General features: G+C 66.9%; 53 protein-coding genes (2 of these 53 only partly in view). 23 read left to right on the forward strand and 30 right to left on the reverse strand.

Features of this window, described 5'->3' with window-relative positions; genetic code table 11:
- The 3 genes in view from CUREI_RS09775 to CUREI_RS09785 are tightly spaced (each overlapping or abutting the next) and all read left to right on the forward strand, a layout consistent with a single transcriptional unit that may run on beyond the window.
- Nucleotides 1-391 carry the 3' end of a hypothetical protein gene (locus CUREI_RS09775; protein ID WP_038613088.1) on the forward strand. Its footprint begins 992 nt before the window's first position, so the window shows 391 of its 1,383 coding nt (coding positions 993-1,383); its start codon lies off the left edge, out of view; the stop codon is at nt 389-391.
- The gene (locus CUREI_RS09780) at nt 388-1,398 is read left to right on the forward strand and encodes a glutamate ABC transporter substrate-binding protein (protein WP_038613090.1); all 1,011 of its coding nucleotides are present in this window, start codon (nt 388-390) and stop codon (nt 1,396-1,398) included. The genes CUREI_RS09775 and CUREI_RS09780 overlap by 4 nt, the downstream gene beginning before the upstream one ends.
- Complete coding sequence (locus CUREI_RS09785; protein ID WP_038613092.1) at nt 1,395-3,776, forward strand: serine/threonine protein kinase; 2,382 nt, start codon at nt 1,395-1,397, stop codon at nt 3,774-3,776. The genes CUREI_RS09780 and CUREI_RS09785 overlap by 4 nt, the downstream gene beginning before the upstream one ends.
- Nucleotides 3,777-3,783: 7 nt before the next feature.
- On the opposite strand, the gene CUREI_RS09790 is transcribed toward CUREI_RS09785, so the two are convergent.
- The 4 genes from CUREI_RS09790 to CUREI_RS09805 all read right to left on the reverse strand — a co-directional run bounded on the left by CUREI_RS09790 (nt 3,784) and on the right by CUREI_RS09805 (nt 8,836).
- Nucleotides 3,784-4,989 (reverse strand): acetate kinase, encoded by a 1,206-nt coding sequence (locus CUREI_RS09790; RefSeq protein ID WP_038613094.1) that lies wholly within the window; start codon nt 4,987-4,989, stop codon nt 3,784-3,786.
- On the reverse strand, nt 4,990-6,339 hold the full coding sequence (gene pta, locus CUREI_RS09795) for a phosphate acetyltransferase (protein WP_038613096.1): 1,350 nt from the start codon (nt 6,337-6,339) through the stop codon (nt 4,990-4,992).
- Between the two features lie 78 nt (nt 6,340-6,417).
- A complete protein-coding gene (locus tag CUREI_RS09800; protein ID WP_038613098.1) occupies nt 6,418-7,500 on the reverse strand; it encodes an ATP-grasp domain-containing protein in 1,083 nt (360 codons plus the stop codon).
- A 46-nt stretch (nt 7,501-7,546) separates the two neighbouring features.
- Complete coding sequence (locus tag CUREI_RS09805) at nt 7,547-8,836, reverse strand: adenylosuccinate synthase (protein WP_038613100.1); 1,290 nt, start codon at nt 8,834-8,836, stop codon at nt 7,547-7,549.
- 52 nt (nt 8,837-8,888) lie between these two features.
- Between CUREI_RS09805 and CUREI_RS09810 the strand changes: the two genes are divergently transcribed.
- Both CUREI_RS09810 and CUREI_RS09815 read left to right on the forward strand, forming a co-directional pair.
- Nucleotides 8,889-9,683: a hypothetical protein gene (locus CUREI_RS09810; RefSeq protein WP_038613102.1), complete on the forward strand. Its 795-nt coding sequence runs from the start codon at nt 8,889-8,891 to the stop codon at nt 9,681-9,683.
- Between the two features lie 322 nt (nt 9,684-10,005).
- Nucleotides 10,006-10,848: a PRC and DUF2382 domain-containing protein gene (locus tag CUREI_RS09815; RefSeq protein WP_038613104.1), complete on the forward strand. Its 843-nt coding sequence runs from the start codon at nt 10,006-10,008 to the stop codon at nt 10,846-10,848.
- A gap of 82 nt (nt 10,849-10,930) precedes the next feature.
- On the opposite strand, the gene CUREI_RS09820 is transcribed toward CUREI_RS09815, so the two are convergent.
- The 10 genes from CUREI_RS09820 to clpB all read right to left on the reverse strand — a co-directional run bounded on the left by CUREI_RS09820 (nt 10,931) and on the right by clpB (nt 21,399).
- On the reverse strand, nt 10,931-12,103 hold the full coding sequence (locus CUREI_RS09820) for an FUSC family protein (RefSeq protein WP_038613106.1): 1,173 nt from the start codon (nt 12,101-12,103) through the stop codon (nt 10,931-10,933).
- A gap of 71 nt (nt 12,104-12,174) precedes the next feature.
- On the reverse strand, nt 12,175-13,209 hold the full coding sequence (gene fbaA / locus CUREI_RS09825; RefSeq protein WP_038613107.1) for a class II fructose-bisphosphate aldolase: 1,035 nt from the start codon (nt 13,207-13,209) through the stop codon (nt 12,175-12,177).
- 48 nt (nt 13,210-13,257) lie between these two features.
- Complete coding sequence (locus CUREI_RS09830) at nt 13,258-14,454, reverse strand: glycoside hydrolase family 76 protein (protein ID WP_038613109.1); 1,197 nt, start codon at nt 14,452-14,454, stop codon at nt 13,258-13,260.
- Between the two features lie 70 nt (nt 14,455-14,524).
- Entirely contained in the window at nt 14,525-15,178 is a 654-nt protein-coding gene (locus tag CUREI_RS09835; RefSeq protein ID WP_038613111.1) for a TrmH family RNA methyltransferase, read from the reverse strand.
- A complete protein-coding gene (gene pyrE, locus CUREI_RS09840) occupies nt 15,171-15,698 on the reverse strand; it encodes an orotate phosphoribosyltransferase (protein WP_038613113.1) in 528 nt (175 codons plus the stop codon). The genes CUREI_RS09835 and pyrE overlap by 8 nt, the downstream gene beginning before the upstream one ends.
- Nucleotides 15,699-15,701: 3 nt before the next feature.
- Nucleotides 15,702-16,649, reverse strand: a complete 948-nt coding sequence (locus tag CUREI_RS09845; RefSeq protein WP_038613115.1) for a type III secretion system chaperone family protein — start codon at nt 16,647-16,649, stop codon at nt 15,702-15,704.
- 43 nt (nt 16,650-16,692) lie between these two features.
- Nucleotides 16,693-17,535 carry a sulfurtransferase gene (locus CUREI_RS09850; protein WP_038613117.1) on the reverse strand — a complete coding sequence of 281 codons (843 nt, stop codon included), beginning with the start codon at nt 17,533-17,535 and terminating at the stop codon, nt 16,693-16,695.
- Between the two features lie 21 nt (nt 17,536-17,556).
- Nucleotides 17,557-17,979 carry a DUF4265 domain-containing protein gene (locus CUREI_RS09855; RefSeq protein ID WP_038613119.1) on the reverse strand — a complete coding sequence of 141 codons (423 nt, stop codon included), beginning with the start codon at nt 17,977-17,979 and terminating at the stop codon, nt 17,557-17,559.
- A gap of 58 nt (nt 17,980-18,037) precedes the next feature.
- Entirely contained in the window at nt 18,038-18,841 is an 804-nt protein-coding gene (gene panC / locus CUREI_RS09860) for a pantoate--beta-alanine ligase (RefSeq protein ID WP_038613121.1), read from the reverse strand.
- Nucleotides 18,842-18,852: 11 nt separating this feature from the next.
- Complete coding sequence (gene clpB, locus CUREI_RS09865; RefSeq protein WP_038613123.1) at nt 18,853-21,399, reverse strand: ATP-dependent chaperone ClpB; 2,547 nt, start codon at nt 21,397-21,399, stop codon at nt 18,853-18,855.
- 276 nt (nt 21,400-21,675) lie between these two features.
- Between clpB and CUREI_RS12470 the strand changes: the two genes are divergently transcribed.
- Complete coding sequence (locus CUREI_RS12470) at nt 21,676-21,825, forward strand: hypothetical protein (protein ID WP_158407463.1); 150 nt, start codon at nt 21,676-21,678, stop codon at nt 21,823-21,825.
- 10 nt (nt 21,826-21,835) lie between these two features.
- Here CUREI_RS12470 and CUREI_RS09870 read toward each other — a convergent pair whose 3' ends face one another.
- Together CUREI_RS09870 and CUREI_RS09875 are read right to left on the reverse strand one after the other, a co-directional pair.
- Complete coding sequence (locus CUREI_RS09870; protein ID WP_038613125.1) at nt 21,836-23,164, reverse strand: sodium/glutamate symporter; 1,329 nt, start codon at nt 23,162-23,164, stop codon at nt 21,836-21,838.
- 78 nt (nt 23,165-23,242) lie between these two features.
- Nucleotides 23,243-24,073, reverse strand: a complete 831-nt coding sequence (locus CUREI_RS09875) for a carbon-nitrogen hydrolase family protein (RefSeq protein WP_038613127.1) — start codon at nt 24,071-24,073, stop codon at nt 23,243-23,245.
- Nucleotides 24,074-24,164: 91 nt separating this feature from the next.
- Here CUREI_RS09875 and CUREI_RS09880 point away from each other — a divergent pair, with 91 nt between their 5' ends.
- The 5 genes from CUREI_RS09880 (at nt 24,165) to CUREI_RS09895 (ending at nt 28,345) form a co-directional block, all read left to right on the forward strand.
- A complete protein-coding gene (locus tag CUREI_RS09880; protein WP_038613129.1) occupies nt 24,165-24,416 on the forward strand; it encodes a hypothetical protein in 252 nt (83 codons plus the stop codon).
- Nucleotides 24,413-25,558, forward strand: a complete 1,146-nt coding sequence (locus CUREI_RS11700) for an alpha/beta hydrolase (protein WP_051952334.1) — start codon at nt 24,413-24,415, stop codon at nt 25,556-25,558. Before CUREI_RS09880 ends, CUREI_RS11700 begins: the two co-directional genes overlap by 4 nt.
- Nucleotides 25,559-25,614: 56 nt before the next feature.
- Nucleotides 25,615-27,381: a pyruvate dehydrogenase gene (locus CUREI_RS09890; RefSeq protein ID WP_038613132.1), complete on the forward strand. Its 1,767-nt coding sequence runs from the start codon at nt 25,615-25,617 to the stop codon at nt 27,379-27,381.
- A gap of 185 nt (nt 27,382-27,566) precedes the next feature.
- A complete protein-coding gene (locus CUREI_RS12685) occupies nt 27,567-27,755 on the forward strand; it encodes a hypothetical protein (protein ID WP_069202898.1) in 189 nt (62 codons plus the stop codon).
- Nucleotides 27,749-28,345: a hypothetical protein gene (locus CUREI_RS09895; protein ID WP_069202899.1), complete on the forward strand. Its 597-nt coding sequence runs from the start codon at nt 27,749-27,751 to the stop codon at nt 28,343-28,345. Before CUREI_RS12685 ends, CUREI_RS09895 begins: the two co-directional genes overlap by 7 nt.
- A 147-nt stretch (nt 28,346-28,492) precedes the next feature.
- Here CUREI_RS09895 and CUREI_RS09900 read toward each other — a convergent pair whose 3' ends face one another.
- From CUREI_RS09900 to exaC, 5 genes are all read right to left on the reverse strand, one after another.
- A complete protein-coding gene (locus CUREI_RS09900; RefSeq protein WP_038613133.1) occupies nt 28,493-28,903 on the reverse strand; it encodes a heat shock protein transcriptional repressor HspR in 411 nt (136 codons plus the stop codon).
- A 21-nt stretch (nt 28,904-28,924) separates the two neighbouring features.
- Nucleotides 28,925-30,109, reverse strand: a complete 1,185-nt coding sequence (dnaJ, locus tag CUREI_RS09905) for a molecular chaperone DnaJ (RefSeq protein ID WP_038613135.1) — start codon at nt 30,107-30,109, stop codon at nt 28,925-28,927.
- Nucleotides 30,110-30,250: 141 nt separating this feature from the next.
- A complete protein-coding gene (gene grpE, locus CUREI_RS09910; protein ID WP_038613137.1) occupies nt 30,251-30,937 on the reverse strand; it encodes a nucleotide exchange factor GrpE in 687 nt (228 codons plus the stop codon).
- Between the two features lie 30 nt (nt 30,938-30,967).
- Nucleotides 30,968-32,809 (reverse strand): molecular chaperone DnaK, encoded by a 1,842-nt coding sequence (gene dnaK, locus CUREI_RS09915; protein WP_038613139.1) that lies wholly within the window; start codon nt 32,807-32,809, stop codon nt 30,968-30,970.
- A gap of 244 nt (nt 32,810-33,053) precedes the next feature.
- Nucleotides 33,054-34,574 carry an acetaldehyde dehydrogenase ExaC gene (exaC, locus tag CUREI_RS09920; RefSeq protein ID WP_038613141.1) on the reverse strand — a complete coding sequence of 507 codons (1,521 nt, stop codon included), beginning with the start codon at nt 34,572-34,574 and terminating at the stop codon, nt 33,054-33,056.
- Between the two features lie 214 nt (nt 34,575-34,788).
- On the opposite strand from exaC, the gene CUREI_RS09925 reads away from it, so the two are divergent.
- Together CUREI_RS09925 and CUREI_RS09930 are read left to right on the forward strand one after the other, a co-directional pair.
- Nucleotides 34,789-36,141 (forward strand): AI-2E family transporter, encoded by a 1,353-nt coding sequence (locus CUREI_RS09925; protein WP_084768527.1) that lies wholly within the window; start codon nt 34,789-34,791, stop codon nt 36,139-36,141.
- A 44-nt stretch (nt 36,142-36,185) separates the two neighbouring features.
- Nucleotides 36,186-36,710, forward strand: coding sequence for a type 1 glutamine amidotransferase domain-containing protein (locus CUREI_RS09930; protein WP_038613143.1), 525 nt, complete (start codon nt 36,186-36,188; stop codon nt 36,708-36,710).
- Nucleotides 36,711-36,960: 250 nt separating this feature from the next.
- Here the strand turns inward: CUREI_RS09930 and CUREI_RS09935 are convergent, their stop codons facing one another.
- The 9 genes from CUREI_RS09935 to CUREI_RS09970 are packed head-to-tail and all read right to left on the reverse strand — an operon-like array spanning nt 36,961 to nt 44,657.
- Complete coding sequence (locus tag CUREI_RS09935; protein WP_051952336.1) at nt 36,961-37,557, reverse strand: HhH-GDP family DNA glycosylase; 597 nt, start codon at nt 37,555-37,557, stop codon at nt 36,961-36,963.
- Nucleotides 37,541-38,119, reverse strand: a complete 579-nt coding sequence (locus CUREI_RS09940) for a nucleosidase (protein ID WP_038613145.1) — start codon at nt 38,117-38,119, stop codon at nt 37,541-37,543. The genes CUREI_RS09935 and CUREI_RS09940 overlap by 17 nt, the downstream gene beginning before the upstream one ends.
- Before the next feature lie 6 nt (nt 38,120-38,125).
- Nucleotides 38,126-39,058: a sulfite exporter TauE/SafE family protein gene (locus tag CUREI_RS09945; RefSeq protein WP_038613147.1), complete on the reverse strand. Its 933-nt coding sequence runs from the start codon at nt 39,056-39,058 to the stop codon at nt 38,126-38,128.
- A gap of 1 nt (nt 39,059) precedes the next feature.
- A complete protein-coding gene (locus tag CUREI_RS09950) occupies nt 39,060-39,701 on the reverse strand; it encodes a sirohydrochlorin chelatase (RefSeq protein ID WP_038613156.1) in 642 nt (213 codons plus the stop codon).
- Between the two features lie 13 nt (nt 39,702-39,714).
- Entirely contained in the window at nt 39,715-41,028 is a 1,314-nt protein-coding gene (locus CUREI_RS09955; RefSeq protein ID WP_038613158.1) for a sulfate adenylyltransferase subunit 1, read from the reverse strand.
- On the reverse strand, nt 41,028-41,945 hold the full coding sequence (gene cysD / locus CUREI_RS09960) for a sulfate adenylyltransferase subunit CysD (RefSeq protein WP_038613160.1): 918 nt from the start codon (nt 41,943-41,945) through the stop codon (nt 41,028-41,030). Before cysD ends, CUREI_RS09955 begins: the two co-directional genes overlap by 1 nt.
- Before the next feature lie 15 nt (nt 41,946-41,960).
- Nucleotides 41,961-42,740, reverse strand: a complete 780-nt coding sequence (locus CUREI_RS09965; RefSeq protein WP_038613162.1) for a phosphoadenylyl-sulfate reductase — start codon at nt 42,738-42,740, stop codon at nt 41,961-41,963.
- Entirely contained in the window at nt 42,724-42,996 is a 273-nt protein-coding gene (locus CUREI_RS12050) for a hypothetical protein (protein ID WP_084768318.1), read from the reverse strand. The genes CUREI_RS09965 and CUREI_RS12050 overlap by 17 nt, the downstream gene beginning before the upstream one ends.
- Entirely contained in the window at nt 42,993-44,657 is a 1,665-nt protein-coding gene (locus CUREI_RS09970; RefSeq protein ID WP_038613164.1) for a nitrite/sulfite reductase, read from the reverse strand. Before CUREI_RS09970 ends, CUREI_RS12050 begins: the two co-directional genes overlap by 4 nt.
- Before the next feature lie 258 nt (nt 44,658-44,915).
- On the opposite strand from CUREI_RS09970, the gene CUREI_RS09975 reads away from it, so the two are divergent.
- From CUREI_RS09975 to CUREI_RS10020, 10 genes are all read left to right on the forward strand, one after another.
- The gene (locus CUREI_RS09975; RefSeq protein ID WP_038613166.1) at nt 44,916-46,280 is read left to right on the forward strand and encodes an FAD-dependent oxidoreductase; all 1,365 of its coding nucleotides are present in this window, start codon (nt 44,916-44,918) and stop codon (nt 46,278-46,280) included.
- Between the two features lie 19 nt (nt 46,281-46,299).
- Nucleotides 46,300-47,466 (forward strand): alpha/beta hydrolase, encoded by a 1,167-nt coding sequence (locus tag CUREI_RS09980; protein WP_038613168.1) that lies wholly within the window; start codon nt 46,300-46,302, stop codon nt 47,464-47,466.
- Nucleotides 47,463-48,599 carry a histidine kinase gene (locus CUREI_RS11705; RefSeq protein ID WP_051952337.1) on the forward strand — a complete coding sequence of 379 codons (1,137 nt, stop codon included), beginning with the start codon at nt 47,463-47,465 and terminating at the stop codon, nt 48,597-48,599. Before CUREI_RS09980 ends, CUREI_RS11705 begins: the two co-directional genes overlap by 4 nt.
- Nucleotides 48,596-49,258: a response regulator gene (locus tag CUREI_RS09990; RefSeq protein WP_038613169.1), complete on the forward strand. Its 663-nt coding sequence runs from the start codon at nt 48,596-48,598 to the stop codon at nt 49,256-49,258. Before CUREI_RS11705 ends, CUREI_RS09990 begins: the two co-directional genes overlap by 4 nt.
- 82 nt (nt 49,259-49,340) lie before the next feature.
- Nucleotides 49,341-50,192, forward strand: a complete 852-nt coding sequence (locus CUREI_RS09995; protein ID WP_038613171.1) for an ATP-binding cassette domain-containing protein — start codon at nt 49,341-49,343, stop codon at nt 50,190-50,192.
- Between the two features lie 17 nt (nt 50,193-50,209).
- The gene (locus CUREI_RS12475) at nt 50,210-50,905 is read left to right on the forward strand and encodes a hypothetical protein (protein ID WP_038613173.1); all 696 of its coding nucleotides are present in this window, start codon (nt 50,210-50,212) and stop codon (nt 50,903-50,905) included.
- Nucleotides 50,902-52,140 (forward strand): DUF418 domain-containing protein, encoded by a 1,239-nt coding sequence (locus CUREI_RS10005; protein WP_069202900.1) that lies wholly within the window; start codon nt 50,902-50,904, stop codon nt 52,138-52,140. Before CUREI_RS12475 ends, CUREI_RS10005 begins: the two co-directional genes overlap by 4 nt.
- Nucleotides 52,141-52,244: 104 nt before the next feature.
- Nucleotides 52,245-53,963, forward strand: coding sequence for an ABC transporter ATP-binding protein (locus CUREI_RS10010; RefSeq protein WP_038613175.1), 1,719 nt, complete (start codon nt 52,245-52,247; stop codon nt 53,961-53,963).
- On the forward strand, nt 53,960-55,912 hold the full coding sequence (locus CUREI_RS10015) for an ABC transporter ATP-binding protein (RefSeq protein WP_038613177.1): 1,953 nt from the start codon (nt 53,960-53,962) through the stop codon (nt 55,910-55,912). Before CUREI_RS10010 ends, CUREI_RS10015 begins: the two co-directional genes overlap by 4 nt.
- A gap of 112 nt (nt 55,913-56,024) precedes the next feature.
- Nucleotides 56,025-56,863: the 5' portion of a Na/Pi symporter gene (locus CUREI_RS10020; RefSeq protein ID WP_084768530.1), read on the forward strand. It continues 457 nt past the right edge of the window; only the first 839 of its 1,296 coding nucleotides appear in the window; its start codon is at nt 56,025-56,027; its stop codon lies off the right edge, out of view.

The following is a 56,863-nucleotide window of genomic DNA, read 5'->3' on the forward strand; positions in this document are numbered from 1 at the left end:
GGCGTTTGACGGAACGTATGCGTCGGTAAGCGGCGCCCTTGGCACGGTCGAGTCGTACGACGGCAGTAAGCAGCGTATCGACGACGCCCGCGCCGCCCTCAACACCTGGGCCTACGAGCACAACGAGCTGGTCGCCGCCCTCAACACCGGCAGCTACGACCAGGCGGCGGCGCTGCTGGCGTCCGGGGGCGCGGCAGGCGAGACGGCGTCCCGGGAGCTCGACGCCACGCTGTCGGAGCTCATCGCGTCCTCGCGCGGGAGCACCCGGGCCTACATCGATGCTTCCCTGGACGCCACGCGCCGGGTGTCCGCGGCAGTAGCGCTGCTGTCGGTTCTCGCGGTGATGTGCATCTGGCTCGGCATCCGCAGAAGGCTTGGTGAGTACTTATGAAACGGACGCTGATCGCTTGCGTGGCGGTGGCGGCGCTGCTTGCCAGCTGCGCGGACGCACCGGCGCCGGTGGATACACCCGCCGACCCGGAGCCTGCGGCCTCCCCCACCCGCGAGGTGTTGCCGCTGCCGCCCGACGCGACGCTGCAGGAGGCCGAGGACACCGGGGCCGTGCCAGCCGAGCCGTACGTGCCGCAGCGGCTGCAGTGGGAGGGCTCCCTAAACCCGCGCGGGGCCGAGGAGGACACCCCGAACGTGGACCGCATCCGCGACCGCGGGCGTTTGGTGGTGGGCATCGACCAGTCCCTCTACCTGCTGGCGTACCGCGATACTGCCAGCGGCACCCTGCAGGGGCTGGAGGTGGACCTCGCCCGCGCTATCGCCGACGACATCTTCGGCGACGGCGCCCGCGCGGACCGTGTAGACCTGCGATTCGTGGATTCCGCCGCTCGCACGGACGCGCTGAACACCGGGGATGTGGACGTGGTCATCCGCACGATGTCCATCACCCCGGAGCGCGCAGACGAGGTCGAGTTTTCCACCCCCTACCTCACCTCGCGCGTGCGCGTGCTGGTGCCACGCGACCGCGGCGTGGCAGACATCAACCAGCTCGAGGACAAGACGGTGTGCATCGTGGACGGCACGAACCTCGACCAGATCGCCCGCGCGTTCGCCCCGCACTCGGCGCTGCTGCGCACCCGCTCGTGGTCGGACTGCCTCATGGCAACCCAGCAGTTCCAGGCGGACGCGGTCATGGCGGACGACGCGATCCTGGCCGGCCTGGCCGCCCAGGACCCCTACGCGAGCATCCTGCCCGGCACGCTGGCCACGCAGTACTACGGCGTGGCCGTGGGCAAAGGCCAGGGGGACCTCGTGCGGCAGGTGAACGCAACGCTGGAGCGCATGCGTAACGACGGCACGTGGTCCGAGCTCTACGGCACCTGGCTCGGCGGCTCTATCGCAGCATCCTCCCCGCCGCCGCTGATGTACCGGAAAGAGGAGCAATGAGCGACACACCCGAAGAAACCCAGCCCACCGAGGCCGTGGCGTTCGACCCGTTCGCCGACGACGAGGAGCCGGCCACCGAGGCCGTCGCGTTCGACCCCTTTGCGGACGAGGACGAGGACGAGGCCGAGACCGACTACTCAGCCATGGGCGAGATGGCCGGACTGCTCCAGGACTTGGACAAGCTGCGCAAGGGCGGGAAGCACGATGACACGTCGCAGCGCTCGCGCAGGCAGGCGCTGGACACCTTCCGCGAACGGCGCGGCGCCCGGCGCGTCACCCGCGTGGTGGCCGACGGCATGGTGGAGCTGCCCTGGGTGGAGCCGACGCAGCCGAAGGAGGCGCTGATCGACCCGGAGCCGGCCGTGGTGCGCAAGGGGCTGACGCCGCCGGTGCTGCAGCCGGGCGACGTGGTGGCCGGCCAGTACGAGATCATGGGTGTCATCGCCCACGGTGGCATGGGCTGGATCTACCTGGCGCAGGACCACTACGTGGCCGGTCGCGTGGTGGTGCTCAAAGGTCTGCACTCCACGGAGAACCCGGACGAGGCGGCCGCGGCCGCGGCGGAGCGGGAATTCTTGGCGGACATCACCCACCCCGGCATCGTGCAGATTTTCAACTTCATCGACGATCCGCGCGTGCCCGGCGGGTTCACGGTCATGGAGTACGTGGGTGGGCCGAGCTTGCGGGCGTGGCGGAACGCGTCGAAAAGCGGAGTGCTCGAGCCGGACATCGCCATCGCCTACCTCCTCGAGGTGCTGCCAGCGCTGGACTACTTGCACTCGCGCGGGGTGGTGTACAACGACCTGAAGCCCGACAACATCATCGTCACCGAGGATCGGGTCACGCTGATTGACATGGGGGCGGTCTCTGGCATCGGCGCCTTCGGCTTCATCTACGGCACGAAGGGGTTCCAGGCGCCGGAGGTGGCGTCGCAGGGCCCCTCGATCGCGTCGGACGTGTACACGGTGGGGCGCACGCTCGCGTCGCTGGTGGTGGACCTGCCGCAGACCGACGGCGTGTACGACGCGGGCATTCCCACCCCCGCGGAGGAGCCGCTGTTTCGCCAGTACACCTCCCTGTACCGCCTGATCGCGCGCTGCTGCGACGAGGACCCGGCGCGGCGCTTCACCACCCTGCCCGAGCTGGAGGCGCAGCTGCTCGGCGTGTTGCGCGAGGTGGTGGCGGTGCGCGACGGGCGCACGTTCCCCGCGCAGCACTCGCTGTTCTCGCCGCAGCGTACGACGTTCGGCACCAAGCACCTGGTGTTTCGCACCGACCAGCTCATCGACGGCATCGCGCGCAGCGTGGACATCACCCCGCAAGAAGTGGTGGCCGCGCTGCCCTCGCCGCTGATCGACCGCTCCGACGTCGGCGCCGCCATGCTGCAGGGCTCCTCCTACGCCGAGCCGCGCGAAACGCTGGAGATGCTGCGCCAAGCCATGTCCACCCCACAGTACGAGCGCTCGGTGGAGATCCCGTTCGGCGTCGTGCGCACCATGCTAGACCTGGGCTTAACCGGGCAGGCGCGCGCCTGGCTGCGCTCCTTGTCCGAGCGCTTCGGCTCCAACTGGCGCTACTGCTGGTACGCCGGCGTGGTGGAGACGCTGCTGGGTAACTTCGACGCCGCCAAGAACTCGTTCGCGCAGGTGCTGTATCAGCTGCCGGGCGAGGCCGCGCCGAAGCTGGCGCTTGCGGCTATCAGCGAGCTCATCCTGCAGGACGAGGGGCTGCAGGACAGCGAACTGCTTGACGACGAGCTCGCGCCCGCAGCCGCCGGCCTCGCCCAGCACCTCTGCGACGTGCCGGACTCGGCGTTCGAGCAGATGGCCGCGTCCGGGGTCACCGACGCCACGTGGTCCATGCACACGCTGTCGCCGGAGGGCTTGCGCTTCCACGCCATCCGCCTGTACGCCTTGGTGTGGTTGACCAACCCCACCACGGTGTCGTCCGCGTTCGGGCTGGCGCGCATGCTCATGTGCGAAAGGGAGGTGGACTTGGCCATCAAGGCCCTGGACAAGGTGCCGGGCGCATCGCGCCACTCCCGCATGGCGCAGCTGACGGCGATCCTCTGCCTAGTGGCGGGCCAACCCACGGAGGCGCAGATCCGCCTGGCTGCCCGGCGCCTGGAGCAGATCCCCTCCACCGAGCCGCGCTTTTTGCAGATCAAGGTGTCCGTGATCGAGGCGGGGCTCACCCACCTGCGCGAATACGGCAGCGCTGGCCCCGCTCCCCTGTTTGAGTACCCCTTCACCATGCGGGAGCTGCGTCGCGGGCTGGCGCACACGCTGCGGGCCCAGGCGCGCATCGCCCCCTACCCCAGACACCGGTACGCCCTGGTGGACATGGCCAACAAGGTGCGGCCAGCCACCTGGTTCTAAGGGGCGCTTACCGCACGCGCGCGGCCACGGCGGCGGCCTTCTGCGCGATTGCCAGCTCCTCGTTGGTGGGCACGACCAGCACCTTTACCTTGGACTCGTCGGTGGAGATGATGCGCGGGCCGTCGTTGGGCAGCGCGTTCTTTACCGGGTCGACCTCGATGCCGTACATCTGCAGGCTGTCCAGGGCGTCCATGCGCACGGCTTGGTCGTTCTCGCCCACGCCCGCGGTGAACGTGATGGCGTCCACGCGCCCCAGTGCGATCATGTACGAGCCGATGTAGCGGCGCAGCTGGTTCAGGTACACCATGTAGGCCAGCCAGGCGTTGTCGTCCTCGTTTTCAATCATGGCGCGCAGCTCACGGAAGTCGTTCACGCCGGACAGGCCCTTCACGCCGGACTGGCGGTTGAGCAGGTTGTCAATCTCGTCGATGGACATGCCGCCCTCGCGCACCAGATGGAAGATGATGCCCGGGTCGATGTCGCCGGAGCGCGTGCCCATGACCAGGCCGGCCAGCGGCGTCAGGCCCATGGAGGTGTCGATCGGGTGGCCGTTGGCAACCGCGGAGGCGGACGCGCCGTTGCCCAGGTGGAGCACGATCTGGCGGGTGTGCTGCGGGTCACGGCCAATCAACGCCGGGACCTGGGAGGAGACGAACTCGTGCGAGGTGCCGTGGAAGCCGTAGCGGCGGATCAGGTTCTGCCCCGCCACCTCGGCGTTGATGGCGTAGAGCGCTGCCGCCGGGGGCAGGTCGTGGAAGAAGCCGGTGTCGAAGACGGCCACGTGCGGGATGTCCGGCAACAGGGCGCGGGCGACCTCGATGCCGTCGATGTTCGCCGGGTTGTGCAGCGGCGCCAGCGGGATCAGGTCGCGGATTTTCTCCACCACCGGGTCCGAGATCAGCTCCGGCTGGGAGAACACCATGCCGCCGTGGACCACGCGGTGGCCCGCCGCGACGATGTCTAGCTGGGTGGGGCCGATACCCTTGGCGTCGAGAAGCTTAAAGGTTTCCTGCAGGCCATGCGCATGCGTGGGCACCCGCTTCTGCACGACGTACTTCTGGCCGCCGTGCTTGATGGTGACACGGCCCTTCGGCTCGCCGATCTGCTCCACCAGCCCGGAGACGAACGGGGTGTCCGACGCGTCCGCGGCTGGGTCAACGATCTGGAACTTGATGGAGGAAGACCCGGAGTTGATGACAAGGACGTAGGACATCTACTTCGCCCCTGCCTGGATCGCCGTGATGGCAACGGTGTTCACAATGTCCGGCACGGTCGCGCCACGGGACAGATCGTTGACCGGCTTGTTCAGGCCCTGCAGGACCGGGCCGACCGCGAGGGCGCCGCCGGTGCGCTGGGCGATCTTGTAGCCCGCGTTGCCTGCCTCCAGGTCCGGGAAGATAAACACGTTGGCCCGCCCCGCCACCGCGGAATCCGGGGCCTTCTTCTTGCCCACCCCCGGGTCGCACGCCGCGTCGAACTGCAGCGGGCCGTCCACCACCAGCTCAGGGTCCGCCTGCCGGGCCGCCTCGACCGCGGCCACCGCGCGGTCCACGTCCGGGCCGGAGCCGGAGGTGCCGGTGGAGTAGGACAGGACGGCCACCTTGGGGTCGATGCCGAACTGCTGGGCGGTGCGCGCGGACACCGCGGCGATCTCGCCGAGCTGCTCCGCGGTCGGGTTCGGGTTCACCGCGCAGTCGCCGAACGCCCACAGGCGGTCCTGCATGACCATGAGGAAGATCGAGGACACCACGGAGGTGCCGGGGGCAGTCTTGATGATCTGGAAGGACGGCTTAATCGTGTGCGCCGTGGTGTGCGCGGCGCCGGAAACCATGCCGTCTGCCAGGCCTTTGTGCACCATCATGGTGCCGAAGTAGGACACGTCCTTCATGGTCTCGCGCGCCTCTTCGAGCGTCACGCCCTTCTTCTTGCGCAGCTCCGCAAAGTCCGCGGCGAACTCGTCGGCCAGCTCCGACTCGAGGTGGTTGATCAAGTGCGCGCCGGACAGGTCCAAGCCCAAATCGTGGGCGCGACGGTTCATGTCGTCGACGTCGCCGAGGATGGTCAGCTCCGCCACGCCCTGCTTGAGCAGTTGGTCCGCGGCCTGCAGGATGCGGTCGTCCTCACCCTCCGGCAGCACCACGTGCTTGCGGTTGGCCTTCGCTTGCTCGATCAGCTGGCGCTCAAACACCACGGGGCTCATCACCCGCCGGGCACCAACGTCAGCGACCTGCAGGTCCCCGAGATCGCCCGTGCTTACCGACGCCACGGTCGCCCCGACCTCCTCGATGCGCGCCTGCGCGAGGCCAGTCGCCGCCTCGTCGCCCGCAGCGAGCACCACCGGGACCCCGATGGCGGCGGCGAGCTGGGCGTCGAAGTTGTAGTCCCCGGTGCCCACGTACAGCGAGGGCGCATCGGTGACCTGCTCCGAGTTGAAGACATCGGCCACGCTGCCACCCGTCAGCCGCACGACCGCCAATTCGAGCCGGCTGGCAAGTTGCTGCAGATCAAGGCCGTCGAACGTGCGGTTAGCGAGGGTTACCAGCAAAGATTGGCGGGGAGACATGGCTTCACCTTTCGTCGTGGTCGAACACCCACGAGTTTACCGGCGTAGCCGACACAACGACCGGCAGAAAGGTGTGATCTATTTCTCGTCGACGCGAGTGATCGCCTGGGCGACCTCGTCCGCGCGCTGGCGGGCCTCGTCGGCGGAATCGGCCGTTGCGAGCACCAGCGTGCCGTCGCCAAGCATTCGCACCGTCGTCTCCTCCACCGCCAACGCCGCCGCGAGCGCGCGCTGCGACGGCCAGCGCCCAGCCAGCAGCCGCGCGGCGCCCGGGCTGACCAGCGTCGAATCAATCGGCAGCTGCTGGGTCGCGCGCGCCTGGAGGTCGAATTGGTTGATGCGCTGGGTGGCCAGGGTGACCAAACCGTCGCGGCTGGGGCGCGGGGTGACCTGGGAGAAGTAGACGTCGTCGCCCGAGACGAACATCTCCACCGAGAAGATGCCGCAGCAGGCGAGCGCGCCCGTGATGCGCGCGGCGATGGAGCGCGCGTTGTCCATCGCGCCCTCCGGCAGCGGGGCGGGCTGCCACGCCTCGACGAGCTTGCCGTCGCGGTGGCGGGTGCCAATCGGCTCGCAGAACCACGTGGCCAGCTGGCCCGTCTGCGGGTCGATGGAGCGCGCCGCGAGAATGGTCACCTCAAAGTCGAAGTCGATGTAGCGCTCCACCACCGCACCCTGGCTTTCTCCCCGGTCAGCGGCGCGCCACGCGTCCGCGAGATCCGCGTCGCTGCGCACCAGGCTGAACCCCTCGCCGTCGTTGAACGTGGGCGACTTGACCACGCACGGGTAACCGATGCGCTCGACGGCGTCCTGCATCTCCTGCGGGGTGCTGGCAAACTCGTCGTCCAGCGTGGGCAGCCCCAGCTCCTCGTTGGCGTGGGTGCGCACCGCCATGCGGTCCGCGGTCCGGCGGCACGCGTCTACCGACGGCGCTACCGACGCCCCGACGCGCTCGGCGGCCGCCTCGACGTCCCCGATGGCATCCGAGGCCTCGCCCGTGGTGACGATGATGTCCGGGCGGAACTCGTCGGCGTCGCTGGCCGCGCCGGTGCGGGTGACAAACCCGAGGCGCCGGTATGCCTGCTCCAGCTCAAACGCGATGGGCGAGGTGCCCAGAATGAGCGCGCGGCTGGGGGACTCTGCGGGATTCGCGTCAGTCATGGTGGTTCATTATCCCACAGAGGCCCGGCAGGGCGGAATGGACGACCTACCGCTCCATCACGTCGTGGCGCACGATGGTCTGGTCCCGGCCTGGCCCCACGCCGATGTAGGAGATCGGCGCGCCGGAGAGCTCCTCAAGGCGCAGGACGTAATCCTGGGCCTTCTGCGGCAGCTCGTCGAAGGTGCGGCAACCGGTGATGTCCTCGTCCCACGCCGGCATGGTCTCGTAGATCGGCTCGGCGTGGTGGAAGTCGGTCTGCGTCAGCGGCATGTCGTCGAAGCGTTGGCCGTCAACGTCGTAGGCCACGCAGATGGGAATCTCCCCGATACCGGTGAGCACGTCCAGCTTGGTCAGGAATAGGTCGGTGAAGCCGTTCACGCGCGATGCGTAGCGGGCGATGACGCTGTCGTACCAGCCGGTGCGGCGCTTGCGCCCGGTGTTGACACCCACCTCGCCGCCGGTGACCTGGAGGAACTCGCCCCACTTGTCAAACAGTTCGGTCGGGAACGGGCCGGCGCCAACGCGGGTGGTGTACGCCTTGATAATGCCCAGGGACGCCGTGATGCGCGTCGGGCCGATGCCCGCACCCACGCACGCGCCGCCGGCGGTGGGGTTGGAGGAGGTGACAAACGGGTACGTGCCGTGGTCCACGTCCAGCATCGTGGCCTGGCCGCCCTCCATGAGCACGTGCTCGCCGCGGTCCAAGGCGTCGTTGAGCACGCGCTCCGCGTCGATCACCATGGGCTGGAGGCGCTCGGCGTAGCGACCGAAGTAGTCCATCGTTTCCTCCACGGAGATGGCGCGGCGGTTGTACATCTTCACCAGCATCTGGTTCTTCACGTCCAGGGCCGACTCGATTTTCTGACGCAGGATGGATTCGTCGAAGACGTCCTGCACCCGCAGGCCCACGCGCGCGACCTTGTCCGCGTAGGTGGGCCCGATGCCGCGGCCGGTGGTGCCGATGGCGCGCTTGCCCAAGAAGCGCTCCTGCACCCGGTCCAGTTGCTGGTGGTACGGGGCCACCAGGTGGGCGTTGGCGGACACCTTCAGGCGCGCGGCGTTGGCACCGCGGGCCTCAAGCCCGTCGATCTCGTCGAACAGCGCTTCCAGGTTCACCACGACGCCGTTGCCCAGGATCGGCGTGGCGTTTTCGCTGAGCACGCCGGCAGGCAGGAGCTTCAGCTCGTACTTCTCCCCGCCCACTACAACAGTGTGGCCCGCGTTGTTGCCGCCGTTCGGCTTGACCACGTAATCCACCCTGCCGCCGAGGATGTCGGTTGCCTTGCCTTTGCCCTCGTCGCCCCACTGGGCGCCCACGATGATGATGGCGGACATCGCACACTCCTTATATATGGCGCAATAACGGCCATATTGTAGCGTGAGCGCCATGCGGCTCATCCACTGCGCGTGCGGCGAGGCTCCGACCGTCCCGGGGGCCCTGCGCCTCGACCTTCCCCAGCACCCCAGCCAGAAAGAGCTGCGGGTTCTCACGGACATCGCGCGGGAGGTTCTGCCGGAGGACCCAACCCCGTCGTTGGATGAGATCCAGGCGAACCCGTCCGTCACGCACCTCGGGGCCCCCGCGTGCGCGCCGCAGCAGCCCGACGAGCCGGTGCGGGTGATCGTCTCCGGCGACGACCGCGCGCTCGGCCTCGTGCTCACGCGCTTGATGCGCTCTGACGTCATGTGGGTGGAGGTCGGGTACGCGCCCGTGGACCCGCACTCGCCCGCGGCGCTCGTGTGGGGCGCGGGCGACGTCGCGCTTGCGGTCGAGGGTACGGTGCGGCCAATGCCGAGCGTGCGCACGGACTTCGGCGAGGTGGTCGCGGGCTCGGCGGAGCTGTTCACTGGCGATGGCTCCGCGCCGTTTACCGGCGAGATCGTGGTCGACTCGGAGGTGCTGGCCGGCGCCGGGGAGTACGGCGCGCGCCTCGTGCCCACCGCAGACGCGCCCGGGATCGTCGCCGTGCCCTACGTCAGCCCGCTTGTGCCCACCCGCCGGTTCCTGCGGCGCCAGCCGGTGGGCCGCACCGACGCCTCCCGCGTCTTCGCAGGCCGCGCGCTGCAAGCGGGGGGCCAAGAAATCGCGGTGCGTATCGACGGCGTCGCGCGCCCCCGCCCCGTGCAGCGAGTCACCTTTTACCGCCATCTGCGCGACATCCAGAGCGTCCGCGAACCTTAATTTCCGCATGTGATTTATCTCACACTGTGGGAATTGGGGCGTATGTGACCTCTTTTGTTACCGCGCCGATACACGGCGGCGGCCCAGCTCCAACAATTTCACTGACGGCAGACCACGAACATCCACGTCACGCGGGTGTGGCCGGGACTACATCAAACGCGGCAATTTGTCGCTCGACCACATGTTCGAATAGGTTAAATTGAACAAGTGTCCACGCGACGGCGGCGGGGCTTCCCTACGTTCGTTGGTGTTCCCGCAACGACCGGACGCCGGCTTGCGGAAGCAGAACAAATTTACAAGCCAAAATCTGTAAGGAGAAATCATGGCTGAGACGAATCGCATCGAAGACCTTGCAAACGCAACCGCATACGACGTTGACGGCGAGAAGCTCGGTGGCGTCAAGGACGTTTACGTCAACGACACCACCGGCCAGCCGGACTTCGTGTCCGTGAACCACGGCCTGTTCGGTGGCGGCGACTCCATCGTCCCGCTGCGCGGCCACACCCTGCGCGACGGTGAGCTGCACCTCGCATTCCCGAAGGACCGCGTTGAGGACGCTCCGGAGCTGGACGAGAACGGCCACCTCACCACCGAGGACCAGGACGCGTTCTACCGCCACTACGGCCTGGAGGGTACCCAGGACGTGACCACCTACGAGACCGACAACCGCACCGCACAGGCTGGTGCCGCCGGCACCGGTGCAGCAGCGGGCGCTGGCTACGCAGCCGGCGAGCGCGAGGTCGACGCTGACCGCCGCGACGTTGCAAACGACGACGAGATCGTCCGCTCCGAGGAGCAGCTGAACGTCTCCAAGGACCGCGTCGAGACCGGCCAGGTTCGCCTGCGCAAGTACGTCGTGAACGAGACCGAGACCGTCGAGGTTCCGGTCGAGCGCGAAGAGGTCCGCGTTGTCCGCGAGCCGATCACCGACGCTGACCGCGCTAACTACGACGGCAACATCGGCGAGCAGGAAGCTTCCGTCACCCTGCACGAGGACCGCGTGAACGTTTCCAAGGAGTCCGTCCCGGTGGAGAAGGTTTCCCTGGAGAAGGACACCGTGCAGGACACCGAGCGTGTTTCCGAGGATGTCCGCAAGGAGCGCTTCGAGACCGACGGTGTTGTCGAGGGCGACGTCCGCGACGCTGACCGCGACAACCTGCGCTAAGCAACGCGCTAGCTACCGCTAGCCCGAACGCTTTCACCCCGGTGGGATTGTTCCCACCGGGGTTTTTGCTGCGCGTGGCGAGCTAGTCGAGGTCGAAGGTTTCCGGCTCCACACTCGGCGTCTCGGACGTGGGAGCGAGCGCGGCCAGCGCGGACTCGTGGGACATGCCGCACACCATGAGCAGGTCCACGATGAGCGAGCGCGTCTGGGCCAAGATGGCGTAGGCGGACAGCACGCCGTTTTCGGGGATGAGGTCCATGCCGGCTTTCTGCCCCGCGGCACGTAGCTCGTTGACGCACTGCGGGATCACGGTTGCCTGCGCGACGCGGGAATTGACATCGTACACCTCCGACAGCTCCAGGCAGACCTGGGAGAGGGAATCCAGCAGCTCGATCTGGGCGGGGGTGGCGGAATCGTGGTCGTCGGCAAGCACTCGCGCCCGCCGCGCAAGGACGCGGGTCGTGCGCACCGCATTATCGACGGGCGGGATCACGCGCGCGAGCGAGTTGATGTAGCGGCGCGTGCCCCAGAGGAAGGGCGAGACCAGCGACGTTTCCTGGCCGGCCTTGATGGCGGCGGCGAGGTCGTCGATGCCGGTTTGGGTGCCGCGGATCAACTCCAGGGCCTCGTCGATGACGGCGGGGTTGTGGTCGCGTATGCCCTCGGCGACGTCGTCGAGCACCGACGACATGATGCCGAGCACTTTGGACACCTCCGCGCGGGCGGACTGCATCGGCGCCTGCGGGATCAACGCGATGGTGGCCATCGCGACCACGCAGCCGATGATCGCGTCGATGGTGCGGTCGATGCCGGTCACCTCAGCGCCCGGCGGCATGATCGTGGCGATCAGGATGGCGCCGATGGCGGCCTGGTTGTTCACCAGCACGGAGCTGGAGAAGAACGACGCGATGAGCAAGGAACCTGCGACGATGACCGCGATCTGCCAGCCGCCGTCGCCCAGCCGGTAAAAGATCAGGTCCCCCACCAGCACGCCGAGGATGCAGCCGAGCGCCATGTCCACGGACTTGGACACGCGATCCCCGCCCGTCATGCCGATGATGATGACCACGCTGATCGGCGCGAAGAACGGCCGCGGGTGGCCGGCGAGGTCGTGGGCGAGGAAGTAGGCGAACCCGGAGGCGAGGCCGATCTGCATGATCGGCAACAGGCGCTTGCGAACCCGCTTCACGCGCGCCTGCACAGACTTATCCACTAGTTGGAGCCGCTCTCGCGTGCTCATCCTCTGTTTCGCCATGGTTAGACAGTGTAGGCGGGCACGAAAAGAACCTCCGGCGGACCGGAGGTTCGTCGTGAAGCAGAGAGCGCTTACTTGGACACGGACTTGCCCAGGGAGTGGAGGTCCTGGCAGGCCTCGATGACGCGCTCGGACATGCCCTGCTCGGCCTTTTTCAGGTACGAGCGCGGGTCGTAGGCCTTCTTGCTGCCCACCTCGCCGTCGACCTTGAGCACGCCGTCATAGTTGGCAAACATGTGGCCGGCGATCGGGCGGGTGAACGCGTACTGGGTGTCGGTGTCCACGTTCATCTTGATCACGCCATAGCGCAGCGCCTCCTCGATCTTCTCCTTCTCGGAGCCGGACCCGCCGTGGAAGACGAAGTCGAACGGCTGGGCGCCCTCGTCAAGGCCCAGCTTGCGGGCCGCGACCTTCTGGCCCATATCCAGGACCTCGGGGCGCAGCTTCACGTTGCCCGGCTTGTACACGCCGTGGACGTTGCCGAAGGTCGCGGCCAGCAGGTAGCGGCCGTTCTCGCCGGTGCCCAGGGCGTCGACGGTCTTTTCAAAGTCCGCCTCGTTGGTGTACAGGTTCGCGCCGGCCTTCGCCTCAACGCCGTCCTCTTCGCCGCCGACGACGCCGATCTCGACCTCGAGGACGATGTTCGCCGCGCTGGCCTTGGCCAGGAGGTCCTGGGCGATTTCCAGGTTCTCGTCGATCGGCACCGCGGAGCCGTCCCACATGTGGGACTGGAACAGCGGCAGCTCGCCGGCGTTGACGCGCTCCTGGGAGATGGCGATGAGCGGGCGGACGTACTCGTCCAGCACTTCCTTCTGGCAGTGGTCCGTGTGCAGGGCGATGTTGACGTCGTAGTGCTGCGCCACCTCGTGCGCGAACGCCGCCAGCGCCTTCGCGCCCGCCACCTTGTTCTTCACACCCAGGCCGGAACCGAACTCCGCGCCGCCGGTGGAGAACTGGATGATGCCGTCAGACTCCGCCTCCGCGAACCCCTTGATTGCCGCGTTAATGGTCTCAGACGACGTGCAGTTGATCGCCGGGAACGCGAACCCGCCCTTCTTGGCGGTGTCCAGCATCTGGTTGTAGACCTCGGGGGTTGCGATAGGCATGGGATCCTCCTGCGTACGGGTTCAGTTACGCCTCCAAGTATGCCCGTTTTACCCCTGCGCCGCAGCTACCCGCGCCGCCGCCTCCAGCAGCATCCAGCCGGACAGTTGGACCGAGAGGTCGCGCTCGTCGATGCGCACGAGCCCAACCGCCTCGCTTATCGACGCTGGCCCGAGCCCGTAGTTGTGCGGCAACTTCGCATCCTGGGTCCACTCCGCGGCGAACACCGGCAAGCCGTCCACCTCCAGGCGGTGCGACCAGAGCGAATCCGCGGACTGCATGACCAGGCGCGCGGCGATCTTCTTCGTGGCGATGCTCTCTTTCGAATCCTCCGGCAGCCGTTCCGCGACCTCAGCCAGGTAGCGCGCGAGGATGCCCTTGAACAGTCCGCCGTCGCCCTCGCCCGATTCTTCCGGCGGGCTGAGCAGGACCCCCTGCGGGTTCGCCATGTGTAGGGCCACTGCCTGCACGATCGCGCGGATGTGGGTGATGTAGAACATGGAGGCGTCCGCGCGCTCGGAGTATTCGAAGGAATCGATCTGCTCGTCGTGCGCGAGGCCTACGTCTTCCCGCAGCGCCAACGCGATCTCCAGGCTCGCGCCGAGCGCGGTGCCCTGGTTGTAGGTGTAGATCTTCTCCACCACCTCCGGCCCGCTCATGCGCATCCGGATGCCGTCGTTGAGCAGGCCGTCTTCCCGCACGAGGTTGTCAAAGATCCAGTCCACGATCTCTCGCGCCTTGTCCAGGCGGCCGGTGCGGGCGAACAGCAGCGCCGCGGTGGCGTTGGAGGGCACGTTATAGAAGGTCTCGCCGGTGCGCCACGGCAGGACGCCCATTACCGGGTCAATGCCCGCGAGCAGGTCGAACTCCAGCTCCCCCAGTCGGCGGGTGCGCGAGATACCGTCCAGGTTGGTCGCGCGGTTCCACGCGAGCGCAAGCCAGGCCTTGTCGTCGTAGTGCCGGTTGGCGGTGAGCTTGCCGCGGTTGCGCCGCTGGATCCCGCGGAGCGTGTCCGCGATCCGCCGACGGCGCGTCTTCGTCCCGCGCCTGGTCGCCGCGTCCACCTGGCAGTCCAGGTACTGCGCCTGCCACCAGTAGTGCCAGTGCCAAAACGCCCGATCCTTCGGTCCCGGCGGCCACGTCACCACCGCCAGGTTGGTCTTGGGCATGCCCCACAGTTTCTGGGCGTGGCGCTCAGTCACGGCAGATTCAGCCAGGTCGGCGCGGTGCGCCCACGTTTCCGGCACGGGGTGCCTCCTCAGAAAGTAACGATTCGCTCTTATCTTGCCAGAGGCCACAGGCGGGGTGATAACGAAGCTACCACGCCTGAGAGAGGTCCGCGTGCTGGCGGATCCAGGCGTGCATGGCAATGCCTGCCGCGACCCCGGCGTTGATGGAGCGGGTCGAGCCGAACTGGGCGATGGAGCACGTCATCAGCGCGGCCTTCTGCGCCGCCTCCGTGACGCCCGGGCCTTCCTGGCCGAACAGCAGCACGCACTCGCGGGGCAGCTGCGCGGTCTCCAGCGGCACGGACCCGGGGGTGTTGTCGATGGCCACAACGGGGATCCCCTCCCCCGCCGCCCACGCCATGAGGTCCGCGACCGTCTCGTGATGCCGGATGTGCTGGTAGCGGTCCGTCACCATCGCGCCGCGGCGGTTCCACCGTTTGCGGCCCACGATGTGCACCTCCCGCGCCAGGAACGCGTTAGCGGTGCGCACCACGGTGCCGATGTTCATGTCGTTTTCAAAGCTCTCGATGGCCACGTGGAACGGGTGCCGACGCTGGTCGAGATCCGCAACGACGGCATCCAGCGACCAGTACCGGTACGCGTCGACGACGTTGCGGCGGTCGCCCTCTTCCAGGAAGGCCGGGTCGTAACGCGGGTCCTCCGGCCAGGCGCCCTCCCAGGGGCCGACGCCGTGGCGACCTTCGTTCCACTCGGTGGGGCCGCGGAGTTCACTGTTAGGCAAGGTCCAGGTCTTCGAGTCCGAGAAGGTAGCGGTACTCCAGGCCTGCGTCGCGCAGAACCTGCTCGGCGCCGGTCGCGCGGTCCACGACGGTGGCCACAGCCACCACCTCAGCGCCCTCCTCGCGGCAGGCCTCCACGGCCGTCAGCGGCGAGTTGCCGGTGGTCGTGGTGTCCTCTACAACCAGCACGCGCTTGCCGGCGATCGACGGCCCTTCGATTCGGCGCTGCATGCCGTGCTTCTTGGCCTCCTTGCGCACCACGAACGCGTCGATCGGGCGGCCCTCAGCGTGCATGATCGAGGTAGCGACGGGGTCCGCGCCCAAGGTGAGGCCGCCCACGGCGTCGAACTCCAGGTCCGCAGTGAGCTCGCGCAGCAGCGCGCCGATGAGCGGGCTGGCCTCGTGGTGCAGTGTCGCGCGGCGCAGGTCCACGTAGTAATCCGCTTCCTTGCCAGACGACAGCGTCACCTTGCCGTGCACCACTGCCAGTTCCTTGACCAGTTCAGCGAGCCGTTCTTTCATGTCTTACTCCTTGTCATCGAAAATTGAGCTTGGCCCTTGCACCCGGCGCACCCGCGTGAGATCCACCACGCGGCGCTCGTCGCCCGCGATGGCTTTCACATCGTCACCGCCGAGGTCATGGTCCTCCACCTCGCCGCGCGTCCCGCCGGTGGTGCGGGTGGGCAGCTCCACGGGGTCCTCCGGGCGCTGCATCACCGTCTCCAACTCGGCCTCCGGCAGCGCCACCGGTTGCTCGCCCGGGATGGTGCGGGTGGGGTACGGCAGGGTGAGCGGAACGTCCTCGACGGGCGGCAGCGTGCGCGCCGCATCCGCCAGCAGCGCCAGCGGCGCGAGCGTGGCGTCCCAGTCGCCCGGGCCCGACTCGCGCGTGAGCTCCGCGATGGCCCACGCCCCTTCGAACCAGACCGCCTGCACGGAGGCGGGCAGCTGCTCAAGCGCCGTGAGCACTCGGCTATCGACGAACCTCCGGCCTGCCCCCGCCTGCGTAGCGAAACACTGAAACCCGCTGTAGCTGTCCAGCTCCACCAGATCGTCGGACGTGTTTGCAGCAAGGCCCTCCCGGCGGAAGTCGACCACCGCCCGCGTCTCCGCGCCCGTGCCCATCGCGACAACGACGGAGTCCCCCAGGTCTGCCACGTGCACATCGTGGCCGTACGCGTTGCCGGTTACGACGTTGCGCGCCGACGCTCCCCCGGCCGCTGCGCCGCGCGACCACTCGCTGGCAAGCAACTCGTCGGCGCCCACAAAGTTGAAGCCGCGCTCGCGGGCCCAGGTTCGGCGGGCGCGTTTGCCCGGCGCGCGGGATTTCACCGGCTTTTCGGCGGGCGCTGCCGTGGTGTCTGTGCTGCCTGTGTTGTCTGGCTCGGCCGTGCGCTCGCGCGCATCCGACACGAAAAGCGCCACGGCGCCAAGCGACGCCGCGAGTGCGAGGAGAAACAACAGGGTGACCATCGCGGACTATGCTACCGCGCGCCCCGACACGGCCACGCCTGGCTTACATGTCAGTTGCCACCGGGTTGTCCCGGTTGGCGCTCCACTGCGACCAGCCACCCACGTAGTGCGTGAGCAGCGGCAGACCGGCGTGCTCCAGCGCGGCTAGGAGCAGGGCGGAGTGATTGCCGGAGCCGGAGTAGACGATCATGCTGGCCGGGTCCGTGTTTTGTGTGACGCCGATCTGGGCGAAGCGCTCCCGGATGGCGTCGGCATCCTTGACCGTGTTGGTGCCGGCGTCGAACAGGTCGTTCACGGGCAGGTTCTTCGCCCCCGGGATGTGTCCCGCGCGCAGGTCCAGGGTCTCGCGGCGGCCTGCGAAACGGCGGGCACCCCTGGCGTCGATAAGCACGCCCTCGAATGCCCGCACGTCGTCCATGGTCGCGGCAGGCAGGCTGCCCGCGGTGAGTTGGACCTCGCGCGGCACCACGACGCTGCCTGGACCCGCGATGGTGGGCAGGCCCTGGCCGTCCCAGGCCGCGAAGCCGCCGTCGAGAATGTGCACGTCCTGCACGCCCGCCCAGCGCAAAATCCACCAGGCGCGGGCTGCGAACAGGCCGTTGCCGCCGTCGTAGACCACAACCGGGCGGCCAGCTTCGATGCCCCAACCCGCGGCGGCCTTCGCCACCGTGTCAATGCTGGGCATCGGGTTGCGGCCCACTCGCCGGCCCGGCATGCCCGCGAGCTGCACCGACGGGTCGCAGTACAGTGCCGTCGGGATGTGCTCCGATTGGAACTTGGACCACGCCTTGCCCGCTTTCGGCTCCCACAGCGCGGCGATGACGGTCTGTTTCTGGCCGGCTTGGATGCGCTCGTTGAGCTCAGCGGCGGAGACAAAGACGCTCATGGCCGCAAGTGTAACGGGGTTTTACGCCATGTACCCGGGGGCGAGCTGGATCGCGCCCTGCGCCTCCAGGCCGCTGAGCCACTCGGTGATGCCCTCACGCGGGCAGTCCGCGCCGATGCTGGCGGCCAGCATGCCGCCCGGGCCGAGCTCCACGCGGCAGCCGAACGCGAGCAGTGTGCCTGCGATCTCGTTCGGGTCCTGGCCTTCCGGGTCTTCCGGCAGCACGCGCACCGTCGACGCGCCGCCGCGAACGACCACCCTGTCCACGTGGAACGCCCCGCCGACCGTCACGCACTCCACGATGTCGCCCATGGCGAGCGTCGTGTCCACGAACGGCACGCTCGCCACCACAAAGTGGTCCCGGCCAATCTGGTGCGCCTGCAGCTGCTCGCTTTCGACGCCGGGGACAGCAACGCGGGTGATGATCGTGGTGGTTGGTTGCATGCAGGGCAGTGTAAACGCTTCGGCCTCCTGCGCGGTTCCCGGCCGACGAGCACGCGTTCTAGCCGCGCTCAACCTCGATCGGGGCGTTATCCAGCAGCCGCGTCGCGCCGACCTTCGCCGCCACCAGCATCCGCGCCGGGCCGGTGTAGCCAGCCGGCAGGTCGGTCATATCCGGGGCGGTGGTGACGAGGTAGTCGAGTTCGAGGCCTTCGGTGGCGTCGAGAAGCGAACGCGCCTCCGACAGGCTGTCGGTTGCAAGCGCCCGCGGGATGGCCAGCGCGATCGCGCGCTCCTGCGCGGAGAGGTAGCGGTTGCGCGACGACAGGGCGAGACCGTCGGTGTCACGCACGATCGGGCAGCCGTGGATGCGCACCGGAAGGTGCAGGTCCTCCACCATCTGGCGGATCAGCGCGAGCTGCTGGTAGTCCTTCTCGCCGAAGAACGCGTCCGAGGCACCGGTCAGCGCGAACAGCTTCGCCACCACCGTGAGCACGCCCGCGAAGTGCGTCGGCCGCGTGGCCCCCTCCAACACCGACCCCAGCGGGCCGGGTTGGATCGTGGTGCGCGGGCCGTGCGGGTACATGGTCTCCGGCGCGGGCGCGAACACCGCGTCGACGCCGAGCGCTTCAAGCTTTGCGACGTCCTCCGGCAGCGTCCGCGGATACGTGTCCAAGTCCTCCCCCGGCGCGAACTGCAGCGGGTTGACAAAGATGCTGACCACCACGGGGTTGCCCAGCGTCGCTGCGGCGCGCACGAGGGCGAGGTGGCCGTCGTGCAGCGCGCCCATGGTGGGGACGAGGGAGATAGGTCCGGCAGGAAGCGCCGCAGCCAGCGCTTCCGGTGTGTGCACGAGTTTGGTCATGCACCCATTATCTACCGCGCCGTGACGTCCAGGCCCTCACCGCCGTCGGCCACGTCCACATGGACGGTATCGCCGTCGCGGATGTCGCCGGCCAGGAGCTTCTTGGCCAAGCGGTCGCCGATGGCCTGCTGGATCAGGCGCCGCAGCGGGCGGGCACCGTATGCCGGGTCGTAGCCGCGGTCCGCCAGCCAGCTCTTCGCGGAATCCGACACATCGAGCGTCAGGCGGCGGGCGGCGAGGCGCTCGGCCAGTCCCTGCAGCTGGATGTCCACAATGCCCACGAGCTGGTCTTGGCTCAGCGGCTCGAAGACGACCACATCATCGAGGCGGTTGATGAACTCCGGCTTGAAGTGGTGCTTGACCGCGTCCATGATCTGCTCACGGTTGCCGCCGGCACCCAGGTTGGAGGTGAGGATGACCACGGTGTTGCGGAAATCCACGGTCCTGCCCTGGCCGTCGGTGAGCCTGCCCTCGTCGAGCACCTGCAGGAGCACGTCGAAGACATCCGGGTGTGCCTTTTCCACCTCGTCGAAAAGCACGAGCGAGTACGGGCGACGGCGCACCGCCTCGGTGAGCTGGCCGCCGGCGTCGTAGCCGACGTACCCCGGAGGGGCACCGACGAGGCGTGCGACGGAGTGCTTCTCGCCGTACTCGGACATGTCGATGCGGATCATGGCGGATTCGTCGTCGAAGAGGAACTCCGACAGGGACTTCGCCAGCTCCGTTTTACCCACGCCGGTGGGGCCGAGGAAGAGGAACGAGCCGATCGGGCGGTTCGGGTCCGCTACGCCAGCGCGCGAGCGGCGCACCGCGTCAGAGACCGCGACCACAGCCTCACGTTGGCCGACAACACGCTCGCCGAGCACGCGCTCCATGTGGAGCAGCTTCTCGGTCTCACCCTGCATCATCTTGCCGGCCGGGATGCCGGTCCAGGACGACACGACGTCCGCGATGATGTCCGGGGTGACTTCTTCTTCCAGCATGGTCTTGTTGCTGGCCTCGGATTCCGCCTTCGCCACCTCTGCCTCAAGCTCCGGGATGCGGCCGTAGCGCAGTTCGGACACCTTGGCGTAGTCGCCTTCGCGCTCCGCGATCTCGGACTCGTTGCGCAGGCGCTCGAGCTCCTCCTTTGCAGACTGGACCTTGTTCACCTCCGCCTTCTCGTTTTCCCAGCGGGCCTTCATTTCGCCCAGGCGTTCGCGCTGGTCGGCGAGCTCCTCGCGCAGGTGCTCCAGGCGCTGCTGGGACGCGGCGTCGGATTCCTTCTGCAGGGCGATCTCCTCGATCTCCAGGCGGCGCACGATGCGCTCGAGCTCGTCGATCTCCTGCGGGGAGGAGTCGATCTGCATGCGCAGGCGCGAGCCAGCCTCGTCCACCAAGTCGATGGCCTTGTCCGGCAGGAAGCGGTTGGTGATGTAGCGGTTGGACAGCTCGGCGGCAGACACCAGCGCGGAGTCCTGGATGCGCACGCCGTGGTGCACCTCGTAGCGCTCCTTCAGGCCGCGCAGGATGCCGATGGTGTCCTCCACCGTCGGCTCCCCCACGTACACCTGCTGGAAGCGGCGCTCCAGCGCAGCGTCCTGCTCGATGTACTGGCGGTACTCATCCAGCGTGGTTGCGCCCACAAGGCGCAGCTCACCGCGGGCGAGCAGCGGCTTGATCATGTTGCCGGCATCCATCGCTGAGTCGCCGGAGGCACCGGCGCCCACGATGGTGTGCAGCTCGTCGATGAACGTGATGATCTGCCCGTTGGATTCCTTGATCTCGTCCAACACGGCCTTCAGCCGCTCCTCGAACTCGCCGCGGAACTTCGCGCCGGCGACCATGGAACCCAAATCCAGCGAGATGAGCGTCTTGCCCTTGAGGGACTCGGGCACGTCGCCCGCGACGATGCGCCGCGCCAGGCCCTCGACGATAGCGGTCTTGCCCACACCCGGCTCACCGATGAGCACCGGGTTGTTCTTGGTGCGGCGGGACAGCACCTGCACTACGCGACGGATCTCCGAATCGCGCCCGATGACCGGGTCGATCTTGCCCTCGCGCGCACGCGCGGTCAGGTCGGTGGAGTACTTCGCCAGCGCCTGGAACTGATCCTCCGGGTTCTCCGAGGTCACGGTCTTGCCGCCGCGCACGGAGGAGAAGGCCTCCTTGAGCGCGTCGAAAGTGGCGCCGCGCTTGGTCAGAAGCTCCGCGGCGTCGTCGCCGCCCTTGGCGATGCCGGCCAGCAGCACATCGGCGGACACGAACTCGTCTCCAAGCTCGCCCGCGAGATCCTGCGCCGCACTCAGCGCAACCTGCAGGTCCCGGTTGATGCCCGGGTTCGCCATGTTCTGCCCCTGCGCGCTGGGGTACGTGCTAATTAGCTCGCCGGCCTCGCGCGCGACCGTCTCTGGGTCCACGCCCGTGGCCTTGAGCACCGGGGCAGCGATACCGTCTTGCTGCTTCAGCAGCGCCTCCAGCACGTGCGCTGGGCGCATCTCCGGGTTGCCCACGGCGGAGGCGCGCATCTGCGCCTGCTGCAGGGCCTCCTGCGTCTTCTGCGTGTACTTGTTCGCCATGAATCCATGGTCCTTTCTTCCCTAACGTTGTTTCGCACTATGTGTAACGCACCAGGAGTTGAGTCTGTTCCTGTCAATGGCAAAAAAGTTGCGCGAGGTTCGCTCATGCCGGTTATCCAATGGGGCCAGCGCTAAATCGGATGGGAGCTCTCAGAGCTCACCGGCCTGAAACCGCGCACGCTGCGCAACTACTTCACGCAGCTCAAAGCAGCCGATTACTGCATCCGGAGCACGCCGGGCGCCGACGGCAACTATTGGCCGGACCCCGGGAGCACGATGTACCCGCTGCGCTTCACCAACGAGGAGGCCCGCACGATCGCTATCGCGCTCGATGAGGTGCACTGGCTCGGAAAAAAGCTCAAGCTGGACCTCATCAAGATGCGGGTGATGTACGCCGCCGGGGCGGGAACCGGAGGACGTCGATAAGCGGGCTGTTTTACGACGACCTCCGGGCCGGCACCCACTTCAGCGCGAACGCGAGTGTGAGCACACCGAGCGCGATGGCGAAGGCGACCCAGCCGAAGATGGCGGTGACGCCCGCGATGACGGCAATGGGGGCGACGATGGTGGTGCCGATTTCGAACGGGGCGAAGCCGACATACGCCACACCGTATTCGTTGAGCGTGCCGGATTTGAGCTTCGGGTCCACCATCTTCAAAAGCGCGATGCCGGTGGCCACAGCGGCGGTGGCCCAGCCCCAGCCAAAGAGGCCACGCTCGAGCCAGTTGCCGCCAAAGAAGAGCGGGCCGGCCCAGAACATCCAGACCACGCAGAACAGCGTACCCAGGACGAACAGGAGCAGGAGCGCCTGCCAGTAGCCGGCGAGTGCAGCGGGGACGATCGAGGCGATACCGAAGGCGATCATGTAGTCCGTCGCCGCGCCGGAGACGGAGTTGATGGTAGATCGGTCCAGGTAGTTCGGACGCCCGGCGAGCTTAAGCAGCAGGCGGCCGATGAGCCCGATGACGAATGCCATGGCGAACAGCGGGATCGACACGTTCGACCACTGGTCTTTGATAAATCCGTTGACGGCATAGGCGACGAGCACGGTGAACGCGATGAAGCCGGCGTGCAGCGCCAGTGGCTCGATGGAAGACGGGTTCGTGGTGGCTTTGCCGATGGAGGGGCGCTCGGCCTCGTTGTGGATGTAGCCGGTGCGTAGGTCGTCCGGCAGTGCGCCCGCGAGCTGGGAGGCCTTGCCGTTGCGGATGCCCCAGTTGGCCATGATCACGCCGCCCACGATGGCAACGAGTGTGCCCACGGTTGCGGAGGTGAACCCGATGGAGGACGCGCCCTCGATGCCGATCTCTTCCAGCGCGGACCCCACGGCGGCAGCGGTGCCGAACCCGCCGACGAAGCCGACGGGCAGCATCATGCCGAACCACGGTTCAGTGCCGAACAGCGGCGCGAAAAGGTAGAGGCCGAGCAGGACGAACAGGCCCCACTGCCCCATGAACATGGCCGTGGAGTAGCCCCACATGTTGCGTGCACCGGAGGCGACGGAGCCGCCGAGGTCCATGGAGTACGCCATAGACGCGAACACGACCGCGATGAGCAGCGTGGTGTAGGTGCCCACCTGGCTGGACCAGTGGATGACGCCGAGGACTTCATCGCCCAGCAGCAGGCCGAGCAGACCCGCGGTGATGGGAGCGGGCAGCAGCAGCGCTTGCAGCACCTTCAACCGGTTGCGCAAAATGTTGCCGACGATCAGCAGGACCGAGATCCAACCGACGTCTGTAAGCAGCGTGTATGGGGTGAATTCCATCGCAGCACCTCTTTTCTATCCAGTTATTGCGGGCAAACCGCGTGCAACTTTATCCCACGGGTGTTGCCCAGCGGCGGTTCAGCGCATGACGCTGTTGTCACGCATTGCGGACAGCGGGAGCTCCTTGCGCGCGGCCGCGGCGTCGCTCGGGTCGATCTCTACGATGAGCGTTTCCGGCCCGTACCCGGCCTCGGCCAGTCGCACGCCCGTCGGGCTCACCACCGCAGAGTGCCCGACCCCGGTGGGCCCGGACGGCTGGCCGGCCTCGACCTCGTGGTGCGGCCGCGCCTGACCCGCCGCCGCGATGAACACGCCGGCATCCAGTGCGCGCGCCGCGGTGAGCGTGCGCCACTGCTCCACCTTGCTGTCCCCGTCCGCCCAGCTCGTGGGCACTACGACCACCTGCGCGCCGCGCGCGGCAAGCTGCTGGAATTGCTCGGGGAAACGAATGTCGAAGCAAGTGGCCACGCCCACCGTCGTCCCCTCGTGGACGAACGTGACCAGATCCTCGCCGGGGCACACAGTGTCCGACTCCTTGTAGTTAAAGGCGTCGTAGGTGTGGATCTTGTCGTAGCCCGTGTGCACACCGCCGCCGGTAATCAACGCGGTGTTGTACACGCGATTGAACTCCTTGCGGTTCACCGTCTTGGTGTCTGCCGGGCGGAACATGCCGGCGACGATGGTGACGCGGAGCTCGTCGGCAAGCGTGCGCAGGCCGGTGGCGAACGGCCCGTCCAATTCCTCGGCTTGAGTGTCCAGCCTGCCCTGCTCAAAGGCCTGGCTCGCGCCCTCCGGCAGCACGATGAGGGTGGCGCCCGCCGCCGCGGCATCGCGCACCAGCGGGGTGATCATGGCCAAGTTGTCCATCTTGTTGCCGCCGGAGGCGATTTGCAAGAGCGCGATCTTCATGTGGATAACTCTAGGTGCGAGGAAGGGCGGTTATCCACAGTTTCGGACCAGCCCCTTGAATCGCTTGATTCGTTTACGTTGTGTTGAGCGCATGGCATTCATTGAACTGACCACCAGCACCGCACCCGTGGCCCGGCGCTGCATCCGCAGCTTTGCGGCGCCACCGCTTGCCCACCTCCGCCCGTCGCGCTCCGCCGCCGCGCTAGCCTCGCTGCAGCAGCAGGAGCATGTGCGTATCGACGCCACCACGTCCCGCATCACCACCCATCTCGAGGATGTCGCCTGTTTTGCGTCAGAGGTGGAGCGGTTGGACACCTCGCTGAGCAGGAGGCTGGCGCCGTGATCTACGCACCCGCGCTCGACGCGAACGAGCTGGCCGCCGCTGCCGCCGCGGTCCGCCTCGCAGCTGCGGCGGCGTCTGAGCGCGCTGCACACGCCCCAGCATCGGCTGCCGCGATTAGGGCTTCCGGGTTTCGTGGCCCGGCCTCCGACGCCTCCGCGGCACGCCTTGCGGGATACGGAGCTGAGCTGGACGCGATCGCTGCTCGGCTGCACACGGCGGCAGGGCTGTTGGACAACGCGGCGCAAATGCAACGTGAGCTGGACGAGGCAGCCCGGTTTGCCGTCAAGCACTTCCACTCGCGCGGCGTGTTGTGGCTCAACGCAATGTCGATGATGCTGGATTTGCAGCTGTCTCAGTCGTTGTTGGGCGCCGCAGGAAAGGAGCAGGTGTATGACCCACTCTTCGCTCACCCGGATGAGGATTTGGAATCCCTCGACGCCAGGCATGCCCAGAACGTGCCAGCGTCTACCCGCGAGGTGGTGGGCGCCGCAGGTGGTGTGTTCCTGGAGGCGGGCCCAACTGCAGCCACTGTCATTGTGGGCGACGCTGTCGACCCGGATCGCGTGATCACGATGGTCGCGGGCGCCACCACCGGAAAACCCTCCCAGCTAGCGGGGGAGCTGGAGAAAGCCCGCTACTTGGCCGAGCAGACCGGAGCGGCAGTCGTGGTGTGGCAGGGCTACGCCCCTCCCCCGCTGCTTACGGACGCGATTTCCCCGCACCGGGCGGCGGCGGGCGCGGATGACCTCGCCATGTTCCAGGCGGCGCTGGACGAGCGGTACCCCGACGCCCAGAAAACCGTGGTCTCCCACAGCTACGGCACCCTGCTCGCCACCAAAGCGGCGAGTACGCACGGCCTGCTCGCGGACGATTTGTGGATCCTGGGCAGCGCCGGCGTGGCGGCCTCACACGCCTCCGAGCTCACGCTGGCGGGGCCCGAGGCGACCGTGCATGTGGTGGATTCGCCCACCGACCCGATCTTGCTGCTTCGCTCAGGGCCGTCGGCGGCCCTCGGTGCGTCGCCGTCCTATGTAGGGTGGGGCGGCGAGCAGGTGCCTGGAGTTCGGGGCGGACACTGCGACTACTTCACAGATCCGGCCTTTGTGTCTGCTTTGCAACAACGCTCTGACCGTGCCAGGTAAAACTCGTTACCATGGCGGGCGTCGAATGAAACGACCTTTGAGGAGAACTAACTACAATGCCAAACTTTGCCGAACAGGTAGTGCAGCGCTTAGAGGACTTAGGCGTCAAGCGCATTTACGGCCTAGTGGGCGACTCGCTCAACCCGCTGTCTGACGCAGTGCGTCAGAGCGATATCGAGTGGGTCCACGTGCGCAACGAGGAGGCCGCCGCGTTCGCCGCCGGCGCGGATTCCCTCGCGTCCGACGAGCTCGCAGTGTGCGGCGCATCCTGTGGCCCGGGCAACACCCACTTCGTGCAGGGCCTTTACGAGTCCCACCGCGACAGCGCGAAGGTGCTCGCCATCGCGTCCCACATTCCCACCATCGAGATCGGCTCCTCCTTCTTCCAGGAGACGCACCCGGAGCTGCTGTTCCAGGAGTGCTCCTCGTACTGCGAGGTCGTGCACGAGGCGGACCAGGGCATGCGCGTGCTGCACAACGCGTTGCAGAACACCCTGGCCGGCAACGGCGTCTCCGTGATGGTTGTGCCGGGCGACGTCTTCGCCGAGGACACCGCGGAGGGCCCGCACACCGCGGACTCCGTTTACGCCACCGGCAAGAACAAGCGCGTCTACCCGGACCCGCACGAGGCCGCCCGCCTGGTGGAGGCGATTAACAAGGCCGACAAGATCACCCTGTTCTGCGGTTACGGCGCGCGCGACGCCCGCGACGAGGTGTTCGCCCTGGCGGAGAAGATCAAGTCCCCAATCGGCCACTCCTTCCGCGGCAAGATGTACTTCGAGTACGACAACCCCTACGACGTGGGCATGTCCGGCTTGCTCGGCTACGGCGCCTGCGTGGACGCGATGGAGGAGTCCGACCTGTTCATCATGGTCGGCACCGACTTCCCGTACACCGACTGGCTGCCGGAGGAGAACGTCGCGCAGATCGACATCGACGGCGCCCACATCGGCCGCCGCACCAAGGTGGACTACCCGGTGGTGGGTGATGTGAAGAGCGTCATCGAGAACATCCTCCCCCACGTCGAGGAGAAGAAGGACCGCAAGTTCCTGGACAAGATGATCGAGCGCCACTACCAGCTGCTTGAGCACGTGGTGGACCACTACACCACCCAGGCCTTCGAATCCAAGAAGCCGATCCACCCGGAGCTCGCCGCGTCCGTGCTGGACAAGCTCGCTGACGACGACGCCTACTTCACCGTCGACACCGGCATGTGCAACGTGTGGTCCTCGCGCTACCTCACCCCGAACGGCAAGCGCGACGAGGCCGCTTCCTTCCTCCACGGCACCATGGCCAACGCACTGCCGATGGCCATCGGCGTACAGGCCGCATTCCCGGACCGCCAGGTGATCTCCTGGTCCGGCGACGGTGGCTTGGGCATGCTCATGGGCGAGCTGCTGACCATCAAGCTGCACCAGCTGCCGGTGAAGGTCATCTGCTTCAACAACTCATCGCTGGGCATGGTGAAGCTGGAGATGATGGTGGCCGGCATGCCGTACTTCGGTACCGACCACGAGCAGGCCAACTACGCCGAGATTGCTAAGGGCGTGGGCATCAAGTCCTTCCGCATCGAGGATCCGGACGACCTCGAGCCGGTGCTCAAGGAAGCTCTCGCCTACGACGGCCCGGTGCTCGTCGACATCGTCACCGACCCGGAGGCCCTCTCCCTGCCGCCGGGAATCACCTGGGACATGATGAAGGGCTTTGCCAAGTCCGGCGCCCGCACCGCCTTCCTCGAGGGTGGCGTCGGCCGACTGTTCAACTTGGCCAAGTCCAACCTCCGCCACATCGGTGGCGCTGCGGCCATCGAGTTCGGTGGCTAACGTGTAGCGCTTGCTACCGACGCCCTTGAGCCCAGAGCCTTCAGCGCTCTGGGCTTTTGCGCGTGCGTGGTAAGTCCGCATCCATTCTGTAGGTCAAGTGTTATCGAACTGCAACCCATTGGTCGCACCACCCCCGTACGGTGGCGTAAGTTGTCTTTGATTCCACAAAGAAAGGATTGAGATCGATGACTTCTCCCCAGAACCCCCGCCGCGCTCAAGGCGCGCGTCGCCCGGTGGCATCCAGCACCGCCGTGCATTCTGAGACCGTTGCCGACGAGGACCAGCACATCGGCCAGGAGGCCTGGATTGGCACCGACTCCACCGAGGTGTCCACCGGCAACGTGTCCTGGGCGCAATCTTCGCTGGCGTGGTGACGTTCCTGGCCATCATGATCCTGCTCGGCGTCGGCGCTGCGGCAATGGGGCTGCAGGGCTCCGGCGGACTGGCCACCGGCATCTTCGCCCTCGTCTCCCTGGCCGTGGCCTTCGCCGCCGCTGGCTATGTCTCCGGTGCACTCGGCGTGCGTGCCGGTCTGTTCCACGGCCTGGGCACGTGGGCTACCTCCCTGATCGCCTCCCTGATCCTCGCCGGCTGGCTGGGCTCCTCGATTATCGGCGGCCTGGGCTCCGTGCTGGGCAACGTCAGCGGAACCGTGGCGGAGACCGTTGGAAACGCTACGAACGTCACCCGCGAGGATGCGCAAGACGCGTCCAACGCCGCACAGGACAACGTGTCCCAGGAGGACATCAACAGCGCCGAGGACCGCGCCCGCGACGCCGCAAACGATGCCGCCGACCAAGCACGCGACACCTACAACGAGTACTCCGATGACGCCGCAGAGGGCACGTGGTGGACCTTCGCAGGTCTCCTCATCGGTGCCGTAATCTCGGCCTTCGCCGGTGCCGCTGGTGCACGCTCCGTGCTCAACCGCGACGAGACACAGGTTCTTACCACCCGCCGCTAGTGTGCCGGGCCGGACGGTACCGTCGTCCCCCTAAACCAGCTACAAGGACCCAGCTATTCCGCATTCGAACCGGAAATAGCTGGGTCCTTCCAGCTGGATTCTCAGATCGGGCCGTCGAGTGCGAACCCGTCACCCGCTGACTTGGCGCTACCGCGCGGAGCGACGACGTCGCCGGGTAGCGGCGGGCTCCCACGCCACTACCGCCGTGGAGCGGGGCACATGGACGAGCTCGCCACCCCGTCGCGAGCCCGACTGCAATTGCTGCCGCAGCTCCTCGTTGTGGCCGCGCTGGGTTTCCAGCTCGCCCTGGAGCTCTTCGATCTGCTCGGAGAGCTCGATGATCGTCTTGATGCCGGCGAGGTTGACCCCTTCTTCCTGCGAGAGGTGCTGGATGCGGCGCAGCATGGTGATGTCGCGGCGGGAGTAGCGGCGCCCGCCGCCCTTGGTGCGCATCGGCGTGACCAGGCCAAGCCGGTCGTAGGTGCGCAGGGTCTGCGCGTGCATGCCGGTGAGCTCGGCGGCAACGGAGATGACGTAATACTCCTGGTCTTCAGCCATTAGTGACACCTCCTTCCAGGGCTAGAGCCCAGCCCACCCGGCGCGCGGGTCGAAGCCGGAGTCCTTCTCGGCTTGGGCGTACGCGCGCAGGGCGGACGTGGCGGATGGGTCCAGATCCTTGGGCACCTTCACCTCGACGGTGACGAGCAGGTCACCCGCGGTCCCCGACCGCTTCGGAATGCCGCGGCCTTTCACGCGCAGCGTGCGCCCGTTCGGGGTGCCTGCGGGGATTTTCACCTTGACTGGGTTGTCCAGGGTGGGCACAGCGATGGTGGCGCCCAGAGCGACCTCAGAAAACGCAACCGGGACGGTGACTTCGAGGTCGTCACCAGAGCGGGTAAACACCTTGTCGCTGCGCACGTGCACGGTGACGAACAGGTCGCCGGCGGGAGTGCCGTTCGGGCCTGCCTCGCCTTGGCCGGTGAGGCGCACCTTTTGGCCGTCGATCACCCCGGCGGGGATGCGCACCGTGATGGAACGGGTGCGACGCACGGTCCCCGTGCCGCCGCACGTGGGGCACGGATCCTCGATCACCTCACCAGTGCCGCCGCAGTTGGTGCACGGCCGGGCCATGCCGAACGCGCCGGAGTTCTCGCGGATGTAGCCGGAGCCGGAGCACACCTGGCAGGTGTGGGTCTTGCCGTCCTTGGACCCGGAGCCGTGGCAGGTGGTGCACGGCGCGTCGCCGGTGAGCTCGACCGGGATGGTCGTGCCTTTGGCGGCCTCACGGAAGTCGAGGGTTATTTCCGTTTCGACGTCGGCCCCCCGCGACGGCCGAGCGTTCCTGCCAGCACCGCCGCGGCCGCCAAAGAAGCCACCGAAGATATCACCAAGGCCGCCGTCTCCAGCTTGTCCACTAGCGGCTGATCCGAAGATGTCGGAGAGGTCGAACTCCGCCTCCGTGCCGCGAAACCCTCCGGGAAAGCCGGAGCCTCCTCCCCGCCCGAAGCGGCCGAAGCCGCCCGAGCTGATCATGGATTTCAGCTGGTCGTATTCCTTGCGCTTTTCCTCGTCGCCGACGACGTCGTACGCCTCGGCCACCCGCTTGAACTTTTCCTCGGCCTTTTTATCGCCGGGGTGGGAGTCGGGGTGATTCTCGCGCGCCAGCTTGCGGTAGGCCTTCTTAATGTCCGCGGCGCTTGCCGACGAGCTCACGCCCAAGTCGCCGTAGTAGTCCTTATCGGCCCATTCCTGCTGCATCGCCATCTCACACCCTCCTTTCGGTTGTCAGAGTGTTGCGTCTGTCTCGTTAACGTTTGTTCACTAATTATCTAAGTACGAAAGCCGGGGACGAGGCCGCGTGGGTCGCGCTACCTCATTCCCCGGCCCTGGATTCCGAGCGAGTTGTTACTCGGTGGTGCCAGCTTCTGGCTCGCCAGCCTGCTCGGCGGGATCGGCGATGATCACCATGGCGTTTCGCACCAGGCGGTCACCGATCATGTAGCCCTTGCGCAGCACCGTGCCCACGACTTTGGTGTCGCCCTGGGACAGATCCTGCACTGCTTCATGGATCTCCGGATTGAACTCGTCGCCTTCGACACCGAATTCGGTGATGCCCTGGCCGCTCACGATGGCTCGGAACTTGTCGGCAAAGGCCTTCATCGGGCCCTCGGAGAGATCTCCGTGCTGCTCTGCCAAGTCAAGGTCGTCCAACAGCGGCAGCAGCTGGGTCGCGAACTTCGCCTTCGCGTTGTCGCCGGCCTGGCTGCGCTCGCGCTCGGTGCGGCGGCGGTAGTTGGCGTACTCGGCGCTCACGCGCTGCAGCGATTCAGTGCGCTCCGCGAGCTGCAGCTCGATGTCGCTGACCGCGCCGTCACCGTCCGCGTCGGGGTTGACCTCCGCGTCGGCGATTTCCGCCGCGTCCTCTAAGTCCGCGTCAGCGGCTAAGAGGGGGTCCTCGTCCGTAGCGAGCGCCTCGGACTCCGCGGCCTCGTCCGCAAGCGTTTCCGCTTGGTCAGGCGACACGTACTGCTCGTCCGTGGCCTCGGGGGCTCCCGGGTCGTCGGGCATCTGCTCGTTGTACGGGTTCGTCATCAGACGTCGCCTCCTGTTCGCTGGTTCGGGTTACTTGTTGTCGGACTCGGATGCGTCGTCATCCTCGACGACCTCGGCGTCGACAACATTGTCGTCGCCAGCCGGCGCGTCAGCCTGGGTAGCGCCCTCGTTGGCCTGTGCCTCGTAGAGGGCGGTGCCCATTGCCTGCGACTCGGTGTTCAGCTTCTCCACTGCAGACTTGATGGCATCCAGGTCGTCGCCCTTCAGCGCTTCGTCCACAGCGTCAGCGGCCTCGGTCACGCGGCCCTTGACGTCCTCCGGCAGCTTCTCGCCGTTCTCGTCCATGAACTTGCGGGTCTGGTACGCCATCGTCTCCGCGTTGTTGCGGGTCTCCTGCTCCTCGCGGCGCTTCTTGTCCTCGTCCGCGTGAGCCTCGGCGTCCTTGATCATGCGCTCGATCTCTTCATCGGAAAGGCCGGAGCCCTCCTGAATCTTGATCGTGTTTTCCTTGCCGGTGGCCTTGTCCTTGGCGGACACGGACACGATGCCGTTGGCGTCGATGTCGAATGTGACCTCGATCTGCGGCACACCGCGCGGCGCCGGAGCGATGCCGGCCAGCTCGAAGGAGCCGAGCAGCTTGTTCGCGGACGCGATCTCGCGCTCACCCTGGAAGACCTGGATCTGCACGGACGGCTGGTTGTCCTCGGCCGTGGTGAAGGTCTCGGAACGCTTGGTCGGGATGGTGGTGTTGCGCTCGATCAGCTTGGTCATCACGCCACCCTTGGTCTCAATGCCCAGGGACAGCGGGGTGACGTCGAGCAGCAGCACGTCCTTGACGTCGCCGCGCAGCACACCTGCCTGCAGTGCGGCACCGAGGGCCACAACCTCGTCCGGGTTCACGGACTTGTTCGGCTCCTTGCCGGTGAGCTCCTTGACTAGATCGGACACGGCCGGCATACGGGTGGAACCACCGACGAGGACCACGTGGTCGATGTCGCCGACGGACATGCCAGCGTCCTTCACCACCTGGTTGAACGGGGTCTTCGTACGGTCCAGCAGGTCGGAGGTGATCTTCTGGAACTCGGTGCGGGTCAGCGTCTCGTCCAGGAACAGCGGGTTCTTCTCGGCGTCCACCGTGATGTACGGCAGGTTGATGGATGCCTGCTGGGCGGAGGACAGCTCAATCTTCGCCTTCTCCGCAGCCTCGCGCAGACGCTGCATAGCCATGCGGTCCTTGGACAGGTCCACACCGTTCTGGGACTTGAACTTATCTACGAGCCACTCAACGATGCGGTTGTCCCAGTCGTCGCCGCCGAGCTCGTTGTCGCCGGCGGTTGCCAGCACCTCAACGACGCCGTCGCCGATTTCCAGCAGGGACACGTCGAAGGTGCCGCCGCCGAGGTCGAAGACCAAAATGGTCTCTTCCTTCTCATTCTTGTCCAGGCCGTACGCCAGCGCCGCTGCGGTCGGCTCGTTGACGATGCGCAGCACGTCAAGGCCCGCGATCTGGCCAGCCTCCTTGGTGGCCTGACGCTGAGCGTCCTCGAAGTACGCCGGGACGGTAATCACGGCCTCGGTGACATCCTCACCCAGGTACGCCTCCGCGTCGCGCTTCAGCTTCTGCAGGGTGCGGGCGGAAATCTCCTGCGGGGTGTAGGTCTTATCGTCGATGTTGACGGTCCAGTCCTCGCCCATGTGGCGCTTGACGGAGCGGATAGTGCGGTCGACGTTGGTCACCGCCTGGTTCTTCGCGGACTGGCCAACCAGCACCTCGCCGTTCTTCGCGAACGCGACGACGGACGGAGTGGTGCGGGAACCCTCAGCGTTTGCGATAACTACCGGCTCGCCGCCCTCGAGGACGGAGACAACCGAGTTCGTGGTGCCGAGGTCGATACCAACTGCACGTGCCATAAGAGTGATTCCTCCTGTTGAAATGTGGTTTATCAGTAAGTTGATGTGCTGTGACTCAACTCAACGGCCACCACTATAACACCGGCGGCGACGTTCTTGAGCCTGTCGCACTCATGGGTAACAACGGGCACATCTGCAAACTTGTTCCCACCTCGCGCAACTTTTTCCGTTTCCCCAGCATAAAACACCAAAACACCCTCCGGCTGCGGGTGCAACCGAAGGGTATTCGTCGATAGGCAGCTGCCTAGAACAAGCCCGTCTCCTGCTCGGAGTAGGACACGAGAAGGTTCTTGGTCTGCTGGTAGTGCCCCAGCATCATCAGGTGGGTCTCGCGGCCGATACCCGATTGCTTGTACCCGCCGAACGCCGCGTGCGCGGGGTAGGTGTGGTACTGGTTCACCCACACACGGCCAGCCTGGATGGCGCGTCCCGCCTTGTACGCCGTGGTGCCGGATCGCGCCCACACGCCGGCGCCCAGGCCGTAGATGGTGTCGTTGGCGACGCGGATGGCCTCGTCAAAATCCTTGAACGTGGTCACGGACAACACCGGGCCGAAGATCTCCTCCTGGAAGATGCGCATGTCGTTGGTGCCCTTGAACACCGTCGGCTCGATATACATGCCATTTTCCAGGCCTTCGATCGTGTTCACGACGCCGCCGGTGAGCACCTCAGCACCCTCCTGCGGGCCGATCTCCAGGTACTCCTGGATCTTGTTCATCTGCTCGGCGGAGGCCTGAGCGCCCATCATGGTCTCGGTGTCCAGCGGGTTGCCGGTCTTGATTTGCTTAACGCGCTGCACGCCGAGCTCGAGGAACTCGTCCGCGATGGATTCTTGCACGAGCGCGCGCGACGGGCAGGTACAGATCTCGCCCTGGTTAAGCGCGAACATGGCGAAGCCCTCGATTGCCTTCTGCTTGAAGTCGTCGTCCTTGGCAAAGATGTCCTCGAAGAACAGCGCCGGGGACTTGCCGCCGAGTTCGAGCGTAACCGGGATGATTTTGTCCGCTGCGGCCTTGTTGATGATCTTGCCCACCTCTGTCGAGCCGGTGAACGCGATCTTGGCAATGCGGTCCGAGCCGGACAGAGCCGCGCCGGCCTCCGCACCCATGCCATTGACGACGTTGAGCACGCCCGCCGGGATAAGATCGCCCACCAGGTCCATGAGGTAGAGGATGGACGCCGGGGTTTGTTCCGCAGGCTTGAGCACGATCGCGTTGCCCGCCGCCAGCGCCGGCGCGAGCTTCCACGCGGCCATGAGCAGCGGGAAGTTCCACGGGATGATCTGGCCCACCACGCCCAGCGGCTCGTTGAAGTGGTAGGCCACCATGTCTTCGTCGATCTGGCTCAAGCGTCCCTCTTGCGCGCGAAGGGCACCCGCGTAGTAGCGGAAGTGGTCGATTGCCAGCGGGATGTCGGCGGCGAGCGTTTCACGCACGGCCTTGCCGTTTTCCCACGTCTCCGCGACCGCCAGTTCTTCCAGGTGCTCTTCCATGCGGTCCGCGATCTTCAGCAGCACCCGCGCGCGGTCTTGTGGCGAGGTCGCGCCCCAGGCGGGCGCGGCCTTGTGCGCGGCGTCGAGAGCAAGGTTGATGTCCGCTTCCTTGCCGCGCGCTACCTGGCAGAACACCTCGCCGGTGACGGGGGTGATGTTGTCGAAGTACTCGCCGTCCACCGGCGCGACCCATTCGCCTCCGATGTAGTTGTCGTAGCGCTCGCGGTAGCGGACGTTGGAGCCTTCGGTGCCGGGGTTGGGGTAGACGGTCATGTCGATACCTTCCTATCTGGTTCACACTGCATGGTTGAGTGTGCTCTACATTACACATCGCTGCGTTAGTGTTCTGGAGCGTTATCCAGATTTGTCACTTTCCGGGCCTCTCATATAGGGCAACAGCCTTGACATCTGACACAATGACCGGGTGACCGAACACAACAACAACGAGTACGTGGGCGCGCTGGACACCGCGGTTGACGATGTGCAGATGTTGCCCACCCCGGCCGACGCCGCCCAAGAGCTCTCCAAAGAGCCCATTGACCGCGGCGACATCATCGCCTCCGACGGCCGTACCGCCGCCGCGTGGGCGCTGCGCTTCATCATCATCGTCGCCGCCACCGCCATCCTGCTCTACCTGCTCAAATGGGTGTGGATGGGGCTGCTCCCCATCTTGCTGGCGCTAATCATCGCCACCGTGCTGTGGCCGCCGGTGCGCTGGATGCGCAAGCACAAGGTGCCGGCCGCGCTTGCCGTATTGATCACCCTCATCGGCACCTTCGGCATTATCGGCGGCATCATCGCCGCGATGGCGCCGACGGTGAAATCGCAGGGCACCGAGCTGAGCCGGCAGGCGGAACAAGGCATCAACCAGATCATCGACTGGATGAAGCAGCAGAACTTCACGTTCCTGGAACCGGAGCGCATCCAGCAGGCCGTCGACCAAGCTGAAACGTTTGCAAAGGGGCAGGCCTCCAACATCGCCTCCGGTGTCTTCTCCGGCATCGGCGTCATCACCTCTGCCGGCACCACCCTGGCGCTGACTTTGGTGCTGCTGTTCTTCTTCCTCAAAGACGGCGACCGCTTCTTGCCGTGGTTGCGCAAGTACACCGGTGTACGCGCGGGCTGGCACCTCACCGAGGTGTGCATGCGCTCCTGGAACACGCTGTCCGGCTTCATCCGCACCCAGGCCATCGTTTCCATGGTGGACGCGGTGTTCATCGGCCTCGGCCTGCTCTTCCTCGGTGTGCCGCTGTGGCCGGTGCTGGCGGTGGTGACCTTCTTCGCCGGCTTCATCCCGATCGTCGGTGCGGTGTCCGCGGGCGCCCTGGCCGTCATCGTGGCGCTTGTGTCCAACGGGTTCATGAACGCCGTGTTCGTCCTCATCCTGATCATCGCCGTGCAGCAGCTCGAGGGCAACGTCCTCTCCCCCGTCCTGCAGTCCCAGGCGATGGGCCTGCACGCCGCTGTGGTCCTGCTTGCGGTCGCCGTCGGCGGCACACTGTTCGGCATCGTCGGCGCCTTCTTGGCCGTGCCGGTGGCAGCCGTCGCCGCCGTGTGGTTGCGCTACTGGGCGGAGATGGTGTCGCTGCGCTCCGGCGAAATCACGGCCGACGAGATATCCATGGCCACCCAGCAAACCCAAACCATGGATTCCAAGGAGACCTTCCTCGCCGTCCGCGACCACATGATGCGCATGACCAAGCGCAACAGGCCGAACACCAAGGTCCCGGTGAAAGAGGGCCTCGGCTCCACCCGCGTCCCCCTCAGCGACGAGGCAATCACAACCGAGCCCGACACGGAGGTCCCAGGCCGCACTCGCGCCCTCGAAGACAAAGAATAGGTACGGTGGGCGCCGCATTTACTTATCGACGAAAGGACGTACCCGTGGCTGAACTAAACGGCAAGAACATTGCAATTATCGCTACCGATGGTTTCGAGGACGTAGAGCTGACCTCCCCGAAGGACGCCGTGGAGCAGGCTGGCGCGACCACCAAGGTCATCTCCACGGAGACCGGCGAGATTGAGGGCAAGAAGGGCGCCAAGGTCGCTGTCGACGCCAAGACCGCCGACGCAACCGCCGACGAGTTTGACGCCCTGATCCTCCCCGGCGGCACCGTCAACGCCGACGCTATCCGCACCGACGCCGACGCCGTAGCGCTGGTGAAGGCTTTCAAGGAGGCCGGCAAGCCGATCGGCGTTATCTGCCACGGTGGCTGGATCCTCACCGAGGCGGACCTGATCAAGGACGTGAAGCTCACCTCCGTGGCCAACGTTAAGACCGACCTGATCAACGCTGGCGCTAACTGGGTCGACGAGGAAGTTGTGGTCGATTCCGGCTTTATCTCTTCCCGCACCCCGGATGACATCCCGGCATTCAACGCCAAGCTCATCGAGGAGTTCGCGAAGTAGTTCGCCAACTGTTTAGCCCGCTGGCCCCGTGCCAGCGGGCTTTCTTTTGCGCCTACCACGTGCGGATCTGCTAGTTCCCGGAAAGCGCCACTAGCACATCTGCGTCTTGCTGCAAACCATGTTCAATACGACCTGGGGAAACGCAAAGCTGGACGTTTGATCTGCTAGCTGGTCGCTGGGGCGAACTAGCAGATCCCATGCGGGCGCTCGGATCGTCTAGTAGCTGTGGTCTTCGACTAGACGATCCGGCTCAGTCGATGCTGAGGGCGACCTTAACCAGGTAGGCCGCGAAGGTGGGCAGGTCCACCAAGGCGTCGGCGGGGAGCTCAGCTGCGGCGGGAGGCTCGGTAAATCCGGCGACCAATGCAGCGAGCTCCTCCGGGTCTTGGGGTAGGCCGAGTTTCTCCGCGCCCTGTAAGGACTTTTTGTCAAAGACGGGGGCGAGCTCCGGCCAGACCCCCTGCGCCTCGCGCACGAACATGGTGGCGCATGCGGGACCCACGCCGTCGAAGACTTGCAATGACTTTGGGGCGGTGTTGCGGAGGGTGCGGAGGTCGGCGGAGTGCTCGTCGATAAGCAGTTGCGACATGGAGCGCAGGCGGGTGGCGGAGGACTCGTCGTAGCGCGCGTAGCCCGCTGCGCCGAAAATGCGGATGAGCTGTGAACGGGGCGCGGCCGCGAGCTTCTCGGGCGTGGTCAGGCCAGCCGCGAAGAGGCCCCGCGCGGCGTCGACGGCGACGGTGGCGCGGATGGGTTTCGCCTGCAGCATGCAGAGGACAAGCAGCTGGAATAGAGGCGCGGGCTCGTCGGCGAGCTGGATGCCGGCGTCCTTAGCGAAGGTGCTCACGCAGCGCCTGCTCGAGCTCGACGCGGGCGCGCTCCAGGGCGGCCTCCCAGACCTCGGAGGCGGATTCGTCGGCGGAGTCGGACACCTGCTTGAGCAGCGTCAGCGGCACGCCGAACGTGGAGCACACCGCGGCGAGTGCGTAGCCCTCCATGTCCACGAGCTGGCATTCGCGGGCGAGCTCATCGCGCAGGTCGGAGCGGTTGACAAACGCGTCGCCGGTGGCGAGCTTGGCCTTGGGCAGGTCGGTCAGCGGCTCGAAGGTGAACCAGCGCGGGTAGACAAAGTCGGTGATCTCGGATGTGCCGCCGACCTTGAAATCGTGCTTGACGGCGTCGGAGACCTCGTAGACGCCGGGGGCAAGGTCCACCAGGGCGCCTGCGGTGCCGACGTTGATCACGCGCGACGGCAGCGGGCCCTCGGAGAGGCGGCGGGTCAGCGCAATCGCGGCCGGCAGGGTGCCGATGCCGGTGACGAGTACCTCGTGGTCGCCGCCGGACATGATGTCCGCGGCTTCCTCTTTCATCGCTGCGACAATGAGCAGATCAGACTGTTTTCCAGACATAGCTGCCTATCGTAGGCGCGCCGGCTCCGGGTCCACCACCGTCGCGCCCTCGCGCTCCCCGGCGCTACGGGAGTTCTCACGCGCTTTGAGCACGCCGCGCACAGACAGCGCCGCACCGAGAACCAGCACGGCGATCCGCACGAACATGAGCCCCTCGGTGACGCCCAAGAACTTCAGCACCACCGGCAGGTTGAGGAAGAGAATCAGTGTGCCCACCACGCCGCCGAGCGCGATCGGGTTCATGCGGGTGACCACCCACGCGGCGATCGGTGCCGCGATCACGCCGCCGGCCAGCAGCGCCAGCACGGCCGCGAGGTTGGCCACCAGGTCTTGCCACATGCCGATTGCGAACCCGAGGGTCGCCGCCAGGGTGACCAGGAACTCCGCGGTGTTCACGGTGCCCACGATGCGGCGCGGTTCCGCGCGCCCTGCGGACATCAGCGTGGAGGTGGTCACCGGCCCCCAGCCGCCGCCGCCCGTGGCGTCGACGAACCCGCCGAACAGCCCCAGCCCGGCCAGGAAGCCGCGGGAATGCGGCTTGGCCGACAGCTTGCGCTGGGTCAGCCCGCGGGCGAACCGCAACATCAGGTTCAAACCGATCACGGCGAGGATGAGCGACATCACGGGCCGCGCCGCCTCGGTGGACAAGCGCACCAGCAGCGTAGAGCCAAGGAACGCGCCGATAGCGCCGGGGACGCCGATGGCAAACGCCGTGCGCCAGTCCACGTTGCCGAAGCGCGTGTGTGCCACGCCCGAGGCAAGGGTCGTGCCCAATTCGGCCGTGTGGACAACCGCGGACGCCGCGGCCGGGGACAGGCTGGCAAGCGCGATGAGGATGGTCGTGGAGGTGACGCCAAAGCCCATGCCCAAGCCGCCGTCCACCAGTTGGGCGGCGAGGCCCGCCACCGCGATGAGCAGCAGTGTTTCGAGTTTGTACATGTCAGGCGTCTTTCTCTACGGCGGCGCGGTATCGCTCGGCGACAACGCCCGCAAGATCGGTTGTAAGGGGGCCGGATGCTGTGAGGTGCGCGGGGATCCGGTTGAGCAGCGTCCCGTGCGTGACAAACAGCGGGAGCACGTGCGTCTGCTTCTCGACGAACCTCCGGTCTCCCCCGGTCGCCGGCACCACCGCCACGTCGATCCCGGCGCGGCGCGCGAGGTCGTCCGCCAAGCGGCGGTAGTTTGCGGCCTGCTCGGCGTCCGATGTGCCGACGGGGAACAGGGTGGCGTGGGGGGCCGAAGGGGCGTCGACACGCAGACGGTGATGGAGGACATCGGCGATGTCGGCGCCGGTGCCCAGGGGCTCGGCGAGGACGAGGTCGCTGTGGGCGCGGGCCTCGTCGAAATGGCGCGGCACGTCTACCTTGGCGTGGAATGCGCGGGTGAACAGCAGCGGCACGACCACGGCGCGGGGGCTGTCGAGGGCCGCCGCGGCCTCAGCGAGGCCGGGTGTGTCGAACTCCAGGTGGGCGTCGGCCCATTCCACGCCAAGCTCCGCGGCGGCCGCTTCGGTGAGCGCGCGGATGCCCTCCTTGGCGCGCGGGTGGCGCGAGCCGTGGGAGAGGGTGATCAGCGCGGTCATCGTCGTCTGCCCGCTAGCGCAGCCGTGTACCGACCAGGCCTGCGGCCAGCGTGTTGCCGGACGACTGGTCCACCAGCAGGAAGTTGCCCACCGCACCGCGTGCGGCGTAGGGCTCCACGGGCAGCTCGTCGGCGGTCTGGATGGTCACGTGCGCGATGTCGTTGAGCGCCACCGCTTCGGGGGCGGTGTTGTCGCCCGCGGCGCCGTCGAGGTCCAGCACGCGGTCCACGCTGGCCACGCGGGCGCGCACGAACGCGGTGCCGATGCGCAGCTTCACGGCCTGGCCTGCGCGCAGCTCCTTCTCCGTCAGGCCCACCACGGTGGCCTGGAACTCCCGCGTGTCCGCAGGCCGGGTCTGCGAGGCCAGAAGGTCGCCGCGGGTGAGGTCGATCTCGTCCGCCAAGCGCAGCGCGATGGAGTCCCCTGCGTGTGCGGTCTCCACCGGGCCGTCGGAGGTGTCGATGCCGGCGACGGTGGTCGTGCGCCCGTGCGGCGCGAGGATCTCGTCGCCCACCGAGACGGCACCAGCGCCTACGCGGCCCGCGTAGGCGCGGTAGTCCGATGCGTGCTCGCGCAGGACGTACTGGATGTTGAAGCGGAAGTCCAGGTCGTCGGCGCGGCCGTGGGTGACCGGGATGGTCTCCAGCAGCTCGAGCACGGTCGGGCCCTCGTACCACGGGGTTTCGTCGCTACGCTCGGCAACGTTGTCGCCCTTCAGCGCGGAGATCGGCACCACGTGCGGGTCTTCGATGCCCAGCTCGGCGGCCTTGGCGTCGAAGGCCGCCTTGATCTCGTTGAAGGTGTCCTCGGAGTAGCCCACGAGGTCGATCTTGTTCACCGCCAGGATCACGGTGCGCACGCCCAGCAGCTTCGCCACGGTGAGGTGGCGGATAGTCTGCTCCACCACGCCGTTGCGGGCGTCCACCAGGAGCACGACGACCTGGGAGGTGGACATGCCGGTGACGGTGTTGCGGGTGTACTGCACGTGCCCCGGGGTGTCGGCGAGGATGAATGTGCGCTTGTCGGTGGCGAAATAGCGGTAGGCCACGTCGATGGTGATGCCCTGCTCGCGTTCGGCGCGGAGGCCGTCGACAAGCAATGAGAGGTCCAGGCCCTCGAAGCCGCGGTCGGCGGAGGTGCGCTCCACGGAGGCGAGCTGGTCCGCCAGCACGGACTTGGTGTCGTGCAGCAGGCGGCCGACGAACGTGGACTTGCCGTCGTCGACGGAGCCCGCGGTGCACAGGCGCAGCGTCTGTCGCTCCGCTAACGCCTCCGTCGCTGACGCCGCCGTCGCTGACGCGCCGGCAGAAAAATCGGATGTGGTCATCAGAAGTAGCCTTCCTTCTTGCGGTCTTCCATGGCGGATTCGCTCAAGCGGTCATCTGCGCGGGTGGCGCCGCGCTCGGTGAGGGTGGAGTTGGCGATCTCGACGAGCACCTCGTCGATCGTGGTCGCGTCCGAGTCCACCGCGCCGGTGCAGGACATGTCGCCCACGGTGCGGTAGCGCACGCGGCGGGTCTCAAGCTCCTCGCCCTCGCGCGGGCCGCCCCACTCGCCGGGAGTGAGCCACATGCCGTCTCGGCCGAAGACCTCACGGTCGTGCGCGAAGTAGATGGACGGCAGCGCGATGCCGCGCGCGCCGATGTACTCCCACACGTCCGCTTCCGTCCAGTTGGAGATGGGGAACACGCGCACGTTTTCACCCGGCAGGGTCGCGCCGTTGTACAGGTCCCACAGCTCGGGGCGTTGGCGGCGCGGGTCCCAGCCGCCGAAGGAGTCGCGCACGGAGAACACGCGCTCCTTCGCGCGGGCGCGCTCCTCGTCGCGTCGCGCACCGCCGAGCACCGCGTTGTAGCCGACCTCGGCGATCGTCTCCACCAGCGGGACGGTCTGCAGCGGGTTGCGTGTGCCGTCGGGGCGCTCCTGCAGGTCGCCGCGGTCGATCCAGTCCTGCACGTGGGCAACGCGCAGACGTAGGCCGTGCTTCTCCACGACCTCGTCGCGGAACTGGATCACCTCGGGGAAGTTGTGCCCGGTGTCAACGTGCAGCAGTTCGATCGGCGCCTTCGCTGGCGCGAAGGCGAGCATGCAAAGATGCAGGACCACGCAGGAGTCCTTGCCGCCGGAAAACAGTAGGCCGATTTTGTCGAACTGCCCGGCCACCTCGCGGATGATGTGGATGGACTCGTTTTCCAGTTCTTTCAGGTGCGGCGACAGCGCAGGTGTCTTGGTTGCCTCAGTCATGGTTCAACAGCTCCTTTATTCGTGCAGGCCGCACTCGGTCTTGGATGCGAACGCCCAGCGCCCGGCGCGCGGGTCCTCCCCCTCCGCCACGGGAAGCGTGCACGTGGCGCAGCCGATGGAGGGGTAGCCCTGGCGGGTCAGCGGGTGAATGATCAGGTCGTTGTCTTCCTCGAAGGCCTCCGTGTCCTCCAGCGACCACGTCACCAGCGGGGAGATCTTCAACCGGCCGGTGCCGTCCAGGCTCAGCGCCGGCGCCTCGGCGCGGGTGGGGCCGTCGGCGCGGCGCAGGCCGGTGACCCAACCGGCGTACGGGCTCATGTGCACCGCCAGCGGCTCGACCTTGCGCATGCGGCAGCATGCGCCCGGGGCGCGCAGGTACAGGTTAGGGCCGTACACCTTGTCCTGCTCCGGGCGCGAAAGCTGGGCCTTCACGCGCACGAGCTCGTGGTCCGGGTACCGCGCCTCCACCTTGTCAGCGACCTCGAGGGTCTCCGGGAAGTGGTACTCGGTGTCCAGGAACAGAAAGTCCGCGTCCGGCAGGTGGCGCTGGGCCAGCTCCGCCAGCACGGTGTTTTCCATGGACAGCGTCACCACCAGCTTGCCGGGGGCGTACTCGTGGGCCCACTCCAAGATGTCGGTGGCCGAGGCGTCGTAAAGCTTGGGCGCCCACTCCTCCACGAGCTGGGCATTGCGCTCAGCGACATCCCGCGGCAGCGGGGCGGTCTCCTTCGGCCCTTCGGGGCTGATCTCCGGGTCGCGGTAGTTCGCGCCCGGCTGGTTAAGCAGGTTGATCATTGTTTGGGTCCTTCATTACTGCAGTGTGTCCGTGCCGGGCCAGCGAGGCCTGCAGCGCCTCTTCCGTCGAGGGCGCCGGCGCGTGGGGGGTGTCCGGGTCGTCCTGGCCGTGGTACTTCACCTCAAAGACACGCAGGCATTCGCCACACTTCCAGGCAAAGTCCGTCTCCTCGTTGGGCCAGAGCTCCTCGCCGCCACAATAGGGGCAAAACGAGGGGAAATTGCGGTTCGGATTAGGCGTGCGACGAAAGCTCATCGCAAGTCGGCCTCGTCCGCGCGCACAACCCACTGACGGAAGGTCTCGCCCTCCTCGCGGTGGTCGACGTAGTGCTGCACCACGCGCGTGACGTAATCCGTCAGCTCCGTGGACAGCACCTTGTGGCCGCGCAGCTTGCGGCCGAAGTTCGCGCCCTCGCCGATCGTGCCGCCCAGGTGCACCTGGAAGCCCTCGACCTTCTCGCCTTCACCATTCACCACCATCTGGCCCTTGAAACCGATGTCGGAGACCTGGTGGCGGGCGCACGCGTTCGGACAGCCGTTGAGCGAGATGGTGATCGGGGAGTCCAGGTCGCCGAAGCGCTCCTCCAGCTCATCCGCCAGCTCGATCGCGCGGGACTTCGTGGTCACGTGCGCGAGCTTGCAGTACTCCAGCCCGGTGCATGACAGCAGGCCCCGGCGGAACTCGGAGGGGTTGGAGTACAGGCCCATTTCCTTCAGATCGCCCTGCAGCTTCTCGACGTCCTCCGGTGCGACACCGAGCAGCAGCAGCTCCTTGAACGGGGTGAAGCGCAGGTCTGTGACGCCGTAGCGCTCGGCCAGATCCGCCACGGCGATGAGCTGTTCGCCGGACATGTGCCCCAGCGTCGGCTTCACGCCGATGTAGCACTTGCCGTCCTTCTGCTCGTGCACGCCGATGTGGTCGCGGTCGATGAGGTTGTTGGGCGCCTTCGGGCCGTCCGGAAGCTTGTAGCCCAGGTAGTCGTCCTCGAGGACCTGGCGGAACTTCTCAATGCCCCATTCGGCCACCAAGAACTTCAGGCGCGCGCGGTTGCGCAGGCGGCGGTAGCCGTAGTCGCGGAAGATGCGCACCACGCCCGCCCACACATCCGGCACCTGCTCGAGGGTGACGAACGCGCCGAGGGATTGCGCCAGCATCGGGTTCGTGGACAGGCCGCCGCCGACGTAGCACTCGAAGCCCGGTCCCAGCTCGGGGTGCTCGACGCCGATGAACGCGAGGTCGTTGATCTCGTGCACCACGTCCTGGCGAGCGTTGCCGGAGATAGCGGTCTTGAACTTGCGCGGCAGGTTCTGGAACTCCTCCGCGGTGACGATCTCCTGGATCTTCCGAATCGCCGGGGTGGCGTCGATGATCTCGTCCTTGGCAATGCCAGCCACAGGCGAGCCCAGGATCACGCGCGGGACGTCGCCGCACGCGTCCCAGGTGTTCAAGCCGTGTTCCTCGAGCTTCTCCCAGATGGCCGGGACGTCCTCGATGCGCACCCAGTGGAACTGGATGTTCTGACGGTCCGTGAGGTCCACCGTGGAGCGGGCGTAATCGCGGGAAAGCTCACCCACCGCGCGGGCCTGCGCGGTGGAGCAGATGCCACCGTCGAAGCGGATGCGCATCATGAAATACTTGTCTTCCAGGACGCTGTTGTCCTCGCCCGTGAACTCTCCACCCAAGTTCTGCTTGCGTTGGGTGTACAGGCCGAGCCACTTAAAGCGCGGGTACAGGTCCTCGCGGTCGATGGAGTCGAAGCCGCCCTTGGAGTAGGTGTCGATCACGCGCTGCTTCACGTCCAGGACCGGAGACTCCTGCTTGATCTCCTCGTCGTGGTTGAGCGGAGCTTTGCCGTCGACAAGCCACTGCCCCTCCGGCTTCTTGGCGCGGGGTCGAGCTTTCGTGGGTGCGCCCATTGCGTCTCCTCACATAGACAGATTGGTTCATACCCGGGAGTTCCGGAGGTGTTGGCAGCTAAGTGTGCCGGACTACTTTGTCTAATACAACCGGCCCGGCAAAAGTGCCGGTAGAAGCGTTGAATGTAATGTTGCAGCGATGCCAGCGGGCCGTTTTGCGGTCAAACGAATGAAAATCGGCCGAAGTTTAAGACAGCTCTGTCTGTGCGCTATAGTGTCCTGCAACAACGCACCCATCCGCGAAAGGACTTTTGTCTTATGAGCTTGCGCGTCGCCGTAGTTGGCGCCGGCCCGGCCGGCATTTACGCCTCCGACCTGCTGATTCGCAACGAGGAACACGACATCCACGTGGACCTGTTCGAGCAAATGCCAGCCCCCTTCGGCCTTATCCGGTACGGCGTGGCCCCCGACCACCCACGCATCAAGGGCATTGTGAAGTCCCTGCACAATGTGCTGGACAAGGACAAGCTGCGCCTGATCGCCAACGTCACCGTCGGGCGCGACGTCACCATCGACGACCTGCGGGATTACTACGACGCGGTGGTGCTCTCCACCGGCGCCGTGCGCGACCGCGAGCTACTCATCCCGGGCGGCGACAAGTCCATCGGCGCGGGCGAGTTCGTCGGCTTCTACGACGGCAACCCCCGCTTCGAGCGCGACTGGAACCTTGAGGCCAAGGAAGTTGCCGTGGTGGGCGTGGGCAACGTGGCCCTCGACGTCTCCCGCATCCTGGCCAAGACCGGCGACGAGCTGGCCGTCACCGAGATTCCGGACAACGTCTACGAGTCCCTGAAGAACAACAGGGCCGAGACGGTGCACATGTTCGGCCGCCGCGGTCCCGCCCAGGCGAAGTTCACGCCCAAGGAGCTGCGCGAGCTCGACGGCTCCGACACCATCCAGGTGCTGGTGGACCCGGAAGACATCGACTACGACGAGCTGTCCGAGCAGGTGCGCCGCTCCGACAAGTCCGTCGACCTGAACTGCCAGGTGCTGGAGCAGTACGCCATGCGCGAACCGGACGACTCGCCGCACAAGATCTACATCCACTTCTTTGAGGAGCCGGTGGAGGTGCTCACCGAGGGCGACGCCATCGTGGGCATCCGCACCGAGCGGCAGGAGCTGGACGGCAACGGCGGCATCCGCGGCACCGGCAAATTCACCGACTGGCCGGTCCAGCAGGTCTACCACGCTGTGGGCTACCGCTCCGAGCCCGTGGAGGGCGTGCCCTTCGACCTGCAGCGCCACGTGATCCCCAACGACGGCGGCCACGTCCTGGTCTCCGCCGACGAGGGCGCGGGTGTCGAGGACAAGCTCTACGTCACCGGCTGGATCAAGCGTGGCCCGATCGGCCTGATCGGCAACACCAAGTCCGACGCCAAGGAAACCACCGACATGCTCGTGGCCGACGCCGCGGCAGGCCGCCTCGCTGCCCCGTCGCACACCGGCGCGGACGATATCTTCGATCTGCTCCGCGAGCGCGGTGTGGACTACGCCACCTGGGAAGGCTGGTACAAGCTGGACGAGGCCGAGCGCGCCCTCGGCGCCGCCGACCCGAACTTCCCGCGCGAGCGCAAGAAGATCGTGGAGTGGGACGAGATGCTGGGCCACTCCCGCGCGCAGTAGTAGCAAGTGCAACAACAGCATGCAGTGGCCCGCACGCATCCTCGCCGCCCCGCTCGCGATGATCGCGGCGCTGGCTGCCTGGCTGGCGCTCGCGCCGTTCACCCCGCACGTCGCGTACTGGGGCGCGGCATCGCTGGTCAGCCCGCAGTACGCGGGCCCGCTCCTGCTCATTTCGCTGGGCGTGGCGGCGGCGTCTGCCGCACTCGCCCGCGCCTCGCGGGCGAACCTTCTGCCGGCGGCCCTCGGGGTGGTGGCCACCGCGGCCGCCGCGGCGCTTTTCGGCGGCCAGCTGCACGCCGCCCGCGCGCTTGGCACCGATGCCGACGCGTGGGCCGCGCTGAGCTGGGCGGGGTTGGACAAGACCGCCCAGGGGCCCGACGCGACCGTCCCGTTCGACCTCTTCGGGACCGACGAGCTGGACATGGACGTCTACCTCCCGCGGGAGGGCGGCCCGCGCCCCGTCCTCCTCTACACGCACGGCGGCGGCTGGGACCAGCTCAATAAGCGTTCCCAGGCCTACAACATGCGGCAGATGGCTGACCGCGGCTACGTTGTGGTGTCGATGGATTACACGTTGTCTAGCCGTGAGCAGCCCACCTGGGACGTCGCCGCCGGCGAGGTTGGCTGCGCATTTACGTGGGTGGGCGCGCACGCCGCCGACTACGGTGGGGACCCGGCGAGGTTCTTCACCTACGGCGAGTCCGCCGGAGGGCAGTTGCTTCTCGACGCCTCCTACGATGCCGCCGCCGGCACGCTTACCTCCGACTGCGGCGGCCGCGCCGCCGTCCCCCGCGCCGTCTATGCCGACTCCCCCGCTCTCGACGCCCGGGCCGTGTGGGGCGGCGACGACCCGTACGCCGGCCGCGGCGCGCGCGAGACGGTGGAAAAGTACCTGGGCGGCACCCCGGGCGAATACCCGGCGCGCGCCGACGCGGTGACCTCGGCGAACCACGTCACGGACCGCTCGCAGCCGACGATGATCGTGCGCAGCGCGGACGACCGCCTCGTCCCGCCCGGCAGCTACGAGGGTTTCCACGCCGCCGCGGCGGCGAGCGGCGTCGAGCTCACCGAGCAGGTACGCCCGCACGCCGACCACGCCTCCGCGCTGAGCGCCCACGGAGTGTGGAACCAGCACCTGCTCGACTCCATGACGACGTTCTTCGCGGAGCACGGGGCGGACGCGTGAGCGGCCAGCTGACCGGGCGCGCCCGCACCGGCGCGGCGGTGGCCTCGATCCTGCTCGGCGCGCTCTTCATCGTCGACTGGGTGACAGTGCAGTCGCCGGTCGGCGCGGCGGCAAAGCTGGCCGGGGCCGCCATCCTGGCGGGCGCGACCGCCTCCTGCGCCGCGCTGTGGGTCCCCGGCATCGCCGCGTGCGCCACCCTTGCCCTGGCGCTGCAGAGCCTCAGCGTCTTCCTCTACTGGGCCCCGCCGCTGGCGTTCGCCTCCTACCTGCTGGGCCTGTCCGCCCCGCGCAGGCAGCGGCCCTGGCTCGTGGCGTGGGTGCTGGGGGTCTCCACCGCCGGCCTCTACGCCCACCACCTGTTCTTCGACGCCGAGTGGCCCAGCGGCATGACCACCACCGAGGCGGTGGAGGCCGGGGTCGGCGCGACCGTGCTGTGCTGGCTGGCGCTGGGCTTCTTCTACCTGCTGGGCACCCAGGCGCGCCAGCGCCGCGAGCGCATCTCGGAGCTAGAGCAGCAGGTGGAGTTCGCGCACGTGCGCGAGCGCACGCAGATCGCCCGGGAGATGCACGACATCGTCGCGCACACGCTCGCGGGCATCACCGCGCTTGCCGACGGCGCCCGCTACGCCGCCAAGTCCAACCCGGAGGTAGCGGAGGAGGCGCTGGAGACCATCAGCCGGGAGTCGCGCACGGCGCTCGGCCAGATACGCGGGCTGCTCAGCGTGCTGCGCAGCGACGAGACCGAGCGCCCCGCCGGCACCGCGCCGAGCCGGCACGACTTCGAGGCGCTTTTCGACGACGCCCGCCGCCGCGGGACCGACCTGACCGTCGAGGGCCTCGACGACCTGCCCGCCGACCTGCCCGCGCTCACGCAGTTCACGCTCTATCGCGTTTGCCAGGAGGCAGTGACCAACATGCTGCGGCACGCGTCCTCCCCCGCCGGCGTGATCCGGTTTGTGGTGGGTGCCCACTCGATTGTGGTGGAGGCGGAAAACGCGGCATCAAAAAGCAAAAGCTCGACGGGGGGCTTCGGGCTGGTGGGCATCGAGGAGCGGGTGGCCGCGGTCAGCGGGCGGGTACGCTTCGAGCGCGACGGTGGCAAGTTTGTGCTGACGGCGGAGGTACCTCGATGATCACGGTTGCGCTTGTGGACGACCAACCGCTCGTGCGCGCTGGGTTTTCCATGCTGGTTGGCTCGCAGGGCGACATGGAGGTGGCGTGGCAGGCCGGCGACGGCGATGAGGTGCCGGGCCGAGAGGCCGCGGACGTGGTGCTCATGGACATCCGTATGCCCAGCGTCGGTGGCATCGAAGCCACCCGTGCGCTGCTTGCGGAGCACCCCGACACCCGGGTCATCATGCTCACCACTTTCGACGACCAGGAGCTGGTGCTCGACGCGCTCGATGCCGGCGCCTCCGGCTTCCTGCTCAAGGACGCCGACCCCGACGAGCTGCTCAGCGCGATCCGCGCCGTCGACGGCGGCGACGCGGTGCTCGCGCCGAAGGTGACCCGCCACGTCATCGGCGCGGCGCAGGCCCCGGAGCATCAGGAGGCGGCACGCAACGAGGCGATGCTCGAGCGCCTTACCCCGCGCGAGGTGGAGGTCCTTCGCTTGGTGGCGCTCGGCTACTCAAACGAGGAGATCGCCGAGGCCGAGACACTCTCCCCCGCGACGGTGAAGACGCACGTGCACCGCATTCTGTTCAAGACTGACTCCCGCGACCGCGTCCACGCCGTCCTCTTCGCGTTCCGCGCGGGCCTGGTGGGCACCGGCGAGTTGCTGGGCCACTAGCCGTGTACACCCCAGGGTGTACACGCCGATTTACACCCGCGGGCGGACGATTTCACCCGCGCCACGCGCGATTGTGGGAACCATGATCGAAGTTCACAACCTGACCAAACGATATTCAAGCTCCACCGCCGTAAACGCGCTGTCGTTCACGGCGCCGGACGGCGCCGTCACCGGTTTCTTGGGCCCGAACGGCTCCGGCAAGTCCACGACCATGCGCATGATCGTCGGGCTAGAAACCCCAAACGAGGGCGAGGCGCTTATCGACGGCTCCGCTTTCCGATCCCTCGACCAACCCGCACGCGTCGTCGGGGCGCTGCTCAACCCGGAATGGATCGCCCCACACATGACTGGGCGCGGCCACCTGAAGATGGTCGCCGACTACGCCGGCGTGCCGGAATCCCGCGCCGACGAAGCGCTCGAGGCGTTCGGGCTCGCGGAGGCGGCAAAACGGGAAGTGAAAAACTACTCCCTCGGCATGCGACAGCGCCTCGGCGTGGCCAGCGCACTGATCGCGGACCCATCCAACGTCATCCTGGACGAGCCGGTCAACGGCCTCGACCCGCAGGGCGTGGCCTGGATGCGGGGGCGCATCCGCGAGATGGCCGCCGAGGGTCGTGCGGTAGTCGTCTCTTCGCACCTGATGAGCGAGATGCAGCTCACTGCGGACCGCCTTGTGGTGATCAACCGCGGCCGCCTCGCCGGTGAGGGCCCGCTCGAGGACTTCCTGGGCTCCAACCGGGTTGAGGCGACCTGCAGCGACCCGGCGCGGCTGGCTGAGGCCGTCGGCGGCCAGGTCATCGGCGACTCCGTTGTCGTCGACGACGCCACCGCCCGAGACGTCGGCGAGGCCGCCCAGCGCGCCGGGGTGACGGTGTACTCCCTCCAGGAATCCCGCCGAAGCCTCGAAGAAGCGTTCCTGGAGTCGACGAAATAGGACGTAGGAGGTTTTCCATGCACACACTGAAAGCAACGCTGCGGGAGATCTTTTCCCGCCCCGCGACGCGCATCTTGCTCGCGTTTGTCGCGGCCGCCCTCATTCTCGGGCCCATGGCCGTCGCGATGCTCCTCGGCCCCAACGGTACAAGCACCGCAGACCCTGCAATGCTGCTCATCCCGGCCGCTTTGATGCTCCCTGTGGCGTTCGCCGCGGGCGCTTTCCCCGCCGGCAGCGCGCACTCGCGCGGCACGATCGGCTACGCCTACCTCGCGTCGAACCACCGCGGTTGGGAGCTCGCATGTCGCGTCGGAATCGCAGCTCTCGCCTGCATACTGACGGCGTTTGCCGCCTCGGCGATCGGGCTCGGCGGCGCGCACGTGTTTGTCGACAGCGTCGCTCTGGAAGGCGCCGACAGCGCAGATATGGTGCGCGGCCAGGCCGAGCTGTGGATCGCGTACCCGCTCCTCGCGGCCCTGACAGCCGTACTGCTCGGTTCGGGCACCGCGTCCTTCTTCGTCTGGGTCGTAGAGTCGCTCATTGTGGAGACTGCCCTCGGCGCGATCAACCAGCCGTGGGCCGCGGCCCTGGAGAAGCTCCTGCCGGGCGGCGCGGCCGGGAACGGCACGGCCGGCGTGGTCACTCTTGCGGTCTGGGTCGCGGTCCTTGCCGCCGCCGCGTACGCTGCCGTGCAGCGGAGGGCAGTGAAGTGACCGCGACAGGGACCACAACACACACCGGTGAGCGCACTGCGGCCCGCCAGCGGTTCGTGGCCCCCGACCTCGCCCGCGGGTTCGCTCTCGTCGGCATCGCGATGGCCAACATGGTCACTGACTGGGACCCTGCCGAGGGCGCCGACCACGCGGCGGGCCTCGGCGGCTACAACGGTGACGGCACCGTGTTGGAGAAGCTGCTCGTCTTCTTCGAGACGCTCTTCGTGCACGTGCGCGGTTTGCCCATGTTTGCCACCCTGCTCGGTGTTGGCGTCGGCATGATCTTTGTCAGCCTCGAGCGGCGCGGCTACCCGCTGCGCGCCCGGCGCATGGTGCTCGCGCGCCGCTATGGGTTCCTGTTCCTGTTCGGCCTAGTGCACAAGACACTGTTTTTCACCAACGACATCATGACCGCGTACGGCATCGCGGCGCTTATCCTGGGCCTGTTCATCGGGTGGAGCGACGGAGCACTCTACGCGCTCGCAGGTGCAGCATTCGCCCTGAACGCGGTACTTCGTGCCCCTGGTGTATTCGCCGCGTTTTCGTCGGCAGCGGAACCGGTAGACGGCAGCCCCGCGCGCATCGTTGACCTCGGCGAGCGCATAGCCGCCGGCCTGGCCAACTTCTGGGTGTACCCGGCAATGGGCGTAATCGAGATGCTCGCCTTCTTCCCGCTTGTCGTGGTCGGGTTTGTCTGGGGCCGACGCGGCGTCTTCAGCAACGTAAACGGCAACTCCCGGATGCTCCGCGGGTGGGCGATTCTTGCGGCCGTAGTCATGGCGGCCGTCGGCATCCCGTGGGGCTGCGCGGAAATCGGCGCGCTCGAACCCAGGTGGGCTACAGGGCTCAATGCCACCAACGAGCTCGTCGGCATGCTCACCGGCCCCGGCATCCTCGCTGCCATCTCCCTCGCGTGCCGGCCGTTGCAATCGCGTATCAACGCCTCCGGCTCCCTCCCGCACCTAGCCCAGCCGCTAGTGGCGCTGGGGAAACGTTCCATGAGCGGCTACCTTGCGCAAACGATCCTCTTCATCCTGACAACCCAGCCCGCGTTCTGGTGGGCGACCCGCGACGCAGCAATCTCCGGAAAGCTTGGCTGGGCGGTGCTTATCTGGCTGGCCACGGTAGCTGGTGCGTGGGCACTTGAGAGGGCTGGCAAGCCGGGGCCGTTCGAATGGCTGCACCGTCGCCTGTCGTACGGCAAAAACGGCCTCCCTGAGCACTACAACGGTTAGGCGCCCGGGCAGACGCGCCCGGACGGCACCGTGCCCACGCTCGAGCCGTGTGCGATGCGACAGAAGTCTAGGATTGCGCCGGGCAACGAGAAGAAGGGGCATACGTGTATCTCATCCGTCTTACCGCGCGCTTCGGCAGACCCTACGCCGGCCAATTCGCATTGGTCATCGCGTTACAGCTGGTCACTACCCTGGCCACGCTGTATTTGCCGGACTTGAACGCGGACATCATCAACAACGGCGTCGCCCAGGCGGACGTGCCGTACATCTGGCGCGTGGGCCGCACGATGCTGCTGGTAGCGCTGGTCCAGATCGTGGCGGCCATCGGGGCGGTGTGGTTCGCCTCCCAGGTGGCCATGAAGACAGGCCGGGACATCAGGGCCGCCGTCTATGACCGGGTATCCGGTTTCACCAGCGAGGACATGGCCCGCTTCGGCACCGCCACCCTGGTCACCCGCGGCACGAACGACGTCCAGCAGGTGCAGATGACGTTCCTGCTGTTCATGAACTTCATGGTTGCGGCCCCCATCATGGCAATCGGCGGCATCATCATGGCCTTGCGCCAGGATGCGGGGATGTCCTGGCTTGTGGTCACGGCCGTGGTCGTGCTCGCCGCCGTGGTGGGCATCATTGCTGCAATCCTGATGCCGCTGTTCAAGCAGATGCAGAAGCGGCTGGACGCAATCAACGGCCTGCTGCGCGAGCAGATCGCCGGCATCCGCGTGGTCCGCGCGTTCGCCCGCGAGGACTACGAGGCCGAGCGGTTCACGGACGCGAACCAGCAGATCACCAGACTCAGCCTGAACATCGGCCGCGTGTTCGTGACCATGTTCCCGGTCATCATGCTCATCCTCAACCTCGCCACTGCGGCCGTGCTGTGGTTCGGCGGCCACCGCGTGGACGACGGTCTGGTGGAGGTCGGCTCGCTCACCGCGTTCATGCAGTACCTCATGCAGATTCTCATGGCGGTGATGATGGGCGTGTTCATGCTCATGATGCTGCCGCGAGCGCTCGTCTGCGCGGACCGCATCGAGGAGGTGCTCGCGGAGGAGCCGGTGGCAGAGGGGACCGAAGGGGCGTCGATAGGCAAGGGCATAGGCAGGGGCGTTGTGCGTTTCGACGGCGTCTCCTACACCTACCCCGGCGCCGAGCAGCCGGTGCTGGAAGACATCACGTTTGAGGCGCGCCCGGGCACGACGACAGCGATCATCGGCTCCACCGGCAGCGGCAAGACCACGCTTGTGGGGCTGTTGCCCAGGCTCTACTCCCCGACGGCGGGCAGCGTGCGTATCGACGACCATCAGGTCGCCCACATCCGGCGCGAGGACCTGGTCAAGGCCGTCGCGATGGTGCCGCAGAGGCCGTGGCTGTTCTCCGGCACGGTGGCGTCGAACCTGCGCATGGGCAAGCCGGATGCCACGGACGAAGAGCTCTGGGCGGCGCTGCGCACCGCACAGGCCGACTTTGTCGAGGACCTGGAGATGCCAATCGCGCAGGGTGGCACCAACGTCTCCGGCGGCCAGCGCCAGCGACTTTGCATCGCGCGCATGCTGGTGGCGGACCCGAAGGTGTACGTCTTCGACGACTCGTTCAGCGCGCTCGACGCGACCACGGAGGCAAACCTCAACGCGGCGATGCGCGACACGGTGCGGGACCGCACCGTGATTGTGGTGGCGCAGAAGGTGTCCTCGATCCGGAACGCGGACCAGATTTTGGTGATGGAGGCCGGGCGCATCGTCGCCCGCGGCACCCACGCGGAACTGTTGCAGACGAGCGAGACGTACCGAGCAATCGAGCGCAGCCAGGCGGAGGTGGACGCATGAGCGAGATGACAGACGAGCAGCTCGCCGAGTACGAGGAGAAGATGGCGGGAGACGACTACTCCTCGTCCGCGCCGCGTAGGGCGAAGCAGTTTTGGCCCTCGGCGAAGCGGCTGCTAGGGCTTCTTGCCCCGTACAAGGTGGCGCTGACCACTGTGTTCCTCATGAACGCGGTGTCGGTGTTTTTGGCCGTCTACGCCCCGCGCGTGATGGGCCGGGCCATGGACGTGATCTTCTCCGGTGTGGTGTCCAAGCAGATGCCCCCGGGCACCACGAAAGAGCAGGCAATCGAGGGGCTGCGCGCGGCGGGCCAGGACCGGTTTGCGGACATGGCCGGCGCGATGGACCTCAACCCGGGAAGCGGCATCGACTTCGACCGCCTGCGCGAGCTGATTGTGTTGGTGCTGGTGCTCTACGTGGCGGCGTCGCTGCTGATGTGGGCCCAGGGCACGATATTGAACCGGCTGGTCATGAACGCCGTGTTCAACCTGCGCGAGCGCGTGGAGGCGAAGATCAACCGCCTGCCGTTGAGCTACTTCGACACCCGCCAGCGCGGCGACGTGATGAGCCGCACCACCAACGACGTCGACAACGTGCAGCAGGCGCTGCAGCAGTCCTTGTCGTCGCTGTTCAACGCCGTGCTCACGGTGATCGGCATCATCATCATGATGTTCGCCATCTCCTGGCAGCTCGCCCTGGTTGCGCTGCTGGCCATCCCGCTGACCGGGTTGGTCATTGGGCTGGTGGGCACGCGCTCCCAGAAGCAGTTCACCACCCAGTGGAAGGCCACAGGCGATGTCAACGGGCACGTGGAGGAGTCCTTCTCCGGCCACGACGTCGCCGTTATCTTCGGGCGCACGGACCAACTGCGCGAGCAGTTCGACGAGCGCAACGAGGAGCTCGCCGGGGCTGCCCAGAAAGCGCAGTTCCTGGCCAACTCCATGCACCCGATCATGCAGTTCATCTCCTACCTGTCCTACGTGGCCATCGCGGTGCTCGGCGGGGTGAAAGTGGCCTCGGGCAAGCTCACGCTCGGCGACGCCACCGCGTTTATCCAGTACTCGCGCCAGTTCAACCAGCCGCTGGGCGAAATCGCCGGCATGATGCAGATGCTCCAGTCCGGCGTCGCCTCCGCCGAGCGCGTCTTCGAGCTTCTCGACGCGGAAGAGGAACACGCCGATACGGCCCAAACGCGTCTCGACGGCCGCGTGGACGGTCGCGTCGAGTTCAAGGACGTCTCCTTCGATTACGGGACGGAGCGCAGCGACGCTCCCCCACTGATCCAGGACCTCAACCTGCGCGTCGAGCCGGGCCAGACCGCAGCCATTGTCGGCCCCACCGGCGCGGGCAAGACCACACTGGTCAACCTGCTCATGCGCTTTTACGACGTCGATTCCGGCTCGATCACTCTGGACGGCACGGACATCCGGGACCTCTCGCGCGAAGCGTTACGCGGCCAGATTGGCATGGTGTTGCAAGACGCGGTGCTGTTCAAGGGCACGATCATGGACAACATCCGCTACGGCCGCCTGGACGCCACCGACGAGGAAGTCATCGAAGCGGCGAAGGCCACCTACGTGGACCGCTTCGTGCGCTCGCTTCCAGACGGCTACGACACGGAGGTCGACCAAGACGGCGGGTCGGTCTCCGCCGGCGAACGCCAGCTGATTACGATCGCGCGCGCATTCCTGTCCCAGCCGGCGTTGCTGATCTTGGACGAGGCGACGTCGTCGGTGGACACCCGCACCGAGGTCATGGTGCAGCAGGCTATGAACGCGCTGCGTTCCAACCGCACCTCCTTTGTCATCGCCCACCGGCTTTCCACCATCCGCGACGCGGACGTCATTGTGGTGATGGAGGACGGTCGGATTGTGGAGCAGGGTTCGCATGCGGAGCTCGTCGCTAAGCAGGGGGCGTATTGGCGCCTGCACCAGTCCCAGTTCGGCGGGTAACTGACAGTTTTTTCACACGTTTCCCAAATGTTTACTTTGTGGACACCGATCCATTAACTCGGTGTCCATAGGTTGGGCGGTGCACCTGTGCCAGCCGACCGATTGGGAAACCATGAAACGAGAAGAAACCGGCGGTTCAACCGCCGTGGACGTAGCCGACAACACCGGCCGGACCGACGACGCCGACGACACCAACCGCTCGGATAACGACGAGCACGACGTAGACGACGATAACGAGCACAAAGACCCCCTCAGCTTCCTGCCGCTGGAGGGCACGGCCAAACAGATTGCGAACTGGGTGGCCGTGTTCCTGGGCATCTGGATCCTGCTCAACGGCGTGGGCATGATTGGCGACGGCTTCAAGGGCATCGCCGGCGACCGCGCGGAGGAGCTCTTCTCCTTCGCCGAAAACCCGTTCGTGGGCCTGGCTATCGGTATCGTCACCACGGCGATCATCCAGTCCTCCTCCACCACCACCTCCATCGTGGTGGGCATGATCGCCGGCGGCCTGCCGCTGAACATCGCGATTCCGATGCTCTTCGGCGCGAATATGGGCACCTCCGTGACCTCCACGCTGGTGGCTCTGGGCCTGGCGGGCAACAAGAAGCAATTCCAGCGCGGTTTCTCTATGGCCACCGTGCACGACTTCTTCAACCTCATCGCCATCCTCATCTTCTTCCCGCTGGAGATTCTCACCGGCTTCCTGGGCAAGACGGCGACGGCGATCGCGCCGTCCCTGTCCGGCTCTGGCGAAGGCGTGGTGGCAGGCATCTTCGAGTCCATCGGCGACTTCATCGACCTCATCACCGAGCCGCTGGTGGGGTTGGTGGACAGCCTGGTAGAGCCGCTGGGCGACGTCTGGGGCGGCGTGGTTTTGGCTGTGCTCGGCATCGTGCTGATCCTGTTTTCGATCCAGTTCATCGGCAACATCCTCAACGCGCTGCTGGTGGG

Origin of the sequence: Corynebacterium ureicelerivorans (genome assembly GCF_000747315.1) — a bacterium.
In the GTDB taxonomy this organism is placed as follows: Bacteria; Actinomycetota; Actinomycetes; order Mycobacteriales; family Mycobacteriaceae; genus Corynebacterium; species Corynebacterium mucifaciens.

Excerpts from the sequence above, each read along its gene's own strand:
- CUREI_RS09780 (WP_038613090.1), top strand. The coding sequence starts at position 388 with ATGAAACGGACGCTGATCGCTTGCGTGGCGGTGGCGGCGCTGCTTGCC.
- CUREI_RS09785 (WP_038613092.1), top strand. The coding sequence starts at position 1,395 with ATGAGCGACACACCCGAAGAAACCCAGCCCACCGAGGCCGTGGCGTTC.
- CUREI_RS09790 (WP_038613094.1), bottom strand. The coding sequence starts at position 4,989 with ATGTCCTACGTCCTTGTCATCAACTCCGGGTCTTCCTCCATCAAGTTC.
- pta (WP_038613096.1), bottom strand. The coding sequence starts at position 6,339 with ATGTCTCCCCGCCAATCTTTGCTGGTAACCCTCGCTAACCGCACGTTC.
- CUREI_RS09800 (WP_038613098.1), bottom strand. The coding sequence starts at position 7,500 with ATGACTGACGCGAATCCCGCAGAGTCCCCCAGCCGCGCGCTCATTCTG.
- CUREI_RS09805 (WP_038613100.1), bottom strand. The coding sequence starts at position 8,836 with ATGTCCGCCATCATCATCGTGGGCGCCCAGTGGGGCGACGAGGGCAAA.
- CUREI_RS09810 (WP_038613102.1), top strand. The coding sequence starts at position 8,889 with ATGCGGCTCATCCACTGCGCGTGCGGCGAGGCTCCGACCGTCCCGGGG.
- CUREI_RS09815 (WP_038613104.1), top strand. The coding sequence starts at position 10,006 with ATGGCTGAGACGAATCGCATCGAAGACCTTGCAAACGCAACCGCATAC.
- CUREI_RS09820 (WP_038613106.1), bottom strand. The coding sequence starts at position 12,103 with ATGGCGAAACAGAGGATGAGCACGCGAGAGCGGCTCCAACTAGTGGAT.
- fbaA (WP_038613107.1), bottom strand. The coding sequence starts at position 13,209 with ATGCCTATCGCAACCCCCGAGGTCTACAACCAGATGCTGGACACCGCC.
- pyrE (WP_038613113.1), bottom strand. The coding sequence starts at position 15,698 with ATGAAAGAACGGCTCGCTGAACTGGTCAAGGAACTGGCAGTGGTGCAC.
- CUREI_RS09845 (WP_038613115.1), bottom strand. The coding sequence starts at position 16,649 with ATGGTCACCCTGTTGTTTCTCCTCGCACTCGCGGCGTCGCTTGGCGCC.
- CUREI_RS09850 (WP_038613117.1), bottom strand. The coding sequence starts at position 17,535 with ATGAGCGTCTTTGTCTCCGCCGCTGAGCTCAACGAGCGCATCCAAGCC.
- CUREI_RS09855 (WP_038613119.1), bottom strand. The coding sequence starts at position 17,979 with ATGCAACCAACCACCACGATCATCACCCGCGTTGCTGTCCCCGGCGTC.
- panC (WP_038613121.1), bottom strand. The coding sequence starts at position 18,841 with ATGACCAAACTCGTGCACACACCGGAAGCGCTGGCTGCGGCGCTTCCT.
- clpB (WP_038613123.1), bottom strand. The coding sequence starts at position 21,399 with ATGGCGAACAAGTACACGCAGAAGACGCAGGAGGCCCTGCAGCAGGCG.
- CUREI_RS12470 (WP_158407463.1), top strand. The coding sequence starts at position 21,676 with ATGTACCCGCTGCGCTTCACCAACGAGGAGGCCCGCACGATCGCTATC.
- CUREI_RS09870 (WP_038613125.1), bottom strand. The coding sequence starts at position 23,164 with ATGGAATTCACCCCATACACGCTGCTTACAGACGTCGGTTGGATCTCG.
- CUREI_RS09875 (WP_038613127.1), bottom strand. The coding sequence starts at position 24,073 with ATGAAGATCGCGCTCTTGCAAATCGCCTCCGGCGGCAACAAGATGGAC.
- CUREI_RS09880 (WP_038613129.1), top strand. The coding sequence starts at position 24,165 with ATGGCATTCATTGAACTGACCACCAGCACCGCACCCGTGGCCCGGCGC.
- CUREI_RS09890 (WP_038613132.1), top strand. The coding sequence starts at position 25,615 with ATGCCAAACTTTGCCGAACAGGTAGTGCAGCGCTTAGAGGACTTAGGC.
- CUREI_RS12685 (WP_069202898.1), top strand. The coding sequence starts at position 27,567 with ATGACTTCTCCCCAGAACCCCCGCCGCGCTCAAGGCGCGCGTCGCCCG.
- CUREI_RS09900 (WP_038613133.1), bottom strand. The coding sequence starts at position 28,903 with ATGGCTGAAGACCAGGAGTATTACGTCATCTCCGTTGCCGCCGAGCTC.
- dnaJ (WP_038613135.1), bottom strand. The coding sequence starts at position 30,109 with ATGGCGATGCAGCAGGAATGGGCCGATAAGGACTACTACGGCGACTTG.
- grpE (WP_038613137.1), bottom strand. The coding sequence starts at position 30,937 with ATGACGAACCCGTACAACGAGCAGATGCCCGACGACCCGGGAGCCCCC.
- dnaK (WP_038613139.1), bottom strand. The coding sequence starts at position 32,809 with ATGGCACGTGCAGTTGGTATCGACCTCGGCACCACGAACTCGGTTGTC.
- exaC (WP_038613141.1), bottom strand. The coding sequence starts at position 34,574 with ATGACCGTCTACCCCAACCCCGGCACCGAAGGCTCCAACGTCCGCTAC.
- CUREI_RS09925 (WP_084768527.1), top strand. The coding sequence starts at position 34,789 with ATGTTGCCCACCCCGGCCGACGCCGCCCAAGAGCTCTCCAAAGAGCCC.
- CUREI_RS09940 (WP_038613145.1), bottom strand. The coding sequence starts at position 38,119 with ATGTCTGGAAAACAGTCTGATCTGCTCATTGTCGCAGCGATGAAAGAG.
- CUREI_RS09945 (WP_038613147.1), bottom strand. The coding sequence starts at position 39,058 with ATGTACAAACTCGAAACACTGCTGCTCATCGCGGTGGCGGGCCTCGCC.
- CUREI_RS09950 (WP_038613156.1), bottom strand. The coding sequence starts at position 39,701 with ATGACCGCGCTGATCACCCTCTCCCACGGCTCGCGCCACCCGCGCGCC.
- CUREI_RS09955 (WP_038613158.1), bottom strand. The coding sequence starts at position 41,028 with ATGACCACATCCGATTTTTCTGCCGGCGCGTCAGCGACGGCGGCGTCA.
- cysD (WP_038613160.1), bottom strand. The coding sequence starts at position 41,945 with ATGACTGAGGCAACCAAGACACCTGCGCTGTCGCCGCACCTGAAAGAA.
- CUREI_RS09965 (WP_038613162.1), bottom strand. The coding sequence starts at position 42,740 with ATGATCAACCTGCTTAACCAGCCGGGCGCGAACTACCGCGACCCGGAG.
- CUREI_RS12050 (WP_084768318.1), bottom strand. The coding sequence starts at position 42,996 with ATGAGCTTTCGTCGCACGCCTAATCCGAACCGCAATTTCCCCTCGTTT.
- CUREI_RS09970 (WP_038613164.1), bottom strand. The coding sequence starts at position 44,657 with ATGGGCGCACCCACGAAAGCTCGACCCCGCGCCAAGAAGCCGGAGGGG.
- CUREI_RS09975 (WP_038613166.1), top strand. The coding sequence starts at position 44,916 with ATGAGCTTGCGCGTCGCCGTAGTTGGCGCCGGCCCGGCCGGCATTTAC.
- CUREI_RS09980 (WP_038613168.1), top strand. The coding sequence starts at position 46,300 with ATGCAGTGGCCCGCACGCATCCTCGCCGCCCCGCTCGCGATGATCGCG.
- CUREI_RS09990 (WP_038613169.1), top strand. The coding sequence starts at position 48,596 with ATGATCACGGTTGCGCTTGTGGACGACCAACCGCTCGTGCGCGCTGGG.
- CUREI_RS09995 (WP_038613171.1), top strand. The coding sequence starts at position 49,341 with ATGATCGAAGTTCACAACCTGACCAAACGATATTCAAGCTCCACCGCC.
- CUREI_RS12475 (WP_038613173.1), top strand. The coding sequence starts at position 50,210 with ATGCACACACTGAAAGCAACGCTGCGGGAGATCTTTTCCCGCCCCGCG.
- CUREI_RS10015 (WP_038613177.1), top strand. The coding sequence starts at position 53,960 with ATGAGCGAGATGACAGACGAGCAGCTCGCCGAGTACGAGGAGAAGATG.